The sequence below is a fragment of the Salipiger sp. IMCC34102 genome (assembly GCF_004145405.1).
Taxonomy (GTDB): domain Bacteria; phylum Pseudomonadota; class Alphaproteobacteria; order Rhodobacterales; family Rhodobacteraceae; genus Loktanella.
Window position 1 is genome coordinate 338,693 of the sequence record NZ_SELQ01000003.1, and the last position, 53,234, is coordinate 391,926.

The window sequence follows — 53,234 nt, forward strand, 5'->3', positions numbered from 1 at the left end:
GGTCGGCGGCCTGCACGGCAGCGCCGGCGCTGGCACCGATGTCGATACCTTCGTTCCTGCCGGGATTGTAGTCCCGGATCACGGCGCCCGAAACGGGGCGCAGGAAGCGCGCATCGCTCGCAGGTGCGGAGGCGGCCGGGGCCGGCGCGGGTTCGGGGGCCGGTGCGGGTTCGGAGGCGGGCGCCTCGGGGGCCGGAGCGGAGTCTTTGATCTGGGTCGGCGGCGTCGCTTCGCTGGTCAGATCCGGCGGATCCGGCAGGTCGGCGATGGTGAACCCGGGCGTGGCGTCGGTGGTGGGAAGTGGCGCCGTGGCGGAGGGTGGCGGCGGGGTCGGGGTCCCGGCGCCCGGCGCGGTCGGTGTCTCCAGCGTCGTCGTGGTGGTCGAGGCGCCCGCGCTCGTCGGCACCAGCAGGACCTGGCCTTCACGCACGCTCAGGCTGCCGTCGAGGCCGTTCCAGCTGGCCAGTGTCGCGACCGGAATGTCGTAGAGCCGCGCGACCGAATAGGCGGTCTCGCCCCGGGCGACGGTATGGCGGATGGGTTGCGGTGCCGTGGTGGCGACAGGCGTCTGGGGGCTTGCGCCCACGCGGTCGAGGGCCGTGGTCGCCACGGCCGTCACGTCGAGCGGGACGGTCGCCTGTTGTCCTGCGACGCGGGCGGGCAGGGCCACGATCTCTCCGGCGCGCAGGGTGGCATCGGCGTCGATACCGTTGGTGCTGGCCACGTCGGTGGCATTCAGGCCCAGCCGGGTCGAGATGCTGCGCACCGTGTCGCCGCTGCGGGCGACGGCGACCTGGTAATCGGGATAGGTGATCACGCCGCGCTCGTCCGCCTGGGGCCGTTGCGAGGCATTGGCCGCGGCAGGAGAGGTATCGAACCCGCCGGCCCGGTCGCGCAGGTCGATGTCCGGCATGGGTCCGTCGCAGGCCGCCATCGCCACGAGGGCGGCACAGGACACGGTCAGTCGGGTCAATCGGCGGATCTGCATGGGCGCTCCTGGGTCTGCTTCCCGTCTCGCGCGGGTTGGCTCAGGTTCTAGTCCTCTCCGAGCCCTTCAATCAAGGGAACAAAGCGGACGGTGGACAATTCATCGTAGTCCAGCCCGGTTTCGGTCCGGCGGACGCGGATCAGGTTCTGGATGGTGTCGGACTGCCCGACGGGCAGGACCATGATGCCGCCGACGCGCAGTTGCGCAAGCAGCGGGCCCGGGGGATCCTCTGCGGCGGCGGTCAGAAGGATCCGGTCGAAGGGCGCCTGTTCGGGCAGCCCGTGAGACCCGTCGCCGGTCATGGCCGTGATGTTGGCGATGCCGAGCGCGTCGAAGACCGTCTGCGCCTGGCTCACCAGCGTGCGGAACCGGTCCACCGTGTAGACCCGCCGCGCGAGCTTCGACAGGATCGCCGCCTGGTAGCCCGAGCCGGTGCCCACTTCGAGCACCTTGTGACGCGGCTCGACCTCCAGCGCCTGGGTCATGAGGCCCACGATGGATGGCTGGCTGATGGTCTGCCCGCAGGAGATCGGCAGCGGCACGTCGTCGTAGGCGCGCGAGGCGAAAAGCCCGCGCAGGAAGCGGGCGCGGTCCACGCCCTCCATCGCGTGAAGGACGCGCTCGTCCGTAACCCCGCGAGAGCGCAGGGCGAAGAGGAACTGCATCTTCGTTTCGGGATCGATCACGTCAGCCGGTCTTTGAAACGGTCAAGCACCGCGTGCGCCGTCAGGTCCGCGCGCATCGGCGTCAGCGAGATGTAGCCGTCGACATTGGCCCGCGCATCGGTGCCTTCCGCCGTCCGGCGTTGCTGATCGCCCCCTTTAACCCACAAGAAATGCCGGTAGGAGGGGGCCTCGACGCGGACGACGTGATGGTGACCCCCCTGACGGAACCCCTGGGCGGTGACCTGAAGGCCCTGGACCTCCTTGGCGGGGACGGGCGGGAAGTTCACGTTCCAGAACAGCCGGTAGTCGGCCTCGTCCCAGGGATCGGCATCCAGCAGGCGGCGGATGGTCCGAACGCCATGGTCGCGCGCCGCCGAGAAGGGGACCGGCTCGTCCCGGTTGTGCGGCCCGTAGAACTGCGACAGCGCGATGGCGCGGCAGCCTTGCAGCGCGCCCTCCATCGCGGCGCCGACGGTGCCGGAGTAAAGCACGTTCTCGGCCGCGTTGTTGCCGCGGTTCACGCCCGACAGGATCAGGTCGGGCCGGTCGGGCATGATGTCGAAGAGCGCCGCCAGCACGCAATCGGCGGGGGTGCCCTGGATGGCGAAGCGGCGCGGCGCCACCTCGCGGACGAGGGTCGGCATGACGTAGCTGATACAGTGACCGACGCCCGATTGCTCGTCGGTGGGGGCCACGACCCAGACCTCTCCGTCGGGGCCGGCGAGTTCGGTCGCGATCTCTTCCAGAACGGCGAGACCGGGGGCCTGGATGCCGTCGTCGTTGGTGATCAGAATACGCATGAGGCCCCGTCTTTGATTTTGCGCACCCTAATGGCCGCGGGAGGTACGGGCAAGCGGGCCTGCGCGCTAGCCCAGGACCTGCGGCAACAGGCGTGCGGCCTCGACGGCGCAGGGGGTGAGTGCCCCGCGATCCTCTCCCGGGAAGAAGCGGCCGCGCAGGGCGGTGGGCATCGGCGCCGGCGCGAGCGTGGTGACCTGCGGTCCGGTGCGCGCCGTCTCGGCCGCCCAGGAGCGGACCAGCGCCATCTGCGCGGCCTTGGTCGCGCCATAGGTGCCGAAGAACTTCTCGCCCGCGCAGGCGTCGTCGAAGAAGACGGCGCGTCCCGCCTGGCCCAGCAGGGGGGCCACGTAAGAGATCAACCGCTGGGTTCCGGTCACGTTGACGTCGAGCGCCTTCGCGAAATCCTTCGGGCCGATATGGGCGGCGGGGGCCAGCGGCGTGGCGTGGATCGCGGTGTGAACCCACAGGTCGAGCCGTCCCCAGCGGTCGAAGATGCCGCGGCAGAGCTGCTGCATCGCGGCATCGACAGTGATGTCCATGGGGGCGAGCGTCGCCTGGCCACCGGCGGCCTGGATCGCGTCGTCCAGCTCTTCCAGCGCGCCCGTGGTGCGGCCCACGGCGATGACGTGATGGGTGGGGGCCAGGGCCGCGGCGATGGCCGCGCCCAGCCCGCGCGAGGCCCCGGTGACAAGTGCGATACGGTCGGTCATGCCGCCCCTTTGCCGCAGCCGTGGGCCGCTGTCCAGCCTCAGCCGGGCATCGTCAGGGTGCGCGCGGCCCCCCGACGGTCGACGATCTGCAGCGCATCCTCTGCCACGGCGATGACGGTGATGTCATCGGCGGTGTCGCCTTCGCCCAGGGATTCGATCCGGCCGTCCTCGAGCCGCACGAGCGCGCGGTTGCCTTCCGGCGTGCTGCGCACGCCGATAAGCGCCACCCGGTCGAGGGGGATCTGTTCCTCCGACCGGGCAAGATCGGCCACGTGGTCGGGGGTGGGATTGATGTCGTTCGTGTCCGTCATGGTGATATCCGCCTTGACTAATGATCTCGAACGCATCTGTCGGATCGCTTCGGCGGAGGGAAGGGGGGCGGCCGCAGGGGGCCGGGATTGGCGTCTTTACGCCGAATCCCCGGCTTGCGCCGCCCGCTCCGCCTTCGTCTGCTCGCGGCTGCGCGGGTCCTGACCTTGCGTGGGCCAGCCTTCGCGCTGGCGCGAACGGATGCCGTCGCTTTCCTCGGTCTGGTCGTGGAAGAGGTGCACCTGCGTCGGGTAGGGCAGGTCGATGCCGGCCTCGTCGAGCGCGATGTAGGTGGCCTGAATGACTTCCCCCCGGACGTGGATGCGATCCTTCTTGGGCGATTTCGTCCACCAGCGCAGGCGGATGATGTTGGCGAAGTCGCCCTGCGCCACGGGGATCGTTTCCGGCGCGGGGTCGGGCAGGACCCCCTCGATCCCGCGGCAGGTCTCTTCCAGGATCTGGCGCGCGCGGGCCCAGTCGTCGTTGCAGCCGATGCCCACATCGAGTTCGCTGCGCAACTGATCGTAGGCGGTCAGCACCACGACGCTGTCGGTGTAGATGTCGGCGTTGGGGATCACCACGCGGCGGCCGTCGTATGTCTTGATGAGCGTGGCGCGGGTCTCGATCCGCTCGACGGTGCCCTCGTGCCCGCCGGAGACGATCTGGTCGCCCACCGCGAAGGGCTGGCGCAGCAGGATCAGGATGCCCGCCAGCATGTTCTGCAAGATGTCCTTGAAGGCGAAACCGATGGCGACGGACCCGACGCCCAGACCCGCGATCAGGTCGCCGGGCTTCACGGAGGGTGCGACGATGGTGATCGCCAGCATGACTCCGACGATGATGAAGATCCATTTCACGAGGCTGGAGGCGACATCGGCAAGGCTCGGCCGGTCGCGCCGCGCGGCGGCCCGGCGGACCGCGCCCGAGATCAGTCGGGCGATGACGTAGAAGATCGCGATGACGACCAGTGCTATGGCGATGTTGGGCAAGAGCCGGAAGAACCCGTCGAGCCAGGTGTCGAGCTTGTCGAATATCAGACCGGGGTTGGCGTCGACTTCTTCCATCGGGGGATCCTGCGCTTGCTGTGTCTGGCGCGAGATGGGCCGACCGCGGCACGCGTCAATGGAGCCGTGAACACGGGACGGTGCGCACGGGGGCAGGGGCCATGGACCGGGCCCCGGAAGTGAGGTTGGAAGGCAGATCGCCGGGCCCCGGATCGGGTCCGCGGCAGGGCGTCTATTCGGCGGCGACCTTGGTCTTGAAACCGGCTTCGAGCTTGTCGGCCGGGGCGATCGGATAATCGCCCGAGAAGCAGGCGTCGCAATACTGCGGGCTGTCGTTGTCGCGCCCCTCCGCCTCGCCCACCGCGCGGTAGAGCCCGTCGAGGGAGATGAACTTCAGCGAATCGACGCCCAAGTGCTCGGTCATCTCCTCTTCGGTCATGCGCGCGGCGAGAAGCTTCTCGCGCTCCGGCGTGTCGACGCCGTAGAAGCAGGGCCACATGGTGGGCGGGCTCGCGATGCGGAAGTGGACCTCCGCGGCACCGGCGTCGAGGATCATCTCCTTGATCTTCTGGCTGGTGGTGCCGCGCACGACGCTGTCGTCCACGAGGATCACGCGCTTGCCGCGGATGAGCGCGCGGTTCACGTTGAGCTTGAGGCGCACACCCATGTTGCGGATCTGCTCGGAGGGTTCGATGAAGGTGCGGCCCATGTACTGGTTGCGCACGATCCCCATGGCGAAGGGGATACCGGATTCCAGGCTGTAGCCGATGGCCGCAGGCGTCCCTGAATCGGGCACCGGGCAGACCAGATCGGCCTCCACCGGCGCTTCCTTGGCAAGCTCTCGCCCGATCGCCTCGCGGGTCTCGTAGACCGAACGGCCGCCCAGAGAGGAATCGGGGCGGCTGAAGTAGACGTGCTCGAAGATGCAGAAACGCGATTTCCGCGGGCGGAAGGGGAAGTGGCTTTGCACGCCGCCCTCGGCGCTGATGACGACCATCTCTCCCGGTTCGATCTCGCGCTCGAACTCGGCGCCGACGATGTCGAGCGCGCAGGTCTCGGACGCCAGCACCCAGCCCTCGCCCAGGCGGCCCAGCACCAAGGGGCGCACGCCCAAGGCATCGCGGCAGCCCATCAGCTTCGTGCGCGTCATGGCGACGACCGAGAAGGCGCCTTCGACCTTGCGAAGCGCCTCTTCCATGCGGTCGGGAATGGTGCGGCCCATGGAGCGGGCCATGAGGTGGATGATGCATTCCGAATCCGAGGACGACTGGAAGATCGACCCGCGCTCGATCAATTCGCGCCGCAGGGCCACGGCGTTAGTGATGTTGCCGTTATGCGCGATCGCGGCGCCGCCCATGGAGAATTCCCCGAAGAACGGCTGCACGTCGCGGATCGCGGTCTGGCCTTTGGAGCCGGCGGTGGAATAGCGCACGTGGCCGATGCCGATCTCTCCGGGCAAGGTCGCCAGGATCTCCGCGCTGGTGAACGTGTCGCGCACGAGCCCCATCCGGCGGGCCTGGTTGAAGCCGGTCGTGGGATCGTATGTGACGATGCCGCCGGCCTCCTGCCCGCGGTGCTGAAGCGCGTGCAGGCCGAGGGCCAGGAAGTTCGACGCCTCCGACACGCCGACCACGCCGAAGACACCGCATTCTTCGCGCAGCTTGTCGCCGTCGGGATCGAACGGATGGGACGGCAGGGATTTGCAGGGGGACTGGGGCTGGCGCACGGGGCAGATCCTGTATCCGGGAGCGTTGGGGCGCTCATACTCCCAAGATTGGCCGGTGTCACGCGGGGCCTCGGCAAGATCGCGCGCCGGTTCCCACAACGCACGGAACCGTGAAGGCAAGGTCGCGTTGGGTTTCCTACGGCACGTCGTCGTATTGCCATCTCAGCCGGACAGGACCCCGCACGCATGGAAGAATACGCCGAGCATCTTCAGGCCATCCGCCGCAGTCTCAACGTGCTGTGCATCATCGCGGTCTTCGTGACCTGCTATTTCGCCCGCGACCTGATCCTGCCGGTCGTGCTGGGTCTGCTGATCGCGCTGACGCTCAGCCCGTTCTCCCGCGCGCTCGGACGCATCGGCGTGCCGCGCTGGATCTCCGCCGTGGTGCTGATCGCGGTCACGACGATCGCGATCGGCGGCGTGACGTACTTCGCCTCGGGCACCGTCACCGACTGGACCTCCCGCCTGCCCGAGATGGGGCGCGAGCTGGAAGACAAGCTGTCGGGCATCTTCAACCAGCTGGAAACGGTGCGCCGTGCAAGCGACAGCGTGGCCGAGATCGCGGGGGCGGGGGCGGCCGAAGATCCCCCCGGTCCGGCCGAGCCACCGCAGGAGGTCGTCGTCCAGCAGCCCACCTTGCTTAACGACATGATGGGGGCCGTCAGCACGCTGTCGGCCACGCTGCTCGTGGCGCTGGTGCTGGCGGTCTTCCTGCTGTCCTCTGGCGATCTGTTCTACATCAAGCTGGTGCAAAGCTTCGAGACCATGAGCGGCAAGAAACGCGCCCTCACGGTCGTCTACGACATCGAACGCAAGGTCTCGAACTACCTGCTGACGATCACCTGCATCAACGCAGGTCTAGGCGTCTGCGTGGGCCTCTGGCTCACGCTCCTGGGGCTGCCCTACGGGTGGATCTGGGGGATCGGGGCCTTCTTGATGAACTTCCTGCCCTACCTCGGCGCCATCACCGGCGTCGCGCTGGTCGCGGCCATCTCGATCATCACCTTCGACGATCTGGGCTACGCCGTGCTCGCGCCGATCGGCTATTTCGTCCTGACCACTATCGAGGGCAATTTCGTGACTCCCGCGACGCTGGGGCGGTCATTGAAGATGAACACGGTCGCGGTCTTTCTGACCGTGGTGCTCTGGGCCTGGCTTTGGGGCATTCCCGGGGCGCTGGTCGCGGTGCCGTTCCTCGTGGTCTTCAAGGTGATCGCCGATCACGTCGACCGGCTGTCGATCTTCGGCAACTTCCTGGGCGGATCGCACACCGTCGACCCGGAGAACTTCAACCGCGCGCGCGCGAAGCTGGAACAGGACGTGCCGGGCAGCTGACCCCCTTCGCCCGGTGCCCCGACGACGAATGCCGGGCGCCGCTTCAGGCAAGAGCATCGGCGGGCAGGCGAACCCGGGACCCGAGGGCCTGATGCCGGTGTTCTATTACTCGACCACCACCGGCGCATCGACCGCTTCGCAGGTGCTGATCAGCTGCGTGTACTGGGTCGTGATCCAGCCCAGGGCCGCCTCGGGGTTGCGATCTTCGAGGTTGCCGCCGAAGCGGGTGAAGATACGGGCCGAGCGGCTGTCCTCGACCATCGCGATGTCCTGCGTGGACAGCACGGTCTGGTAGACGAAGAAGGCCACCGCCACGAGCAGCACGCCGCGCACGACGCCGAAGAGGAACCCCAACGCCTGGTCGGGGCCGTTCAAGGCCGAGCGTTGCACGACCGAGGAAAAGAGCGGCGTGAAGATCGAGACCACCAGAAGCGCCAGCGCGAAGACCGCGGCGAAACCCGCGATGATCGACAATTCGCAGCTGTCGCCCAGGAAATCTCCCACCATCGGGATCTGACGCACGAGAGGCACCGCGACGTCGGCGAAGAGGAACGCCAGGATCGTCGCGCCGATCCACCCCGCGATGGCCATCGCTTCGCGGACGAGGCCCCGTGAATAGGCCAGCAAGGCCGAAACCACGATGACCAAAGCGACGATACCGTCGATGAGGGTGAAACCGTCCATGTTGAATCCCCGGGGCTCGCGGGCTTCAGCGGGCGCCGAAGACCTGTTCTACGAAACCGGCCAGATCCTGCGTTTCGCGCAGATCCAGACCGGCGCCTTGCGTGCCCTTCGGCGCGCGCGGCATGATCGCGGAGGTAAAACCAAGTTTCTGCGCCTCTTTCAATCTGTTTTCGGTCTGGATGACGGGACGCAGCGCACCGGACAGGCTGATTTCGCCGAAAACCACCGACTCCTTGGGCAATGCTGCGTCCTCCCGGGCGGACACCAATGCGGCGGCGACGGCCAGGTCGGCGGCAGGTTCGGTGATCCGCAGGCCGCCGGCCACGTTGAGGTAGACGTCCAGCCCCGTGAACGGCACGTCGCAGCGCGATTCCAGCACCGCGAGGATCATCGCGAGCCGCCCGCCGTCCCAGCCCACGACCGACCGGCGTGGCTGGCTGTGGGGCGAGGGGGCGACCAGCGCCTGGATTTCGCACAGGACGGGCCGCGTGCCCTCGATGCCCGCGAAGACGACGGAGCCCGGGGCCGGATCGCCGCGCTCGGAGAGGAAGAGGGCGGAGGGATTCTTGACCTCGGCCAGGCCGCGGCCCGTCATCTCGAAGACGCCGATCTCGTCGGCGGGACCGAAGCGGTTCTTGACCGAGCGCAGGATGCGGAACTGGTGGCCACGCTCGCCTTCGAAATAAAGCACCGTGTCGACCATGTGCTCGACCACGCGGGGGCCGGCGATGGCGCCTTCCTTGGTGACGTGGCCCACCATGATGACCGAGATACCGTTGCGCTTGGCGAAGGTCGTCAGCTCGTGCGCGCAGGCGCGGACCTGGCTGACGCTGCCGGGCGCGCTGTCCACGGTGTCCGACCACATGGTCTGGATCGAATCGATCACCACCAGGTCGGGCGAAAGCCCGTCCATCGTGGTCAGGATGTCGCGCAGGTTCGTCTCGGAGGCGAGCTGGACCGGCGATTTCTCCAACCCCAGGCGGCGGGCGCGCATCTGGACCTGGGCGTTCGATTCCTCGCCCGAGACGTAGATCACCTTCAACCCGCCGCGCGCGAAGCGGGCCGCGGCCTGCAGAAGCAGCGTCGACTTGCCGATGCCCGGGTCGCCGCCCACCAGAAGGGCGGAGGCGCGGGTCAGACCGCCCCCCAGCACCCGGTCGAGTTCGTTCACGCCCGACAGGGTCCGGGGCGGCTCCGCCTCCTGCGTGGCAAGGTCGGTGAGGGTGATGGCCGTGCCGCGGGCCTTGCCAAGGCCCTGCTTCTTCGGACCGTGGGACAGGCCCTTGTCCTCGACCAGCGTGTTCCAGGCCCCGCAGGCGTCGCAGCGACCGGTCCACTTGGCGTGGGCGGCCCCGCAGGCGGTGCAGGTATAGGCAAGATCCTTGGGCATGTTCTTCTTTTGCCCCATGGCGGCGGGGGGAGCAACGGCAAAGACGAAACGGCCCGCCGGGTGGGGCGGGCCGTTGCAAAAGGTGATCCTGCGACGGGTTACGGGGCGTTACTCGGCCGCGGGCTTCTGCCCGAGCGGCACGATGTTGTCCGTGCGCGGCGTGGCCTCGGCCTCGGGTGCCATGGGCTTCGTCTCGCGATCGAGCGAGGTGTCGTGCTCCAGCGCGTAGCCCAGCAGCGGCAGGACTTCCTGCAGCATGTCGTCGAGGTGGGCGAGCTGGCTGGCAACCCTCGTCTCCTCGACCTCGACCTGCGCCGACCAGGTGCGGATCTGCTCACAGGTGTGCAGCGCCTCGACGATCTGCTCCTGCTGGGCCTCGGCTTCTTCCTGGCGCTGCTTGAGGAACATCTTGGCGCGCGCGACGCGCTCGTCGGAGTAGACCTCCGCCAGGTGGCGGCTGCTCTGGCTCATCTGTGCCGCGACTTCCAGCACGCCCGGCTCGAGGCGGGCGAGGTCGGGGTGGTCACGCAGGTAGGACAGGCGCTCGCGCACCGCGTCGAACTCGGAGCTGAGGGTGAAGACCCCCTCGCGGTCGGCGTGGTGGACGGCGTGATAGGCGCGCTGCACGTCTTCCATGTTGATCTGGAAGTCGCGGTGCGAGCGTTCCAGCATCGAGATGCGGGCATTCGTCGGCAGAAAGAACGCGATCACGACCAGCAGGGCCGTGATGGCGATCTGCAACCACATTCCGGCCTGGCTCAGCGCCACGTCGCCCAGGCTGGCCTGCAGGCTGAGCCACGGGGCGACCCCGAGGGCGCAGGCGATGGTGTAGCCCAATGCGGCCAGCGCAAGGCCCGCGACCAGGAAAAGTGAAACGGTATGCAAAACGCGGGAAAGCAGGCGCAGGGTGTGGGTCATCGGGTCCTCGGTCGATCAGGCAGCAAGGCGCGGGATGCAGCGCTTTTCATGCTGTCGAACGCGGCAAGTTAACCAGTTGTTCCAACGTCAAGGCATGTTTCCGAGGTTTCGAAATTGGTGCGGATTTTCGCTCAGCCGAATCTTGGGGGATTGCCGTGTCTCACGCACGCTGCGTTTTCCCCAAGGCGAAACTTCGCTGATGGTGCCGGAGCGCCCGAAACCCATCGGCGGCAAAGCGCCACCATAGGCGTGGTTTTCAATGTGCGGGCGTGGAACCGTCAGGCCAGGTCAGGCCTTCGCGCGGGTCGAATCGCCGGTGTGTCGACGGCTGTAGCGCGCCCCCAGCGAGGTCAGGATCTCGTAGCCGATCGTGTTCGCGGCGCGGGCCAGATCGTCCACCGTCTGTTCCGCAGAAAGCAGTGACAGGCTGGTCGGATCACGGTCGAGGTCGGTGATGTCGACGGTCACGAGGTCCATGGAGACGCGCCCGACCAGCGGCACGGGTTTTGCGCCCGCATAGAGCAAGGCACGCCCAGGCGCCGCACGCAGCACCCCGTCGGCGTAGCCCGCCGCCAGCGTCGCCAGCCGCGTGGGCCGCTCGGCCTGCCAACTGTTGCCGTAGCCCACGACCTCTCCTTCGGCCAGATCGCGGATCTGCACGACGGGCAGGTCGAGCCGCGCCACGGGCCGCGCCCCCCCGAAAGGCAGACCGCCGTATAGGCCGATGCCCGGGCGGCATTCGTCGAAATGATACTCGCGACCCAGCAGGATCCCCCCGGTCGCGGCCAGGCTGCGCGGGGTGGTGATGCCGTCGGTCATCTGGTGGAAGACGTCGAGCTGGTAGGGGTTCATCGGGTGATCGGCCTCGTCCGCGCAGGCGAGGTGGCTCATCACCACGACGGGCTTGCGCTTGAGCGCCTCGATCGCGACCTTGGCCCAGTCGTCCCATTCGAGGCCGAGCCGGTTCATCCCGGTGTCGAGTTGTATGCCGAAGGAATGCTCCGGCAGATCGGCGAAATGACGGTCGATCTGCTCCAGGCTCGACAGGATCGGCGTGAGGTTGTGCGCGACGAGCGTTTCGGTGTCGCCTTTCATGTGCCCGGTCAGGACACGGACCTGGGCGCGCGCGCCCACGGCCTCCCGCACGGCGGCGCCTTCCTCTGCGTAAGCCACGTAGAAGATCCGCGCGCCCTGGCGGGCCAGGGTCGCCGCGACCTCTGCCGCGCCCAGACCGTAGCCGTCGGCCTTGACCACCGCCGCGGTGTCCACCGACGTCATGGCGTTGAGCGCGCGCCAGTTCGCGGCGACGGCGCCAAGGTCGATGGTCAGGTGTCCGGTGCTCATAGGCGGCGGTTCTGCCACGGTTCGCGGGTTGTCGCAATAATCACGCGTCCGCAGGCGGCTTGATTTGACGGGCCTTCGCGGACCGCAGGCGAAAGCCGTCGGATGGGTCTGCTGCGCCGCCTAGTCGCCGGTGGTCATGCGGTAGCGGGTCAACTCCTCGGGCGTCAGCAGGTAGATCTCGTCCGGTGGGGTCACCAGCGCGTGCTGCATCACCAGCGGGTCGATTCCCATCTGGTCGAGGAAGGTCATCACGTCGCCCTGGCCGCGCTGGATGTCCTCGACCGCAAGGAAGGCGGGCAGGGCGGTGTTCTCTCCGAAGTAGTGCTGGTGGACGCCGACGAGCGCGCCGTCCTCGACCTCGCGGTCGGTGCCGGAGGCCAGCAGGTAGGGACAGGCGGACAGGCAGATATCGGTTTCGGTCATCCGGGTGCCGAGGCCCGCGTCGCGCATCTGACGCCCGATCGCCAGCGCGTCCATCACCGACCCGCCGGGGCTGTTGAGGAAGGCAAGCTCCGGCGCGGGATCGACGGTCGCGAGGAAGTCGGCGAACCGGTCCGCGTCGCCGGGGGCGATGGTGCCCGTGAGGGTGATGACGGGGGCCGCGTCCCAGACCGTGTCCTGAAACGCCAGCCGGGAGGGCATGTCGGTGTCGACGGGCACCGGTCGCGTGCCCGGTCGCGGCGCACGCGGGTTGATGTCGGACGGCGCATAGCGGCGGGTCTGGTCGCCCGGAGAAAGCGGCTGCGTCAGCTCGGGCGCGTCCGTGCCGCGCCCGATCCGGGGCAACACGCTCAGCAGATCGTCGCTGAGCATCAGGGCCCCGAAGGCCAGTTGCAGGCCGAGGATCCACTTGAGGCTGCTGGCGACCGTGTTTCGCGAAGAGCGGGCCATCCCGTCAGTCCTTCGGCGGCGGATCGGCGGGCGAGGGCAGGATCGGCGGCGGGGCCGCGCCCGTGTCGAGGTCGCGCGCCGCCGCGAGCGCCGCGCGCAACTCGGCCAGCGTCATGCTGTCCTCGCTCGCGGTACCGTCGCGGCCCGCGCGGATGGCGGCCTGCGTCACCGCGAGGATCAGCACCAGCACGGCCGGCAGCAGGTCGATGGCGATGGCACCTGCCCAGCTTGGCACGAAGTTGCCCGCGTAGAGGATCACCGCATCGGCGGAGGAGATCGGGGTGTAGCTGATGTCCTCTGGCGGGGTCATCGCCAGCACGTCCTGGGCCGCGGCCTGCAGGGTCTCGGCCCGCTGGCTCAACACGGCGAGGACCGAGTCGATGGTCGCCTGCTGCCCGTCGCGGGTGGTCTGGCGGGACCCGTCGAGTTGCGGCAGCACCACCGCGTCCGTCAGGTCCACCGCGGCCCGGTTCACCAGCGAGGCGACGGAAAGCTGCCGCATTTGCGTGATGACGTTGGCGAGCCGCACGGCTTCTTCCGAGAAGGGGACGGAGCGCTGCTCGACCGGGCCTTGCTCCACCGTCAGCGCGCGCATCCGGCTGAGGATCGCGTTGCCTTCGGCGAAGGCCTGTTCGACCAGCGGTTGCTGGGCGAGGATCTGGCTCTCGAGCGCTTCGAGTTCGTCGGACTTCTGTTGCAGCAGACGGAAGACGGCCCCCTGACCTGCGAATCCCGAAAGCTGGCCGGTGGCCTCCTGCTGGGAGAGATCCTCGAACGACTGGCGCACGCGGGCGACGTCGCGGGCCAGGGACTGGCCGGACTGGGTGATCTCGTCGGCGCGTTCGAGCGCGGTCTGGTAGTCCTGCACGGTGCGCGCGAGGTGGGTTTCCACCGCGGCGGCGCCGGCGAGGGCCGCGGCGTTGAGCCAGGACGACATGGCCACGATCGCGACCGATCCCAGCGCCATCGACAACAAAAGACCGATCCGCGCGGCCCCCGTGCGGACGGCCGGAAGCAGGCGCATGAGGTAGGACCAGAAGACGAAGATGCCCACGGAGACCGCGACCGAATAGGCGAGTGCCGCGAAGACCGAGAGCGCGCCGGTGTCATCCAGCAGGGACGACACGCCGAGGTAGGTGTAGATCCCGGAGGCCACGGCAAGCACGCCGAGGGCGGTGCCGGTGATGCTGTCGAGCCAGCCCACGTGGACTTCGAGGTCGCGGGCGTTGCGCAGGTCGCGCGCCTGTGCGCGGCTGAGGCGCGGATCTGGATCGGACATCGGGGCTCCTAGCGGTTTCGTTCAAGATAGGAGCGGGGGCGGGGGTTTCAAAGGCGGGCTGTCGCCCGGTGGAGGTTTTGCACCTCCACACCGCAGCAAGGTATGTCCGGCTGAAAGAAAAGGAGGCCGCGGCGCCCTGTTCCGAGGCGCGTCGTTGGGTGGAGCGTGGCCCGCGTTGGGGGGGGAATTTACGTGACGAGACCGCAATGTTTCGCATGCGAAACATATTATGTCAATTTTAACAGTATGTTAAGACACGTTTCTGCAGGCACCTCATGGCGCGCGCGGCGGTTGAGAGACCGGAAACGGGCCGGTCGGTGACCCGCTTTCGGTTGCAGGGATGCGCCGTCAGAAATCGCGGTTGCCGCCGCCGCCGTCCTGCTGCCAGGGCTTCACGAGGTTGCCGAAGCGGGTGAAGCGGCCTTCGAACGCCAATTCCACCGTGCCGATGGGGCCGTGGCGCTGCTTGCCGATGACGACCTCGGCCTTGCCGCGCAGACGCTCCATCTCTTCCTGCCAGAGGGCGATCTTGTCCATCTCGTGATCGCCCGGCTTTTCGCGTTCCTTGTAGTATTCCTCTCGGAAGACGAACATCACGACGTCGGCGTCCTGCTCGATCGAGCCCGATTCGCGCAGGTCGGAGAGCTGCGGGCGCTTGTCCTCGCGGCTTTCGACCTGGCGGCTGAGCTGCGACAGGGCGATGACGGGAATGTTGAGCTCCTTGGCGATGGCCTTGAGCCCCATGGTGATCTCGGAAATCTCGTTGACCCGGTTCTCTCCCTTGCCGGTGCCGCGCACGAGTTGGAGGTAGTCCACCACCAGCACGTCGAGCCCGTGGGTCCGTTTCAGGCGGCGGGCGCGTGCGGCGAGCTGGGAGATCGGCAGGGCCGGCGTGTCGTCGATGAAGAGCGGACAGGATTCGAGCTGCTTTGCGGCCTCGACGAAGCGGCGGAACTCGGGCTCCGACATGTCGCCGCGGCGGATCTGCTCGGACGGGACCTCCGCCGCTTCCGACAGGATCCGGGCGGCGAGCTGCTCGGCCGACATCTCGAGGCTGTAGAAACCCACGACGCCGCCTTCGACCGCGCCTTCGGTGCCGTCCTGCAAGGTGCCCTTCTTGTAGACCTTGGCGATGTTGTAGGCGATGTTCGTGGCCAGCGAGGTCTTGCCCATCGACGGACGCCCGGCGAGGATCAGAAGGTCGGACTTGTGCAGGCCCCCCAGCTTCTTGTCGAGGTCCACCAGCCCGGTGGAGACCCCCGCGAGCCCCCCGTCGCGCATGTAGGCCTGGTTGGCCACGTTCACCGCATCCGTCACGGCCGACAGGAACGACTGGAACCCCGATTCCGCCTGACCGCTTTCGGCGAGCGCGTAGAGCGCCTGTTCGGCCTCCACGATCTGGGCTGCGGGTTCGGAGGCCACGTCCATGCGCGACGCCTTGCCCGCGATGTCCTGTCCCACGGCGATGAGCTGACGGCGGATCGCGAGGTCGTAGATCATCTGCGCGTAGTCGCGCACCGCGAAGGCCGAGATGGCATTGGCCGCAAGGCGCACGAGATAGGCCCCGCCGCCGAGTTCCTGCAGGCCCTCGTCGTCCTCCATGTAGCTCTTGAGCGTGACGGGACTGGCCAGCGCGTTCTTCGACAGGCGGGCTTGCGCGCATTCGAAGATCCGCGCGTGGACGGGATCGTAGAAATGCTGCGGGCCCAGGATCGACGCCACCCGGTCGAAGATGTCATTGTTGGTCAGGATCGCGCCGAGAAGCTGCTGCTCCGCCTCGATCGAATGCGGCACGCGGTCGGCGCTCGCCTCTTCGGTGCCGGTCGCGTTGAATACCGAGATCTCGTTCATCTGCGTCCCCTGTCGACTGCTGCCGCCGTCCTACACACTCCCCGGGTGCGGGGTCAAAATGTATAGTTCTGTGGATAGGCCATGCGCGGGGGTTGCGCCACTCGATCTGGTCGAAAAGGAAAGCGGGCCTGCCAGATGTAGGGCCGGCCCCGGGGGGTGCGGGCGATAATTCGCCGGGGCGGACGCGCGGTCAGGCGCCGCGGTGCCGCGCCAGGCCGACGCCAAAGGGCGGCCTGGCGGGCCGTTCCGCGCCGATGTCAGCCCGCGACCCAGGTTGCGAGCATCCAGAGCCCCATGCCCAGCATGATCACGTTCTCGGACAGGGAAATCGCGCCGAGCGGCACGTTGGAACCGCCGCCGACGCAGGCGCAGGTCAGCTCTCGCTTGTCGATGTAGACCGCCTTGATCACGCTGACGGCTCCGATGAAGCCTATGAAGATCGCCACGGGGGCCACGAGCCAGATCAGCGCGCTGCCGGTGCCGATCAGGGCCATCATGCCGACCCCGGCCCAAAGTTCCGCGAAGGGATAGACGTAGGCGTAAGGTACGTGGCGGCGGGCCAGCAGATCGTAGCCCAGGAATCCGTTCACGAAACCGCCGACGTCCTGCAGCTTCTGGATCGCCAGCGCCACCATGGAGGTGGCGAAGAACCACTTGAGGAAGGTCGCAAGGGCGAATTCGTCATAGAGATTCCAGACGATCGCGAGCGCCATCAGGAAGGTCGATCCGAAGATCGCGATGACGGGCACGTAGGTGGTGTCGCCCTTGCCCAGGACGCGGTAGCCGAAGTGGGACTTGAGGTCCGCGAACCCGCCTACGCGGTTGCCGTCGATGAAGGTCTGCGGGGTCGTCTTCACGTCATGGGCGGCCTTGAAGGCGTCGACCTCCGCCCGCGAGGTGAGCAGGTTGTCGTCCACCCGGTAGCCCTTGAGCTCCAGCAGGGTCTTTGACTTCAGGCCGAAGGGGCACAGATGACCCGGCATCGCCATGCGGTAGAGCGAGGCGGTCTTGCCGGTGCCGGTGCTTTTCGCGCGGGCCGTGTCGGGGGTGTCGATGGTGGTGTCTGTCGCGGTCATGGGGTGTGCCTTGTATCTTTCGGGCCGTTCGATGGGGCGGTGCACGAGGGGCGGTCGATTTGGACATGGCGCTTCAGGGGCGGGACACTGCGAAATGTCGCGTGCAAACGTCCCGGGGTCCCTTGGTCATCCATTGCATTCCTCGTCCCGGCGTGCTGCTTCCTGTCGGTCATGTTGTATTGGTATACCCTATATGGGTATATGATACGCCCGATTGCAACCGAAGTTCTGGAAGGTGCCATGAAAGAGAACAAGCAGAAGACTCTCGATCGTCTCGCGCGCCTGGAAGGCCAGGTGCGCGGCGTCGCCAAGATGGTCGAAAGCGACCGCTACTGCATGGACGTGCTGGCGCAGACCGCCGCCATCCGTTCCGCCGTGTTGGGGGTCGAACGGCTGGTGTTGGAACATCACGCCCACCACTGTGTGGCCGCGGCCATCGACAGCGGCGACCCGCAAGAGCAGCGCGCCAAGTTCGACGAGCTGATCGGGCTGTTGCAGAAGGCGTCGAAGTAGCCACGCCGCCGCGAACCGGGCGGCGTTCAGTCCGAAGGGTGACGACGGGCGCTGGGCGACATCCGTTGCTCAGCGCGTGTCCCGGCCAGCGTTGCGGATCGTGGAGCGCATAGGCTGGCCGGACGTGCGCCCCGGTCGCGAGGCAGGGTCAGACCATGACGCCCGACTGCCAACCGATCGGGTCGCGCAGGTAGGCCTCGACCGCGTCGAGCGTGGCGGCGTCGAAATGATCGCCCGCGCGCGCCTCGGCCAGGACATCCCACCAGGTGCACAGCGACAAAAGTTTCACGCCATGCGCGGCAAGGGTCTCTTCCACGTTCGGATAGATCCCGTAGTAGAAGATCACGGCGGTGGCCGCGCAGGTGGCGCCCGTCTCGCGGATCGCGTCGACGAAGGACAGCTTGGAGCCGCCGTCGGTGGTCAGATCCTCGACCAGCAGGACCCGCTGGCCGGGGGTCATGACGCCTTCGATGCGGGCGTTGCGGCCGTAGCCCTTGGGTTTCTTGCGCACGTAGGTCATCGGCAGCGACAGGCGGTCGGCGACCATCGCGCCGAAGGGGATGCCCGCCGTCTCTCCGCCCGCGATGTTGTCGAAGGCCTCGAACCCGGCCTCGCGCAGGATCGTGACGGAGAGGAAATCCATAAGCGCGGAGCGCACCCGCGGGAAGGACACGATCCGGCGGCAGTCGACATAGGTGGGCGCCTGCTTGCCGGAGGCATGGGTGAAAGGCTGGGTCGCGTTGAAATCCACGGCACCGATCTCCAGCAGCATCCGCGCGGTCAGGCGGGCGATCTCGGTCTTTTCGGGAAAGGAGGTGGGGATCATCGCGGGGTCCTTTCAGGCGACGCGCCAGTGCAGGGGAAAGCCGGGGTCGAAGACCGTCACGGGGCCGTCTTCGGTGGGCACGTGGCTGGGGTAGGTGACGGGATCGCCCTTGATCAGGCGGATGGTCTGCGCATTCGGCTCCAGCCCGTAGAAGGCGGGCCCGTTAAGCGAGGTGAAGGCTTCGAGCTTGTTCAGCTTGCCCGCCACCTCGAAGACTTCCGCCAGGCAGGACATCGTGTTGGGTGCCGAGAAGACGCCGGCGCAGCCGCACTCCTGAAGCTTGCGCGGGTCGGTATGCGGGGCGGAATCGGTGCCCAGGAAGAACCGCCGGTCGCCGGAGACGGCGGCCTGCACCAGCGCCACGCGGTGCTTTTCGCGCTTGGCCACCGGCAGGCAGTAGTAATGCGGCCGGATGCCGCCCGCGAGGATGTGATTGCGGTTGATGATCAGGTGATGGGTGGTGATCGTCGCGGCGAGGTTCTTGGGGGTGTCGCGCACGTAATCGACCGCGTCCTCGGTCGTGACATGTTCGAGGACGATGCGCAGGTCGGGGTTCTTCTTGCGGATGGGCTTGAGCATACGGTCGATGAAGACCGCCTCCCGGTCGAAGATATCGACGGACGCGTCCGTCACCTCCCCGTGGATGCACAGGGGCATGCCGATCTGCGCCATCCGGTCCAGCACCCGGCGCACCCGGTCGAAGTCGCGCACGCCCGATGCGGAGTTGGTGGTGGCCCCCGCGGGGTAGAGTTTCACGGCCGTGGCGATGCCTTCGGCGTGCGCGCGTTCGACGTCGTCGGGGTCCGTATCCTCGGTGAGGTAGAGCGTCATCAGCGGCGTGAAATCCGACCCCTCCGGCAAGGCGGCGCGGATCCGGTCGCGGTAGGCCACGGCGTCGGTGGATGTGACCACGGGCGGCACGAGGTTCGGCATCACGATGGCGCGGGCGAAGTGGCGCGCGGTCTCGGGCAGCACGGCGCGCAGCATGTCCCCGTCGCGCAGGTGCAGGTGCCAGTCGTCGGGGCGTCGCAGGGTGAGTTCGGTGGGGGCTGTATCGGGCATGTTCGCCCCTTACACCGAAACCGGTCGTCCTGACCAGATGCGGCGGGCCCGGTGGCGCGTGCGGGGTCTGCTGCCCCGATCCGTCGGAGGGCGTCGTGGGGCGGCCTCGCGGACCGAACGCCTTGGCGTCAGCCCGCGTCCTCGGTCAGCAGCGATCGGGGGGCGTCGTCCAGGGCCGCGAGGTGCTTTTCGAAGAACGGATTCCGGCCCCGGGCCAGCGCGATCCGGCACACCATGGCGGCCAGCTGATCGTGGCCCCCGTCCAGCAACCGCAGCACGAGGCGGCGCAGGTAGAAGGGCGAGCGTTTGCGGATCTTGATGAGCGCACCGAAGCGCGCGGGCGTGAGTGTTCCATCCATCGCGTGACGCATGAGGTCGTCCATGATCCTCAGGGCCGTGAAACTTCGGGGCAGAAGGTCGGCCAGGCCATCGGCCCGCAACATCGTCACGTTGGGGCGGGTGAAGAGGGCGGCATGCATCGCGTCCAGCGTCTGCTGCGGGCAATAGACGATATAGGCGTGCCGTGCCGCGTCGATCATGTCGGGGGCGTAACCGTAGCGATCGGTGAAATTGTTGCTGCGGTGACGGAAATGCCGCGGATCCCAGCCCGCGATGCCCGGATCGAGCGTCGCCTGCGGCTGCAGCGCCAGGACCCGCGCCCCCGGAGACGCCACCGAATAGGCCGCCGCCGCGTAGCCGCCTGCACCGGCACCGAAGAAGAGCACGCTGTCGAAATCCTCGAAGAAGCCGTCGTCGATCAGCCGGTCGATGTAGCGGTAGATCAGCTCCTCGCGGAACCAGCTGTCGCCGGTGCTCAGCAAGGCCAGCACCGACCAGCCGTCGGTGCGGGCGTAGTCGAACCCCGACGGCAGCCCGTCGGCGCGGTCACGGACCTGGGGGATCGCCTCGAAGGTGACCAGCAGCGTGCGGCCCGCGTCCAGGAAGGCCGCCATGTGATGCGGCCCGAGCTGCGTGAAACTGCCGTGATCCTCGGCCAGATCCTCGACCGCATGGACCCATTCGTCTGCATCCAGCGCGCTCAGATCGGCCACGAACTGCAGTCTGGGGTCGCCCATGAAGTCTCTCCGCTTGCGATGGGGCAGACCTGACCGAAAAATGCGGCGAAAATGCGCGAGCCGCCGGTCGGTTCTGCGACGGGTGTCAGAAAAAGGCCTGCAGGCCGGTTTGCGCCCGCCCCAGGATCAGGGCGTGCACGTCGTGGGTGCCTTCGTAGGTATTCACGGTTTCGAGGTTCACCATGTGGCGCATCACGTGGAAGCCCTCGGATATGCCATTGCCGCCGTGCATGTCGCGGGCATGGCGCGCGATGTCGAGCGCCTTGCCGCAGTTGTTGCGCTTGATCAGGCTGATCATCTCTGGCGCGGCGCGGCCCGCGTCCATCAGCCGCCCGACCTGAAGGGCCGCCTGCAATCCCAGTGCGATCTCGGTCTGCATGTCGGCGAGTTTCTTCTGAAAGAGCTGGGTCTGCGCCAGGGGCCGGCCGAACTGCTTGCGGTCGAGCCCGTATTGGCGTGCCGCGTGCCAGCAGGCTTCCGCCGCCCCCATCACGCCCCAACCGATCCCGTAGCGCGCGCGGTTGAGGCATCCGAACGGTCCCTTGAGGCCCTGGACGCCCGGCAACAGCGCGTCCGCGTCGACGCGGACGTCGGTCATCACGATCTCTCCGGTGACGGAGGCGCGCAGCGAGAGCTTGCCGCCGATCTTGGGCGCGCTCAGCCCCTTCAGCCCCTTGTCGAGCACGAAGCCGCGGATCTTGCCGTCATGCGCCTCGGACTTGGCCCAGACCACGAAGACATCCGCGATCGGCGCGTTGGAAATCCACATCTTGGAGCCATTCAGCACGTAGCCGTCGCCGTCCGGCCGGGCCACGGTCTTCATGCCCCCGGGGTCGGAGCCCGCGTCGGGTTCCGTGAGGCCGAAGCAGCCGATCAACTCGCCCCGCGCGAGGCCGGGAAGGTAGCGTTTCTTCTGCGCCTCGGAGCCGTAAGCGCTGATCGGATACATCACCAGGCTCGACTGCACCGAAAGCATGGAGCGGTAGCCCGAATCCACGCGCTCGATCTCGCGCGCGACGAGGCCATAGGTGACGTAGGATGCGCCAAGGCCGCCGTATTCCTCTGGGATCGTCACGCCCAGCAGGCCCGCGTCGCCCATCTTGTGGAAGATCTCGGGTGCGACCGTCGCATCGCGGTTCGCGGCGGCGACACCCCCCATCAGCTGGTCGCGGGCAAAGTCGCGGGCCGCGTCGCGCAGCATCCGCTCGTCCTCTGTCAGCTGATCCTCGAGCCGCAGGGGATCGTCCCAGACGAAGGGGCCGAGGTCTGGCCCGTATCCAAGGGTGGCCTGGTCTTTCATCGCGCGTCCTCTCGAAATATCGCGCTCAAGGTAAGGCGCGCTTGACCTTCGCCGCAAGGGGTGCAGGTCTCGGGCGAGCGAAAGGACGTTCCATGACGATCGCGATGCGCGACAACGTGCCACCGGCTTGCCCGCAGGTCAGGGCAGGGCCTTCGGTGCCGGGGCAAGGGGGCAAGACGCCAACCTCTCCACCGGGTGCCGTTTGGCGACCTACAGGGGCCTCGGCGCGCGTCGCGCGTTGGCACGAAAGTGCGCCCCTTGCGAGGGCGGGGGGGCGATGACGCACCCGCTCGAACTGGCGCGCGACTGGCATGCGGACGGTCGCGCGGTCGCCGTCGCCACGGTGATCGAGACCTGGGGCAGCGCGCCGCGCGGCGTGGGCTCTCTCATGGTCATCGACGGGGACGGTGCGATGGAGGGCAGCGTCTCTGGCGGCTGCGTCGAAGGGGCCGTGATCGTCGAGGCGCTGGAGGCGCTGGAGGACGGCAAGCCCCGGCTGCTGGAGTACGGTGTGAGCGACGACGATGCCTTCGCCGTCGGGCTGGCCTGCGGCGGGCGCATCCGCGTGCTGGTCGAGCCGGTGGGCGGGGCCATGCCGGTGGAGGTCCTGACGGCCCTTGCCGCGCGAATCGCGGTGAAGGAGGCGGTGGCCTATGTGATCGACCTCGACGGGCCGGACCGCCGCGCCGAAGGAGCGGAGGCCTTCCCCGACCGGTTTCGGCTCGACCGCTCCGGCGTGGAGGAGGACGGCCGCACCTTCGTCGCGATCCACACGCCGCCCCTGCGGATGATCGTGGTGGGGGCCGTTCACATCGCGCAGGCGCTGGTTCCGATGGCGCGGGCCTGCGGGTTCGACCCGATCCTGATCGACCCGCGGGGTGTCTTCGGCACCGCGGCGCGCTTTCCCGGTGAGACGATCCGCGAAGACTGGCCGGACGCGGCGCTGGCGGAGCTGGCGCCCGACAGCCGCACGGCGGTGGTGACGCTGACCCACGATCCCAAGCTCGACGATCCGGCCATCATCGCGACGTTGGGCACACCGGCCTTCTACCTTGGTTGCCTCGGCTCGACCCGGACACATGCGAAACGAATGGACCGGCTGCGCGCGGCCGGGTTCGGCGCGGAGGCGACCCGGCGCATCCACGCCCCCGTGGGGCTCGACCTGGGCGGCCGCGCCCCGGCGGAGATCGCCGTCAGCATCATGGCCCAGATCGTCCAGACGCTGCGGTCTCCTTCGTGAAGTTCGGGGCCGTTCCGGTCGCGGCGGCCGAAGGGGCCGTGCTGGCCCATTCCCTGCAGGCGGGCGGGGGGCGCTTGCGCAAGGGCCGCGTGCTGGACGCGGCGGATGTCGCGGCCCTCGCACGGGGCGGACATGCAGAGGTCACGGTCGCCCGGCTCGACCCCGGCGACCTGGACGAGGACAGCGCCGCCACGCGGATCGCCCGCGCGCTGGTCCCCGACGACACGGCGGGCATAAAGATCACGACCGCCGCGACGGGGCGGGTGAACCTCAAGGCGCAAGGCCCGGGCGTCGTCACCTTCGACGCGGCGGCGATCCATGCGCTCAACGCGGTCGACCCCATGATCACCGTGGCCACGGTGCCGCAGGCGACCCGCGTGAGCGCGGGGCAACTGATCGCGACGATCAAGATCATCTCCTTCGCGGTGGCGGGCCGCCTGGTGGAGCGGGCCTGCGCCGCGGTGCCCGCGTCCGCGGTGACGCTGCACCCGCCACGCCTGTCTCGCGCGGTCCTGATCGAGACGCGGATCGGCGATGCCGCCCCGTCTCCCAAGGGGCGGGAGGCCTTGCGCAAACGTCTGTCCCGCCTCGATGCACAGCTGGCACCACGGATCGTCGTCCCGCACGAGACCGCTGACCTGGCGCGTGCGCTGGCGGGGGCGCAAGGCGACCTGATCTTCATCCTCACCGGTTCGGCCACCTCGGATATCGCCGACACGGCCCCCTCCGCGGTGGTGTCCGCGGGCGGGCGGGTGATCCACTACGGAATGCCGGTCGACCCGGGGAACCTGCTGTTCCTGGGGGCGCTGGGCGCGCGTCCGGTGATCGGCCTGCCGGGCTGCGCGCGCTCGCCCGCGCTCAACGGTGCGGACTGGGTGCTGGAGCGGGTGATCTGCGGTCTTCCCGTCGGGCCTGCCGAGATCGCGGCGATGGGATTGGGCGGGCTGCTCAAGGAAATACCGACGCGGCCACGGCCACGCGCGGACGGCTGAGGGCAACCGGGCCCGGCGTGCCACTCGGATCGCGCCTGGAAACGAACGTCCCCCGATCCGGACGGGTCGACGTCAGCGGCTGGAGGATGCCTTGCCTCTCGGTCGCCGGATTGGCGATTTGCGCGCCGTGACGGTCCGGATAGGGATAGGCGGGTCTTTGCCCATGCCCCATCTGGACCCGGAACGCCTATGGCGCGCCGCCGGTTTGTTACCGAGCCTTCGGAGGGCGAAGGCAACCGACACGAGGTAGATCAAGATGACACGGACCCGATTGAGTTCGACGACTGCGCTGGTCGTCAGCATGGCCATGACACCCGCATTCGCGCAGGATGCACCGTTCCCCTGCGAGGTCGGGGGCGGCATGAGCGTCGACAGCGCCGAAGCCTTTGCAACCTACCTGATCGCGCAACGCGAGACGGACACCGAAATCACCTTCGACGACCCGGCGCTCTGCGGTCCCCTGGCGGGCGAGCAGGCCAAGCAGGTCGCGGGCGAAGCGCTGGCCGATCTCGAGATTCCGGACGCCGAGGGCGCCGAGACGACGGCGGAGGTCGCGAGCGAAGAGGCGATCGATGAAAGCGCGACCCTGGCCGAGGATGGAACGGTCGAGGCCGAAGGCGAGGCTGCGACAGAGGCCGAAGCCGCCGCTGACCCCGCTGCCGAAGCCGCCGCTGACCCCGCTGCCGAAGCTGCCGCTGACCCCGCTGCCGAAGCTGCTGCGGACCCCGCTGCCGAACCCGCTGCGGACCCGTCCGCTGTAGACGCTTCCGATCCGGCGGCTGACGCCTCTACCGATTCCGCCGCGGAAGGTGCTGCTGATCCCGCCGCAGAGGCCGCAGCCGATCCTGCGGCCGATGCTGCCGCAGATCCCGCCGCCGAAGCGGGCGCTGACGCCGCTGCCGACGCGGCCACTGATCCGGCTGCCGATGCTGCCGGTGATCCCGCCGCCGAACCAGCCGCTGACGCTGCAGCCGATCCCGCTGCCGACGCGGCCGCTGATCCGGCTGCCGACGCCGCGACCGATCCTGTTGTGGACCCCAGCTCCGATCCGAGCGCGGATCCTGCCGCCGATGCGGCTGCTGCAGCCGAAACCGATGCGACAGGGGCCGAGACGACCGATCCCGCCATGACTGACATGGCCGAGGATACGGCCGAACCGGCCGTGGACGAAACCGCCGATGCCGCGCCCGAAGCGGAAGACGGCGGGATGAGCGATGCCGATCTGGCCGCCGCGTTGGAGGCACAGGGCGCCGAAGAGGGCGTGACCGCCGATACCGATGCGCAAGAGTCCGAGATGGAGACGTCGGTCGAGGCCGAAACCTCCGCCGAGACCACGGAGGAGAGCGCGACCGAAGAGACCACGGACGAGAGCGCGACTGCGGAGGCCGAGACCGACAACGAAGGCCGCATCGGCGAGGAAACCTCTGCCGACAGCAGCGTGCCGCCGGCCGATACGACCGAAGGCTCCGGTATCGACGAACAGACGTCGGCGGACAGCAGCCTGCCGCCCGAACCGACCGCCGAAGAACGTGCGGCCCGTGAAGAGCGTCGCGCCGAACGCGCGGCCGCACGTCAGCAATCCGCCGCCGCCCAGGCCGACGCCGCTCCGGCGGAGACCGAGACCGAGGAAGTGACCGAAGCCGACGTCCGGCAGGCCTCCGAGGATTTCCAGTCCCAGGTGCTGAGCGACAACGAGGACGTGGCGGTCGAGGAGGATGACGACGACGGCCTGTCGAACTTCGAGAAGGCAATTCTGCTGGGCCTCGGCGCTGCCACCGTCGGCACGTTGCTGAACAACGGCGACGAAGTGGTGTCGAACTCGGGCGACCGCCTGATCGTCCAGCGCGACGGCGAGTTGCGCGTGCTCAAGGACGACAACACCCTGCTGCGCCAGCCCGGCGCCCAGGTGCAGACGCAGACCTTCGACGATGGCTCCACCCTGACCACGGTCACCCGCGAGGACGGCAGCGTCGTGCGCACGGTGCGCTCGGCGGACGGCACGGTGCTGCGCCGGACGCTGGTGCGCGCGGACGGCACGGATGTCGCCCTGATCGACGACCTCGATACCACGGTCGCGCCCGTCGACGTCTCGACCCTGCCGACGGTGTCTTCCCGCAGCCCCACGACGCTGACCGGCTCCGACGACGCGGCCCTGCGGTCGGCCCTGACAGCCAACCTTCTGGCCAACAGCGAGCGGACCTACTCGCTCGAGCAGGTGCGCGGCATCCAGGAGGTCCGGCAACTGGCCCCCGAGGTGGAACTGGACACGGTGACCTTCGCCACCGGATCCGCCGCGATCCAGCCGAGCCAGGCCGAAGAGCTTGGCACCCTGGGCCGCGCGATCCTCGACGTGATCGAGGAGAACCCCGGCGCGATCTTCCTGGTCGAAGGTCACACGGATGCGGTCGGTGACGCAGCCTACAACCTCGGGCTGTCGGACCGCCGGGCCGAGACCGTGGCGCTCGCGCTGACGCAATACTTCGGCGTGCCGCCGGAGAACCTGGTCACGCAAGGCTACGGCGAGCAGAACCTGAAGATCCGGACCTCCGAGGCGGAGCGCGCCAACCGTCGCGCGGCGCTGCGCAACATCACGGGCCTTCTGCGCGACAGCTGAGCCCCTGCATGGCTAGAAACCAAAAGGACCGCAGCACAAGCTGCGGTCCTTTCTTTTCGTAAGCCCGGTCGTTCGAGACGTGGTCGGCGGTCCTACTTGGACAACGGTCCGATCAGCATGACCATCTGGCGGCCTTCCATCTTGGGGAAGTTCTCGACCTTGCCGTGCTCCTTGGTGTCGGCGGCGACACGTTCGAGAAGCTGGCGGCCCAGCTCCTGGTGGGCCATCTCGCGGCCCCGGAAGCGCAGGGTGATCTTCACCTTGTCGCCGTTCTCGAGAAACTTGTAGACGTTCTTCATCTTCACACCGTAGTCGTGGTCGTCGGTGTTGGGACGGAACTTGATCTCCTTGATCTCGATCGTCTTCTGCTTCTTGCGCGCCTCGGCCTCTTTCTTCTGCGTCTCGTACTTGAACTTGCCGAAGTCCATGATCTTGCAGACGGGCGGCTTGGCGTTCGGAGAGATCTCGACCAGGTCCAGACCGGCGTCCTGAGCCATGACGAGTGCGCGTTCGGGGCTGACGACACCCACGTTTTCCCCTTCGGCGCCAATCAGGCGCACGTCGGTGCCACGGATGCGGTCGTTGATACGGGGTCCGGTGTCGCGCACCGGGGGGGCGTTATGAGGTCTGCGTCCTATGATCTTCGTCCTTTGATCGTTGCTGTAAGGGTTGAAATACTAGGTAATGCGGGGGCAGGATCGCTTCAAGCGTCAATTCATTGGGGCTTTCGGGGTTTTCTTGGTTCACGAGAGCGTCATATAAACGCACGAAAGGCAGGGCATTCAGTCTGCCAGCACTAGGAGATTTGCCATGCAAGCTTTGGTCATCATCGTCGTGGTCGCCGTTCTGGGCTACTTCGGGTATCAGTACGTCGCCAATGACGCCGATCCGCAGGATGTGGTCGCGGGCACCGAAACCGAGGTGGAGGAGACCACCGTCGAGGTCGAGGACGCGGCTGAGGAAACCGCCGAGGCCGCCGAGCAGGCCGCCGAGGACGCGGCTGCGGAGACCGAAGCCGCCGCGGAGGAAGTTGCCGCCGAAACCGAGGCCGCCGCTGAAGAAGCCGCTGCGGAAGCGGATGAAGCCGCCGAGGCCGCCGCCGCCGAGGTCGAGAACAACGGTGAAGATACCGCCGAGCTTGCGGAAGAGGGTGACGTGGCCGTCGAAGAAGCCGTGGAGGACGCCGAAGAGGCGATCGAGCCCGAAGGCACGGAAGATGGTGGCGAACCAAACGACGAAGTGACTGCGGCTGGTGCCGAAGCGGATGCGGCCACCGAGGCGGGCGATACCGAAGCCCAACAGGCTGCCGAGGCCGAGGAAGCGGAAGCCCAAGCCGCCGCCGAAGCGGAAGACGAGGCGTTGCAGCAGGCCTACGAGGATGCAGCTGCATCTGCTGAAGCCGCCGCGGAAGATGACGCGGCCGAGAGCGACGCGACGGCGACCTCCGACACCGAGACCGCCGCGGATAGTGACACCGACGCCGCCGCCGACACCGAGGCTGCCGCCGAGGGCGGCACCGAGGCTGCCGCCGAAACGGAAGCTGCCGATACCGCCGCCGCCGACACGGCCGACATCGACCCCGAAACCCTTCTGACCGTCGAAGGGTTCGACGCCGAAGCGCTGATCGCAGGTATCCGGGACAGCAACCTGCCTCCGCTGCAGCAGGCCGCGCTGGCCCGTGCTGTGGACTCGGCCGGCGACGACCCCGAAGCGCGGAGCGCCGTGATCGAGCGCATCCGCGCGGCCTACGGTCTGGACTGACCGTCGCGTATCGCACCAACGAAAAGGCCGCGCCCCCGAAGGGACGCGGCCTTTTTCGTGCCGATCTGCCAGTAGGTCAGCCGACGAAGGCCTTCTCGATCACGAATTCGCCCGGTTCGGAATTGGCCCCTTCGCGCAGGCCGGCCTGTTCAAGAAGGGCCGCGATGTCCTTGTTGAAGGCCAGCGACCCGCAGACCATGGCACGGTCCGTGGCCGGGTCGAGCGGCGGCACGCCGAGATCCTCGAACAAGGTGCCATTCTCGATCAGCGTGGTGATCCGGCCCATCTTGAGGCTGCTTTCCCGCGTCGTGGTGGGATAGTAACGGATCTTGTCGAGGTTTTCCTGGCCCAGAAGCTCGATCATCATCTCGTCCTTCTTGAGACGGGCGATCAGCTCTGCGCCGTAGGTCAACTCCGCCACGTCGCGGCAGGTGTGGGTGACGATGACCTCTTCGAAGCGCTCGAAGGTTTCCGGCTCGCGCAGGAGAGAGGCAAAGGGGGCGAAGCCGGTGCCGGTGGCGAAGAAGTAGATCCGCTTGCCCGGCAGGACCGCGTCGTGCACCAGCGTGCCGACGGGCTTGGGCCGCAGGATGATCTGGTCGCCGGGCTTGATGTGCTGCAGCTTGCTGGTGAGCGGTCCGTCCTCGACCTTGATCGAGTAGAACTCCAGCTCGTCGTCCCAGGCGGGCGAGGCGATGGAATAGGCGCGCAGCAGTGGTTTCTGCTTGCCCGTCTCGGGGTGCGGATCGCCCATCAGTCCGATCATCACGAATTCGCCGGACCGGAACCGCAGGGACGCCGGCCGCGTCACGCGGAACGCGAAGAGCTTGTCGGTGTAATGCGTGACGGCGGTCACGGTCTGGGCGTCGGGCAGCACGGGTTGGGCTGTGGTGTCGGTCACGGGGCGGTGCTCTGTCATGTCAAATCCTCGGCGCGGGCGCGCCGTCCTTCGTCTAGGGCAATTGGAATGGGGATGAAAGTCAGCCGCGCAGGCGGGACTGGTAGTCGTGGGCGCGCCAGTCGGCGCGGGCCAGCCATTGGTCCTGCGGCTGTCGCGCGGCGAGGTCGTCGTCGATCTCGACCTCGTCGAAACCGGAGCGGCGCGCCATGGCGTATTGATCGGCCAGCACATGGCCGTGCGCGCGCAGCCGGCCGGTGAAGCCGGCGCGGCGCAAGACGGCCGCAAGCGTGAACCCGCGTCCGTCCGCGAAGCTTGGGAAGGCGATCCGAACGGCCTGCGCCTGCGCAAGCGCCGCCACCTCCTGCGGATCGGCGTCGGATGGCACGTCGACCGCCGCCCCGCCTTCACCAAGCGGCGTGAAGGTCCCGTCGAAATCGTCGGGCCCGAAGCCGCTGTCGGTCACAATCACGCTCATGTCGTCTCCTTCGGGGCGCTGCATTTCCCATTCATCTGGCTAAATAAACTCGAATCCTGCCTCATGCCGACACGCGCACCGGTTTGCCATTGACGAAATGGATGCCGCATTCGGACTTCTGACGGTTGCGCCAGCGTCCGGCGCGGGGATCCTCTCCGGGGGCGACCTTGGTGGTGCAGGGCGCACAGCCGATGGACGGATAGCCCTGCGCCACCAGCGGGTGCCGGGGCAGGCGGTTCTCGACCATGTAGTCCTGCACGTCCGAACTCGTCCAATGGGCCAGCGGGTTGACCTTGAGGTGGTCCCCGTCGGCTTCGAAGAACTTCAGCTGCACCCGCGCGCCGCCCTGGTACTGCTTGCGCCCGGTGATCCAGCCGTCGAAACCCGCCAGCGCGCGTTGCAGCGGTTCGGTCTTGCGCAAGGCGCAGCAGCCGTCGGGGTCCGACAGGTGCAAGAGTCCCTCGTTGTCGCGGTCCATGACCTCTGCGCGGTCGGGGTGCAGGATTCGCACGTCACGCAGGCGCAGCTGTTCGGCCACCTCCATCTGGTAGGTCAGTGTCTCGGCAAACAGCATGTGCGTGTCGAGAAACAGCACCGGCGTGGCGCGGTCGATCTTGGAGACCATGTGCAGCAGCGCCACGGATTCGGCCCCGAAGGAGCTGACCATCGCCAGTTTGCCGACCTGGCTGTCCGACAGCGCGCGTTCGAGCACCGCATGGGCCGAATGATGCCGGTAGGCCTCGTTCAGCGCATCGGCGCGATCATCGATATCATGCGGCATCTTGCTCCTCCTTCGGAGGGTAGAGTTTCGCCTTGAACGGCTCCATCCCGAGGCGGCGGTAAGCCTGCAGGAAGGTCTCGGAGGCATCCTCGCGCAAGTCGAGGTAGCCCAACACAAGCCGCTCGATGGCCGGCAGGATGTCGTCCGCCGAAAAGCCGGGGCCGGTGCGGGTGCCGATGGTGGCGTCCTCGGTCCCGTCGCCGCCCAGGGTGATCTGGTAGTTCTCCACCCCCGCGCGGTCGAGGCCCAGGATCCCGATATGGCCCACGTGATGGTGGCCGCAGGCATTGATGCAGCCCGAGATCTTGATCTTCAGTGGCCCGACTTCGTGTTCAAGCTTCAACTCCTCGAAGCGGGTCGCGATCTGTTGCGCGATGGGGATCGAGCGGGCGGTGGCCAGCGCGCAGTAGTCCATGCCGGGGCAAGCGATGATGTCGGAGACCAGCCCGATGTTCGCCGTGGCGAGATCCGCGTCGCGTAGGGCGGCGTAGACTGCCGGAAGATCGCTCTTGTGGACATGCGGCAGGATCACGTTCTGCTCGTGGCTGATGCGCAGCTCGTCGTGGCCGTAGGTCTGGGCCAGGTCCGCCAGTACCCGCATCTGGTCCGAGCTCGCGTCCCCCGGCGTCGCCCCGTGCTTCTTGATCGAGACGCTGACGATCGCGTATCCCTCCGCCCGGTGCGGGGTCAGGTTGGTGTCGGTCCAGGCGCGGAACGCGGGATTGGCAAGGCGCGCGGCCTCGAACCCGTCGGTCTCGGCGTTGCGGAAGGCGGGCAGGGCGAATTGCGCCTTGATGTCGTCCAGGATCTCCATCGCGGCCTCGTCGAAGGCGGGTCGGATCGCGGCGAAGCGCTCTTCGACGCGGGCCCGGATCTCGTCGAGGCCGGTCTCGTGGACGGTGATCTTGATGCGGGCCTTGTACTTGTTGTCGCGGCGGCCCAGCACGTTGTAGACGCTGACGATCGCTTCGCAGTAGGGCAGCAGATCCTCTACCGGCAGGAAGTCGGTCAGGACCTTGCCGATCATCGGCGTGCGGCCCAGGCCACCGCCCACCAGAACGCGGAAGCCGATCTTGCCGTCCACCCGGCGAACCTGCAGCCCGATGTCGTGGGCGCGGATCACGGCGCGGTCGGCCTCGGCCCCCGTCACGGCGATCTTGAACTTGCGCGGCAGGAACTGGAACTCCGGGTGATCGGTGGACCACTGGCGCAAGAGCTCGGCGTAAGGCCGCGGGTCCTCGACCTCGTCGGCGGCGGCACCGGCGAAATGGTCGGCCGTCACGTTGCGGATCGTGTTGCCGGACGTCTGGATCGCGTGCATGCCGACGTCGGCCAGCGCGTCCAGCATGTCGGGGACGTCGCGCAGCTCGGGCCAGTTGTACTGAATGTTCTGCCGAGTGGTGAAATGACCGTAGCCCTTGTCCCAGCGGTCGGCAATCATCGCAAGCTGGCGCATCTGCTTGCTGTTCAGCGTGCCGTAGGGCACGGCCACGCGCAGCATGTAGGCGTGAAGTTGCAGATAGAGGCCGTTCATCAGGCGCAGCGGCTTGAACTCGTCTTCGGTCAGCGAGCCGTCGATGCGACGCCCCACCTGGGATCGGAACTGGGCCACGCGGGTGCGCACGAAGGCCTCGTCGAAATCGTTGTAGTGGTACATTACAGGTCCACCTGCTTGCCATGGGGATAATTCGAGGGGCCGCGCGTGCGGAACGCCTCGCGGAAATGCGTGGGCGCGGGGCCGTCGTCGGTCGCCTGCGCGTCTGCGAGGTAGGCGCCCGCGATCTCGGACGCGCGGGCAGAGGCTTCCAGCAGCCGCAGCTCGGCATGCGCCTCGTCGGTCAGAAGCTCTGCCTCGGCCATGTCGCGGGTCCAGCGATCGTCTTCGGTCAGCCAGACGGCGTCGCCTTCGAGCAGCGCGTTGGCGGTGACGACCTTGGGGGTGAAGGCTTTGGGCATTACGCGAACTCCTGCGCGGTGATGTCGTGGGCGGCGGCCTGTGCGGCGCGCGGGGCGAGCCCGATGAAGGTGAGCGCCGGGCCGGTCAAACCTGCCTCGGTCAGGGTGGGTTCCAGCTGGCTCAACGTGGTGGCCAGGGTCCGCTGGTCGGCGCGGCTGGCATTCTCGATCACCGTCACCGGGGTCGCGGGATCGGCGCCGTGCATCAGCAGCCGGCCCTGGATGAAGCGCGCGGCGCGCTTGCCCATGTAGATCGCGGCCACCTCGCCCGGGCGGGCCAGCGCCCGCCAGTCGTGATCGGCGAAGCCCCGGGTGTCGTGCCCGGTCAGGTAGCGCACCGAGGAGTTGCGCCCGCGCTTGGTCAGGCTTTGCCCCATGCCTGCCACGGCGGCGGAGGCGGCGGTGATGCCGGGGATGATCCGCCAGGATACGCCGGCGGCCTCGCAGGCCTCGATCTCCTCGTCGAGGCGTCCGAAGACGGTCGGGTCGCCGGATTTCAGTCGCACCACCTGCGCGCCGGAGCGCGCGTGTTCCACGATCAGCGCGTCGATCTCGTCCTGCGGCATGGAGGATCCGAAGCCTTCCTTCCCGGCGTCGATCATCAGCGCCTCGCGGCGGGCGAGTTCCAGGATCTCCGGCGTTACCAGGCGGTCGAAGATCACCACGTCGGCGGTGTCGAGCGCCTTGCGGGCCTTGAGCGTCAGCAGGTCGGGATCGCCCGGACCCGCGCCGACCAGGTCGACGTGACCCGCCCGGTGCTTGGCGGCCAGCGTGTCGTCCAGCAGGCGGTCCAGGGTGGGCCGGATCGCCTCCTCGCCGCCGGTTTCCAACGCTTTCGGACCGCGGTCGAAGTAGAAGGCCGACCAGAAGTCGCGGCGCTTGCGGCCCATCGGCAGGACATCGGCGGCAGCGCGAAACCCCTTGCCGATCCGCGCCAGCAGGCCCAGCGAGGCGGGCAGCCGCTCTTCCAGATCCGCCTTGATGCGGCGGGCCAGCACGGGGGCCGCCCCTTCGGTCCCGATCGCCACGACGACCGGGTCGCGGTCGACGATGGCGGGGGTAATGAACTGGCTGTCGGCCAGGTTGTCGACGATATTGACCCGTGCCCCGTCGCGATGGGCAAGCTCGGCCACGCGGGCATCCTCGTCCGCATCCTCGTTCGCGGCGTAGAAGAGCACGGCGCACATCGCGTCGCCGGGCTCCATCGCGCGAGATACTAGCTTCAGCTTGCCCTCCGCGGCCAGGCGATGCAGGTCGGGATGCGCCTTTTCGGCGAAGACGGTCACATGCGCGCGGGTCTTCAGGATCAGGCGCAGCTTGGCCAAGGCTGCTTCGCCACCGCCCGACAGGACGATGCGGCGACCGGCGACGGCCATGAAGACGGGGAAGTGATCCATTGCGGGGCCTCTCTGTACTGACCCTCTAGATAGAACATCGTTCTGGTTTTTGCCTATCCGTTCCGCTAGATAAGAACGAGCGTTCGCTTTGACCCGCAAATTGTGACGCGTGTTTCAATATGGAAGGAAAATCGGAATGGCGGCCCAGATCGACGAGATGGACCGGAAAATTCTTGCCTCGCTGCAGCGCGACGCTTCCCGCTCGCTGGACGAGATCGCGACCGAAATCGGCTCTTCCAAGACGCCGGTCTGGAATCGGATCCGCAAGATGAAGGAGGCGGGCATCATCACCCGCCAGACCGTCCTGCTCGACGCCGAGGCGCTGGGGTTCGAGGCCTGTTTCTTCGTGCTGATCCGCACCAGCGAGCACGACGCGGGGTGGCAGGCCCGGTTCCTCGCCGCCCTGACCGCGCGGCCGGAGGTGCAGGAGGCGCACCGCCTGGCGGGCGACATCGACTACATCCTCAAGGTCCGCGTGAAGAACGCCCGCGCCTACGACACCTTCTACCAGGCGCTGATCTCCGAGGTGAAGGTCCACACCGTCACGGCGCTTCTGTCCATGGAAGAGATCAAGTCGACGCCGAACCTGCCGCTTTGACGCCCGCGCCCGGACGCGCGCCGCTTCCCTTCATCTGGCCAGGTAAACTCCCGCCGGAGGCTCCCGCATTCTCCATCAGCGGCATCGGTCGCGGCGGCGCGCCCATCCTCGCTTTTTGTCAAATACTCCCGCCGGAGGCATCCCGAACGCGCAAGCGCTCCAACCCGTGGAAGTGATAGACGTCGGCGTAAGCGGGATCGCCCTCCAGCAGAAGGTTTGGGCACCGCTCCCACAGCACGTCGAGCGCGACCCGCAATTCCAGCCGGGCGAGGGGGGCGCCGACGCAAAAGTGGATGCCGCCGCCGAAGGCCACGTGCGCGGGCCCGCTGCGGTCGGGGTCGAACCGGTCGGGGTCCTTCCAGATCGCCGGGTCGCGGTTGGCCGATCCCAGCAGGCAGGCGATCCGGTCCCCGCGGAAGAAGGCCTGCCCCAACACCTCGCAGTCCTCGTAGACCCAGCGGGTGAACATGTGCAGCGGCGGGTCGTAGCGCATCATCTCCTCGACGGAGGCCGCGTCGTGGCGGCGCTGGCCGGTCTCGATCATCGTCTTCACACCGTTGCCCAGCGTGTGCACCGTTGCCTCGTGCCCTGCGTTCAGCAGAAGGATCGCGGTGGAGATCAGCTCCTCCTCGCTCAGGCGCGCGTCGCCGTCGCGGGCGGCGATCAGGGTCGACAGAAGGTCGTCGGCGGGGGTGTCGCGCTTCTTTCCGATATGCCCGCGCAGGAACGCCGTGAAGTCGCGGGTGGCGGTCTCCGCCTCGGTCATGATCTGCGGGGTGAGACGGGCCTGGTACATGGCGACCATCGCGTTGGACCAGCGCAGCAGGTCCGGCGCTGCCTCGTCCGGGACACCCAGCAGCCGGGCGATCGTCAGCACGGGCACCGGTTGGGCGTACTGCTCCAGAAGGTCGAACGGACCCTGCGGGAACCGGTCGACCAGATCGTGGCACAGGGCACGGACCTGGTCTTCGAGCGCCGCGATCCGGCGCGAGGTGAAGGCCCGCAGCACGAGGCCGCGCAGGCGGGTGTGATCGGGCGGCTCGATCTCCAGCATGGAATGCGCCTCGACGGCATCGAAGGCGGCCCGCGCGGGATCGGGCGCCGCGGGGTCGAGGGGTGCGCGGCCCATCCGGCGGTCGCGCAGCACGGCGCTGACGGCGGCGTGGCTGACCGCGCAGGGCATGTCGTAATCGGACCAGAAGGCGAAATCACCCGCCGCGCGCATCCGGGCGTAGAACGGGTAGGGGTCCTGGACGAAGGCGGGATCCGTCGGGGATTGGCTGAAGTTTTTCATGACGGGATACCTGTCTTGATGCGAAAGGGGTGACAAGGCGACGTGCGACGGAGCGTGCGGCCCGTGGCGCGGCCCGCTGACGCCCGGGGACATGGAACGCCCCCCTGCCAGGTCAGCGCGCGCCGGTCCCCGATGCATTCGTCCGGTCAAAGCAGAGCCGCCCGCAGGGACGGCCCCGCAGGATCAGGCGTTTTCCAATGCGGTGACGATGGGGGAGAAATCCTCCGCCGTCAGGCTCGCCCCGCCGACCAGTGCGCCGTCGACGTCGGCGACGGCGAAGATCTCGGCGGCGTTGGCGCCCTTCACGGAGCCGCCGTAGAGCAGCCGGACGGCTTCGGCCTCGCGCATGACGTCGCGCAGGGCATGGCGCAGGGCGCCGTGGATCTCGGCGATCTGGTCGGTGGTGGGCACCTTGCCGGTGCCGATCGCCCAGACGGGTTCGTAGGCGACGACGGTGTTGGCCGCCGTCGCCCCCTCGGGCAGGGAACCGCGCAGCTGGCCGGTCACGACCGCGAGGGCCTCGCCCGCCTCGCGCTGGGCGAGCGTCTCGCCGATGCAGATGACGGCGATGAGGCCGCTGGCATTGGCGGCGGTGGCCTTGGCCGCGACATCCGCATCGGTCTCGCCGTGGTCGGCCCGGCGTTCGGAGTGGCCGACGATCACGTGGGACGCGCCCGCGTCGCGCAGCATCGGGGCCGAGATATCGCCGGTATGCGCGCCCGACCGCGCCGCGTGGCAGTCCTGCCCGCCGATCTGCATCGGATGCGGGCCGCGCGCCCAGGCCATCTGGGCGATCAGCGTGGCGGGGGCGCAGATCAGCATGTCGACGTCCGGAGCGGGATGGGCGTCCGTCAGGGCCTTGATCTGGGCCAGATCGTCGACGAGGCCGTTCATCTTCCAGTTTCCGGCGGCGAGCTTGCGGCGCATGGGCGACGTCCTTTGCTATTGATGGCTCAAGTGGTAGCAACGGCGCACCTTGGACGAAAGACCTGCCGATGATCCCGCGTATCGATTGTGCCGCCGTGATCGACCCTGCGCACCCCGATCATGCGCCCATGCGCGCCCGCACCGCCGAGGCGGCCGGGAACGTCGGATTCCTGACACTTTTCAACACGCCGCTCACGCCCGCGCGGGTGAAGGAGGTCATCGCGCTCTACCGCGCCTTCTTTCACCTTCCCGCCGCGGACAAGCGGGCGGTGGACATGAGCGTCACCGGATCGAACCGCGGCTGGGGGGCGGCCGGGTCCGAGCAGGTCAATCCGGATGCGAATCCCGACTACAAGCAGGTCTTCGACTGCGGCATCTCCCTGCTGGCCGATCATCCGCTCAGGCGGGCGGGCATTCCGGCCTATGCGCCGAACCTGTGGCCCGCGCAGCCGGCGGATTTCGCGCCCGTGCTGAAAGCCTACTTCCGCGACGTCTGTGCGGTCGCGCGGGATGTGCTGGTGGCGGTGCTGGACGCGGTGGGGGAGGACGGCGCCTTCTTCGCCGACAAGTTCACGACGCCCATGGCCCTGTTGCGCGGCAATTTCTATCCAGAGCGTCCGGCCGACGCCGGGGCGAAGGATTTCGGGATCGCCACCCATACCGATTACGGGTGCCTGACGATGCTGGCCACCGACGGCTCACCGGGATTGGAGGTGCGCAAGCGCGGCGGCGGATGGATCCTCGTCAGCGCCCCACCGGGGGAGTTCATCATCAACTTCGGTGAAATGCTGGAGATCTGGACAGAGGGGCGGATCAAGGCGACGCCGCACCGGGTCATCGGCACGACGGCGGAACGGATCTCGGTCCCGCTGTTCTTCAATCCCGACCACGACGCGAACGTGGCACCGCTTGGGGCGGATCCGGTCCGGGCGGTCGATCACCTGCAACGGCGCTTCGACCAGACCTATCTGCACCTGAAGAAAGGCTAGCCGCCCAGGGCCGTGTCGAACTTGATCGATTCGCCGCAGCCGCAGGCGTCGACGACATTGGGATTGCGGAACTTGAAGCCCGATTCCAGCAGGCTCACCTCATAGTCGATCTCGGTCCCGAACAGGAACATCTGCGCCATGGGGGCGATCATCACCCGCGCGCCGTCCTGCTCAACCACCTCGTCGAGAGGATCGACCTCGGCCACGTAGTCCATGGTGTATTCCATGCCTGCGCAACCGCCCTTCTTGACGCCGATCCGAAGCCCCTGGGAGCCGTCGCGGGCCATCAGCTTCGCGATCTGGGCCGCGGCTTTCGGGGTGATCGTGACGGCTTGCTTGCCGGGAATGCCGAACATGGGAAGTCCTTTCAACGGTGCCCACAACCTAAGGGCCGTGGCGCGCAGTCTCAAGGGGGCCGCGCCGGGACGGATCACCCTTCGGGCATGTCGGCGCCCTGGCCGGTCGCGGTTCCCAGGTGCGGGATGTACTCCCGTTCGTCCTCGGTCCCCAGTTCGACGGCGTAGCGCAGCATCTCCTCTCGGATGTCGCATTCCACGCCCCAGCCTTCGGTGGGGTCGGTGACGTGGGCGGCGAAGCGGACCTTGATACCGGCCTCGCTTTGTCCGGTGACCATGCATTTCGTCTCGGATTCGTCGCCGTCGATGCGGTCATCCTGGCCGGCCCATTCCTTGAAATGTTCCCGCAGGCGGGACACGTCGATGCCCGGCGCGAAGGTCAGAACCGTGTGGCGGATCATGCCGTAGGTCTCGGTCGAGCGGTTGATGAAGGAGTCGGAGATAAACTTCGAGACCGGCACGATCAGCCGCGTGTCGTCCCAGACCTTGAGTTGCACGAAGGAGAAATGGATGCGCTCGACCGTGCAGAGGTGGCCCTCGTAGATGAGCTGATCGCCCACCTTGGCGGAGCGGTTGAGCGAGATCTGCATCGAGGCCAGGATATTGCCCAGCACCTCGCGCGCGGCGAAACCGAAGATCAGGGCAAGACCGCCGGCCCCGGCGAGAAGCGACGTCCCCACGCCCGAGAAGACCTGCGCCGAGGTCAGCACCACGGCCGCCCCGATGACCACCGCGGCGACGACCGCAATGCGCCGGAGGGCCGCGACCGTGGTGGCGCGCGCGCGTTCCTCGCCATGTTCCGGCGAGGCGAGCTCGTCCACCGAGTAGCGCGAGAAGAGCCGGTCGAGCAGCGCGTCGATCACGCTGATCAGCAGGATCATCAACGCCACGACGTAGAGGATGACGATCAGCGGGCTCGTCACCTGATCGACCACGCCGGAGACGATGAAGATCTGCGAGGTCATCAGCGACAGGGTGATCGCCAGGATGTAGAGCGTCATCGGCAGCCGGGTCGCCCGGATGAGGTTGCTGACGATGTCGCTTGGCTGGTTCCGCGCGATCGCATCAAGCCCGCGCCAGACGACGGCGGCGATGCCGATGGCGATCAGGGCGATGACGGGCAGGCCGATGACCTCCCACCATTGCAGGCCCCAGAAGGCTTCGGCGCGCAAGGGGTCCGGCAGATGTTGTTCCAGCTTGCTGGGGCCGTACTCCTCGAAGAGCGCGGGAATGTTCTCCACCGTTTCGCGCGAGAAGACCCAGACCGCATCGCCGTTCTCGGGCTGGACCCGGTTGAGCCGGACCGCCACGGCCCGATCGCCCAGGTCCAGCATTCCCAGCCGCAGGCTTTGCCGGGGGCTGCCCGCGACGGGACCGTCGCCCGTCGTCTCGAGCGCGTCGGGCCGTTCCAGCAGATCGCCCCAGTCGATCACGACCTTGCGTTCGATCACGCTGGCCAGATTGCGCGCCAGGATCGGCCCGGTGGTGGCCTGGGCCTCCTGCGGGATCGCGTTGAGGTTCAGAAGATGTGCCGCCCGGTCGTAGTCGCCGTCGTCGGTCAGGTCGAGAAAGCTCTCGACGGTCGATTGAGGCGTCCGCCGGTCGACCATGGGACCGGGATCGTCCAGCCCCGCGTTCAGTTCGGGCACGGAAAAGGTGGCGTCCTGTGCAACGGCGGCCCCGAACGGCAGCCAGAGGAACAGGATCACCAGAAGGCGGGGCAGGGCGAGGGCGTGTTTCATGACGCGCCAGTTAGCTCACGAAATCGCGAGGTCGAGAATTACATGAAGCCCAGTTCGAGGCGCGCCTCGTCCGACATCATCTCCATCCCCCAGGGCGGGTCGTAGGTCATGGCGACATCGACGTGCTTCACGCCATCGAGCGGCTCGACCGCATCGGCGATCCAGCCCGGCATCTCTCCCGCGACGGGGCAGCCGGGGGCGGTGACGGTCATGGTGATGTTGACCGCGTTTTCGCTATCGATAGCAATGGTGTAGATCAGCCCGAGGTCGTAGATGTTGACCGGGATCTCGGGGTCGTAAACCGAGCGGCAGGCTTCCACCACCTTCTCGTGCAGCGGGTGGTCGGTCGAGGACGGCGCGATCAGCGGCGTCCCTTCCATCGGCGTCTGTTCGGTCATGGTATCTGTCCCGTCTATCCTGAGCGATCATATAGGATTTACGCGCCCGGGCGTAAAGAGCGGGGCATTCCATCGGGCGTGGATCCGCAGTAGGCACGCAAGCGACCCTTCAGGACTGCACGATGACCGACCGTTTCTCCTTCACCCTCGCCGCAACCGACGGGCGCGCCCGGACGGGCGTGATCCACACCCCGCGCGGAGAGATCCGCACGCCCGCCTTCATGCCCGTGGGCACGGCCGCGACCGTCAAGGCGATGCTGCCCGAAAGCGTGGCGGCCACGGGCGCCGACATCCTGCTGGGCAATACGTATCACCTGATGCTGCGCCCCACGGCCGAGCGGATCGACGCCCTGGGCGGTCTGCATAGGTTCATGAACTGGGACAGACCGATCCTGACGGATTCGGGCGGCTTCCAGGTCATGAGCCTGGCCGATCTGCGCAAGCTGACCGAGGACGGTGTGACCTTCCGCAGCCACGTCGACGGCTCAAAGCATTTCCTGTCGCCCGAACGCTCGATGGAGATCCAGCGGCTGCTGGGCTCCGACATCGTGATGGCCTTCGACGAATGCCCGGCGCTGCCCGCGGACCGGGCGCGGCTGGAAAGCTCCATGCGGCTGTCGATGCGTTGGGCCGCGCGCAGCCGCGAGGCCTTCGGGGATCGGCCCGGTCACGCGCTCTTCGGAATCCAGCAAGGCGGGCTGGAGCCGGACCTGCGCGCGGAGAGCGCCAAGGCGCTCACCGACATCGGCTTCGAGGGCTACGCCGTGGGCGGTCTGGCCGTGGGGGAAGGTCAGGCGGCGATGTTCGACTGTCTGGACACCGCGCCGGGGATGCTGCCCGTGGACAAGCCGCGTTACCTGATGGGCGTGGGCAAGCCCGACGACATCGTGGGCGCCGTCAAGCGCGGCATCGACATGATGGACTGCGTGCTGCCGTCCCGCTCTGGCCGGACGGGGCAGGCTTTCACGCGTCACGGGGTGGTGAACATCAAGAACGCGCGCCATCAGGACGACCCGCGCCCCCTGGACGAGGCCTGCACCTGTCCCGCCTGCCGAGGCTATAGCCGCGCCTACCTGCATCACGTCTTCCGCGCGAAGGAGATGATCTCCGGCATGCTGCTGACCTGGCACAACCTGCATTACTTCCAGGCGATCATGGGAGAGATGCGCGCCGCAATCGCCGAGGCCCGGTTCGACGCCTGGGAGGCGGATTTCCACGCCGCCCGCGCCGAAGGGGATATCGAGCCGCTCTGAGGCCCCGCGCCCCCCGGATCATGCAGTCCGAAGCGGTGGAGCGAAGTAGGTAGCCCCCGGGAATGCCGGGTGCGGGCGGATCGGTCGAATGGGGGGCATATTCCCCTTGAGACTTGCCCGCGACGCGGCGCATGATGCGCGCCACGGGTGGTTGAAACCGCCAGGATACGCCACCAGATATGGGTCACGAGGAGACGGGCCAGGATCGCCGCCATGGGATCGTCCGTCTTGCCAAGCTAAGGAATGAACCGATGCAAGAACCCCTTGCCACCTCCTATCCCGTCCTGCCGCTGCGCGACATCGTCGTGTTCCCGCACATGATCGTGCCGCTCTTCGTGGGCCGCGAGAAGTCGGTCCGTGCGCTGGAAGAGGTCATGCGCGACGACAAGCAGATCCTGCTGTCCAGCCAGATCGACCCCGGCCAGGACGATCCCGACACCGACGGGATCTACAACACCGGCGTGCTGGCCAACGTGCTGCAATTGCTCAAGCTGCCCGACGGCACCGTGAAGGTGCTGGTCGAAGGCCGGGCCCGCGTCACGATCACCGAATTCCACGACAACGACCGGTTCTTCGAAGCCTCCGCGGTCCTGCTGGAGGAAACCCCCGGCAACGAGGAAGAACTCGACGCGCTGACCCGCACCGCGGCGGCCGAATTCGAGCGCTACGCGAAGATCAAGAAGAACATCCCCGAAGAGGCGATGGCCGCCGTGTCCGAGGCGACCGAGCCCGCCAAGCTTGCCGACCTGATCGCGGGGCACCTTGGCGTCGAGGTCGACCAGAAGCAGAAGCTTCTGGAAACGCTGTCCGTGTCCGAACGGCTGGAAAAGGTCTACGGCCTGATGCAGGGCGAGATGTCGGTCCTGCAGGTCGAGAAGAAGATCAAGACCCGCGTGAAGACGCAGATGGAGCGGACCCAGCGCGAGTACTACCTCAACGAACAGATGAAGGCGATCCAGAAGGAGCTGGGCGACGGCGAGGACGGCCAGAACGAGGTCGAGGAGCTCGAAGCGCGGATCAATGCCACCAAGCTGTCCAAGGAAGCGCGCGAGAAGGTCGACGCCGAGCTTAAGAAGCTCAAGAACATGTCGCCCATGTCCGCGGAAGCCACGGTCGTGCGCAACTACCTCGACTGGATCCTGGCCGTGCCATGGGGCGTGAAGTCGCGCACCAAGAAGGACCTTGGCCACGCGCAGAAGGTGCTGGACGACGACCACTACGGGCTTGAGAAGGTCAAGGAACGGATCGTCGAATATCTGGCCGTGCAGCAGCGCAGCAAGAAGCTGAAGGGGCCGATCATGTGCCTCGTCGGGCCGCCGGGCGTGGGCAAGACCTCGCTGGGCAAGTCCGTCGCGAAATCGACGGGTCGCGAGTTCATCCGCATCAGCCTTGGCGGCGTGCGGGATGAGAGCGAGATCCGCGGCCACCGCCGGACCTACATCGGCTCCATGCCGGGCAAGATCATCCAGGCGCTGAAGAAGGCCAAGACCACGAACCCGCTCATCCTGCTCGACGAGATCGACAAGATGGGGCAGGACTTCCGCGGCGATCCCGCCTCGGCCATGCTCGAAGTGCTCGATCCCGAACAGAACGGCACCTTCGTCGACCATTACATGGAGGTCGAGTACGACCTGTCGAACGTGATGTTCCTGACCACGGCGAACTCCTACAACATGCCGGGGCCGCTTCTGGACCGGATGGAGATCATCCCGCTCTCGGGCTACACCGAGGACGAGAAGCGCGAGATCGCCAAGCAGCACCTGCTGCCCAAGGTCATGAAGAACCACGGTCTCAAGGCCAAGGAGTTCGAGGTCGACGACAATGCCCTCACGGACATCGCGCGGTACTACACCCGCGAGGCCGGCGTGCGGAACTTCGAGCGCGAGCTTGCCAAGATCGCCCGCAAGGCGGTTACCAAGATCGTCAAGAAGGAGGCGGAGACCGTTTCCGTCACGGCCGAGAACCTCGACGACTACCTGGGCGTGCGCAAGCACCGCTACGGGCTGGCCGAGAAGGACGACCAGATCGGCGTGGTGACGGGGCTGGCCTATACCTCCGTGGGGGGTGAGCTTTTGTCGATCGAGGCGCTGCGCCTGCCGGGCAAGGGCCGGATGAAGACCACCGGCAAGCTGGGCGACGTGATGAAGGAATCGATCGATGCGGCCTCCAGCTACGTGCGGTCGGTGGCACCCTCCATCGGGGTGAAGCCGCCGCGTTTCGACACGCTGGACATCCACGTCCACGTGCCGGACGGCGCGACGCCCAAGGACGGACCCAGCGCGGGTCTGGCGATGGTCACGGCCATCGTATCGGTGCTGACGCAGATCCCCGTGCGCAAAGACATCGCCATGACGGGTGAGGTCACGCTTCGGGGCAACGCCAGCGCCATCGGCGGATTGAAGGAGAAACTGCTCGCGGCCCTGCGCGGTGGCATCAAGACGGTGCTGATCCCGCAGGAGAACGAGAAGGACCTCGCGGATATCCCCGACAACGTGAAGGAAGGTCTGACGATCATCCCCGTCAACCACGTCTCGGAAGTGCTGGGCCACGCGCTCGTTCGCCAGCCCGAGGCAGTGGAGTGGGACCAGGAGGCCGAGGATGCCGCGGCCGCCGCGACCCTTGCCGCCAAGGCCCAGGAAGCGGCCGCCGGCGTGCACCACTAAGGCTGCTCGTCCGGGCAAGATCGGGCGCGTCGGAGCAATCCGGCGCGCCTTTTTCATGATCCGATCCCGCCTTGGGCATGGAACCGCCAGGTTTCCCGGCTAAGGTCCTTGCGAACCAGCATCGCCGGAGCCCGACATGGCCGACACACCGAAGACCCCGCAATCCACCCTGACCCTGAAACCCAACCCCGCAAAAGCCCGAGTGGAGGACGCCACGCCCCACGCCGTTCCGACACCTCGCGTGGTCGGCGGACATGCACAGGTGTCCGACGGCGAGGCGATGAAGAAAAAGGAGTTCATCGACCGCGTCCTCGCACGTTGCGGCGTCAAGAAACGCGACGCCAAGCCCGCGATCGAGGCCACGATGGCCGAACTGGCGGATCTGCTGGCCGCGGGCGGCGATCTGAACCTGCCCCCCATGGGCAAGCTCAAATCGGTGAAGTCCAGGGACCTTGGCAACGGGGCGAAGGTGATGACCCTCAAACTGCGCACCATGAAGGATGGCGCAGGGCCCGATACCGGCAAAACCGGGGTTGCGGAGGACGGCGAGGACGGCTAAATCGCATGCCAGCGGGTGATTAGCTCAGTGGTAGAGCGCTTCGTTCACATCGAAGATGTCAGGAGTTCAAATCTCTTATCACCCACCAGAATTCAGGGGCGCGCCGGGACCGGCCGCCCCTTTTTCATGAGGGCCGGAATGCGGGCTGATCTGGAACGCCGCTGGATGACCTTGACCCGCGAAGACCTGCCGCGCGTGGCGCGGGACCGCGACTGGCCCATCCATCTCGATCACTGCTTCCAGCGCGTTCTGCTGGACCAGGCCTGCCGCGGCTGCTGGTACGACCGGATCGAGGGGCGCCCGGCCTATCGTGCCGCACCCGAGCCCATCCTGCGCCGCGCCGTCGAACTGGGGGAGGCGGTCCTGGCGGGGCTCGTCGACCTCGACGCGCTGAATGCCCAAAGCCTGCGATGGAGACGCCAATGAGCTTTCCCGACCTTTACATCCTGCGCCATGGCGAAACCGTCTGGAACCGCGAGAATCGGATGCAGGGGCATCTCGATTCCCCTCTGACGCAACGGGGCCTGGGGCAGGCGGCGGACCAGCGTCGTATTCTTGCCGGGCGCGACCTGACCGGCTTCTCATTCCTTGTCAGCCCGTTGGGCCGTGCCGTCCAGACCGCAGGCATCGCCCTTGGCGGTCTGGCCACCACCGTCCGAACCGATGACCGCCTGATGGAAATCGACGTCGGCCGCTGGCAGGGCCTCTTGCGACAGGATCTGGTGGAAGGGGACCTCGTCGAAGGCCCCGACGGCGACCCTTCGCTATACGAGCGGGCCCCCGGCGGCGAAGGATTCGATGGCCTGGAGGCGCGCGCCCGCAGCTTTCTGGACGATCTGTCCGGCCCCGCGGTCCTGGTCACGCATGGCATCGCAAGTCGGATGCTGCGCATGATCGCCACCGGCGCGGGGCGTGAGGCGCTTTTGACCATGCCGGGAGGGCAGGGGAACGTCTTTTTCGTCTCCGACGGTCGACAGACGGAGTTGCGCTGATCCTGCCAATGGCCTAGATCAGGCGCGGCCCCGGGTGGTTAGCTCAGTTGGTAGAGCGTTTCGTTTACACCGAAAATGTCGGGGGTTCGAGCCCCTCACCACCCACCACCGCCCCCCATGCTTCGATTGGTGCGGTGCCTTCGGGCGAATGCCCGCGCCCTCTTGCCCGAGGCCGCAACGAACCCGCGCGCACCTTCGGGGCGCACTTCCTGTAACGCGCAGGTAATGCTGGCATAAACGGGGGCCGGGTAACCGGAAGAGGCCCGAAGACCTCGGAAGTCGCCGGATGGCCGGAAGCGTTGAAAACAAGGGTGATCAGCGGAGGTAGTCGGGATTGCGTCAGATCGGGCTATGACAAATAAGCTGCGCGATATTGCCAAATTTCCTGCGCGTTGACCTCAGAACCGGAAACAGCGGAGACCTAGAGCCCTTACAAAACAAGGGTGCGGCTCTGCCAAGGTGGGAACCGAAACGCCAGATCGATCAGGATTTCCCACTTCGAGTTCAGTCAAGAAAACAAGGTCGTTCGCTTAGTCAAGCGAAGTCGGCAGAAGTTTGAGGTGGGAAATTTCGATCTGGGTTCGTAGGTTTCCACCGTCACGCCGAAGTGGAATATTTTGAGAGTGCTTTAAAGGCCGATTTAAGGTGAGATGAACGCCGCCGTTGGCTCGCAGAGCTTTGAGAAAGCGGCGGCGATATCCGGCACAGCGAGGGCGGTCTGGAACTCGTTCATGTAGACTGCAAACTTGAAGAGAAAGGGCGTGTCATACTCTTCAAACGAACCATCGGAATAGTTCTCAAGCAAATTTTCCAGCGTCATTTCACCATCTGCCAAGTCACAGTGATCGGGCATGCCGATCATATAAGCGGCCGTGGAGGCAATCTTATCAATCTCGGCCATGGCGACCGCCGTTTCCAAAGTCTGAGAACTACCTTCTGTCGCCGGTAGAGAGAGTGCGGCCGCGAATGCGATACTTGTGATCGTTTTCATTTTCTCAAATCCAATCGTGCTGGAATGTGCTGCGTTTCGGGCGTCGGGCTATTATCGGGGAATGGCTGTGGCCCGACCAGGCGTAACGACCAATAATGCGAATTCTGTTGGCGTCCTCGCCCGAGCGGGTTTCCGGTGGGTGATCGGTATTGTCGGATTGCAGAAGTAGGCCGCCTTCGATTTTCGCAAGGCGCTTCACGCGCACGTCGCCCTCGGTATCGACTAAGCCATAGACCTCCCCGCTTACGAGATCGCCGCGATGCTGGTTGAGAAGAATCAGATCGCCGTCGCGGATGAGCGGCGACACGCGCATGACGCTGCGACCGACCCAGACCGCAGGTGCAGCCGGCGGCTTCGACGCTGATGCCTTCGTCTGCACGATGGGCGGCCTGTGGACCGGCGTCGAGTTCGCCGACCTCTAACCCGGCAAGGCAGACGTCACGCAAGGGCTGACGCTGCAGGCCGACTACTTCCGCATGGTCTATCGCGGGAGCGAACTTTGCGAGATCGACTTCAAGGCGGGCAAGCGGGTCATCGGCGGCGTCGATCAGCTCGCCGCAATGCACCGTGAAATGGGCATTTAAGGAGACTTCAACATGACCTTGCACGCCCTTAACCGCGTCACCCTCCAGGACCCGATTGAGATCGACGGCAAACCCGTCGCGGAGATCGAACTGCGCAAGCCCGGCACCGGCGAGCTGCGCGGCCTGAAGCTTACGGACCTTCTGCAGATGGACGTCGACGCGATGTCGAAGCTCATCCCGCGGATCTCGCAGCCTTACCTGGGCCCGGCAGAGCTCGCGCGGCTCGACCCCGCGGACTTCGCGGCCATCTGCGTCGTGGTGACGACTTTTTTCGCGAAGCGCCGCCAGCTGGAGGGGACGGCGCTGACGATCCCGGACGCCGAGACCGCCTGAAGCTGCCCGACGACGTCGAGGACGTGATGGCGGACATCGCCACAGTCTTCGGCTGGGGCCCGCGGGAAATGGACCCGATGGACCTCGAAGAGCTGATGCGGTGGCACGCCCAGGCGCGCCGCCGCAGCCCGCATCCCCCCGACGAGGACTGAACGAGGACAAAGCATGGCCGATCTGAATGTTTCTCTGATCATGCGCCTCGTGGACCGCATCAGCGGTCCCCTCAAGGACGTGCAGTCCGAGCTGCAGCAGACGCAGAACCGCACCCGGCATTTGCGGGACGCGGGGCTTCTGGCGGGCAAGGCAGTCCTCGGTATCGGTGCCGCCGCCGTAGCCGGCACCGGTGCGGCCATCGCTCAGGCGGTCACGATGGAGGACGTCTGGTCGGAGGCCAACAAGACGCTGGGGATGTCACCCCAGCAGCTGCAGGGCCTCAAGGACGACATCGGAGATCTCGCCGCCGAGATTCCCGTCGCGACCCAAGGCATGGTCGAGATCGCAGACGTCGCGGGCCAGCTCGGCTTGCGCGGTCGCGAGGATATCCGGGCCTTCACCGAGGATGCGGCGAAGATGTCCGCGACCTTCGACGTCTCCGCCCAAGCCTCTGCTCAGATGATGGGCTCTTGGCGCGAGCAGATGAACTACGCCCAGGACGAGGTGCGCGGGCTCGCCGACCAGATCAACTACCTGGGCAACACCACCGCGGCCGACTCGGTATCCATCGCCGAATACACGACCCGGGTCCTGAAGATCGCGTCCGATGCCGGCATGGCCGAGGAAGAGATCCTGGCACTCGGTGCGTCGATGATCGCCTCGGGCCATGCCCCCGAGGTCGCGGCGACCGGTCTGCGCGCTTTCTTGCGCACGATGACCGAGACCAGCGGACAGCTGACTAAGAGCGAACAGGGCATCCTGCGGCAGATCGGGCTGCTGGACGATTGGGACGATATCCAGACCCGGTTCCATACGGACAGCGCGGGCGCGATCCGCCAGGTGGTCGAGGCGCTGGAAACCCTGCCCGAAGCGGACCAGAACAGCGCGATCTCGAACCTCTTCGGCGAAGAAGCCGCGCGGTCGCTGGGCGGTCTGCTGGGTGACACCGAGGCGCTGGAGCGCGCGCTCGGCCGGGTCGACGAGCTGGAGTTCGCGAGCGGCTCGATGCAGGCCGAGTTCGAGGCCCTGTCGGACGACGTCGCCGACACTTGGACCAAGTTGATGAACGTCGTGAAGGGTCGCAGCGTCGAGTTCGGCGCGACGTTCCTCGGACCGATCAACGACGGTCTCAAGGACACGCGCGAGATCCTGACGACGCTCAACGAGCGGATCACCGTCGTGGACCGGATGCAGAACGCCTTTTCCGGCTTCGCGGCCGGCGCTGGCTTGGAAGCAGGCGGCAGCTTTCAAGGCGCGCTCGCAGAGGCGAAAGAGAGCCTGTCGGAGCTGCTCTTTGGCACGGTCTACGAGGACGGCTCGGTCGAAGGCTCGGGCCTCATGCGCCGCGCCAACGACATCGCCGAGATGTTCGCCGATGCCGAAAGCTGGGGTGCGCGGGCCCGGTCGATCGCCGACGAGGTGACAGGTGGCATGGGGCGGATCGCGGACGCGATCGGCGGTGCGCTCGACGGCGATCCCGCCGCCCTGGCCGAGGAGGTCGAAGACCTCTTCGATCGACTGGCATCGCTTCAGGGTCCGACGCTCGACCTGGTGGGACTGTTGCCGGAGGACCTGCCGGGGCTCCACACGCTCCAGACGGCGCAGGATCTGCTGAACGGGGTCATCACCCGCGCCAACGAAACCCGCTCGACGATCCTCGAGGCGGCCGGCGGTGTGGCGTCGTCGCTGATGACCGGCGACCTCGACGGCCTCGTCGATGAGATCGAGAGCGCTCTGACCCGCCTGTCCGACATTACTCTGCCGGAGTTCGACCTGGTCGGGCTGATCCCCGACGACATCCCCGGCGCCGAAGCCTTGCGCGATGCGGCCGAACTGGTCGAAAGCCTGCTGTCGACCGTCCGCAGCATGGCCGAGATCGCAACGGGCTCGGCGGTCGCCTATCTGCGCGGCTTCTTCGACGGGCTGCTTCCTTACCTCGAACCGCTCAACGAGAAGCTGGGCGCGATCTGGGACGAGATGGGCGGCGTGCTGGCGGCGGTCGCCGACTTCTGGGGCGCGATCGCGGACCGGATGGGCGATGCCTCCGACAGCGAAAGCGGCCTCGCGTTCCTCAACCGCTTTGGCGAGGGCATGGGCCGGTTCCTGGGCACGATGACCGGGTTCAGCCTCGACGTGATCACCCTTGTCCTGCGCGGCGTGCGCGAGTTCATGGATACGATGGCGGCACTTGCGGGCGGCGACTGGGAGTTTCCGGACTTCGGAGAGGCGCTGGACGATGTCTTCGACTTCGAGTGGCACGAGGTACTGCCGGAATGGGACTGGTTGAAAATCATCAAAGGCCCTCCGGATCTTGGGAAGATAACAGGCATCAAAGCCGAGGTTGACATGTCCGGCCCGCGCGAACTTTTGCGTGGTATCCTTGGAAGCGAAGAGCCGGTCGAAGTACCAGCACGCGTCCGGATCGACACGCCCACCGCGCCGTCGATCGCCGACGTCGCCGCCGACGCGCAGACCGTCGAAGATCTGCAGCGTGACATCGAGGAGGTCATCGCCGCCGCCCGCGACCTGCCGCCTGAAATCCGCGTGATGGTCGCAGAAACTGAGGCCGTCCTGAGTGCGCTCGACTTCACCGCACACGGCCAGCGCATAATGGAGACGCTCGCGACGGGCCTGCGCTCCGGCAACGCCGCAGTCGTTGCCGCGGTCCAGGAGATGGCGGCCGCCGTGCGCGCGGCGATGCCATCCGGTCCGGCCGTGGCCCTGGCGGTGCAGACCGGCCAGTCGGCACAGGTCCAGGCCCGTGCCGCCGGTGGATGGTTCGGCCCCGGCTGGTTGCTGACCGGCGAGGAGGGGCCCGAGCTCGAGTATCGAAGCCAAGGCGGCTTCATCGCGCACCATGGCCAGCTGCGCGAGATGCTGGAGATGTCGGACATAATCCGGCGCAACGCCGGCCGCATGGCACCGGTCGCCGCGACCTCGCCGCTCCGCGCCGCCGCGCGCGGGCAGGCCGAGGGCGGGACACGCCAGTTCGGCGACATCCACATTCATGCAGCCCCCGGCATGGACAGCCGCGCCGTCGCCCAGGACGTCATGCGCGAGATCCGCCGCGCCGAGCGCACCGGCAACGACGCACTGCACGATGGAGGGTTCTACGATGTCTGACCTCGTGATGATGGCCCGTGGCGCATTCCGGTTCGCCATGTCCCGTACCGACTATCAGACCTCGCGCCGCGCCGCCGCCTACCGCTGGGAAAGCGTCGATCGTGCGGGGCGCGCGCCGGCGCTCCAGTTCGCAGGCCCAGGTACCGAAACCATCACTCTGTCGGGCACGATCTATCCGTCCTTCGCCGGCAGCTTCCGGCAGATGGAGCTGATGCGCGCGCAGGCGGGCCTGGGGGTCCCCATGATGCTGACCGACGGCATGGGGTTCGTCTGGCGCAAATGGGCGATCACGGAAGTCAACGAGACGCGCACGCTACTTTTTGCGGATGGCGCGCCGCGCAAGATCGACTTCGATGTCACCCTGACAGCCTACGGTGAGGATCGCGCATGAGCATCTACCGCACCCGCGACGGCGACGTGGTCGATGCCGTGGCCTTTGCCCACTACGGCCATGAAGACATGGTCGAAGCCGTCTTCGCCGCCAACCCGGGCCTTGCTGCCCGCGGCCCGGTTCTGCCGTCCGGCGTGACCATTGTCCTGCCGGAGCGCCCGGCGCGCCCCGCGGTCCAGCGCCTGCGCCTCTGGGGCCGCGAATGACGCCGCTGTTCCAGATCTTCGCCAACGACGAGGACGTCACCGCGGCGATTGCCGATCGCCTGGTCGATCTTACGATCACGGACGAGGATGGCTTGAAGGCCGACCGCCTGACGATCACGCTCGACAACCGCGACCGGATCGTGGCGATCCCGCCGGCCGAGACGAAGCTGCGCGTCTTCCTCGGGCATCGCGAGACCAGGCTGACCGACATGGGGGCCTTCGTCCTCGAACGCCGCAGCGGCCGCGGCACGCCCGACACGATGACACTTGTGGCGAAGGCCGCCGACATGGCCTCGTCGATCCGCGCACCCCGCACTCGCGCCTGGCGCGACACGAGCTTAGGCGACATCGTCCGCACCATCGCGGCAGAGGCCAATCTCACGCCTGCCGTCGGCACCGACATCGCCGCGACGCCCTACCGGATGATCGCGCAGTCGGCCGAGAGAGACCTTCACCTGCTGACCCGGCTCTGCGCGGTCCTCGATGCCACAGCCAAGCCCGCTGACGGCCGCCTGGTCGTCCTGCGCCGCGGCGCGGGTGTCACCGCTGACGGCGAGGCAATTCCGGTTGTGCCGATCCTGCGCCACCGGATGGAGCGCTACGCCTGGGACCTGGGCGAGCGTGGCAAGTACAAGAGCGTCACGGCCGAATGGTCAGAGCCCGCCACCGCGACATTGCACAAGGTGACAGTGGGAGACGGCTCACCGAACCGCCGCCTGCGCCAAACCTTCGGCACCGCAGACGAGGCCCAGCGCGCCGCCCGCGCCGCCCTTGATCGATCCGCGTGCGGCGAGACCACAGTGGACGCGGACCTCGCAGGTTTCTGGCCGCAGCTCTTCGCCGGCGGGCTGGTCGAGTTTCCGGACCTAATGCCGGAGTTCGAGGGGAAGCGGTTCCAACTCACGTCCGTTGAACACGTCTTCAAAGGGGGTTTGACGACCCGGTTTGAGAGCGAACTTAGTGCCTAGAGCAGGCGATTAGCGGGTATCGGCAGGACAACAGAATGCAAGTCGCTAATGTGCTGCTTTGTAATAAACCGCTGATTATAAAGTCGAAAGGCGATCAGATCGCGCTGGTCATCAGAACTCTTATGGCAGAGGCACCTAAGCCGACAGGTATCCCTCCATGCCAGATGAGGAGGAGACCCAGTCCCGTCCAGTTGAGGCGAAATGCGTCCTTCTCGAAGGTTTCGACCACGTTTGCTAACCTATTCGCTGTGTATGTCAGCGTTCCAGTCTGGTCCAAGGAGCCAATGTTCTTGTCCTTCGCAAGGCGGTCGATCGCGCCTTCAAGAGACGAAGTCGCAGACTTCATCGCACTTACAGCGTTCGAAATTTCGCTTTCTAGCTGATCTCCTCCCTCACCGAAGGGATTGAAGCCACCACGTCCTTTTGGAACGTTCCAGCCACGAAAACTGTCAACATCGCTCCACCAGTTGACTAGATAGCCGATCATCAGAAAGGTCATCATCCACGCAGCCGGTTTGCTAAGCTGCCTTGGCGACAAGTCCACTCCCGCGAAAGTGAGACCGGTAAGATCGATCCCATAAAGCGAGGAAAGCAGTACGATATGAATAGCCCCGAGTTTCTTAGACGCCTTCGTGCCTCAGTTTCTGCTGCCGCTCGAACTCGAGCGGCGACAGCATTCCGTTTCTCGCGTGCTTGCGCTTCGGGTTGTAGAACATCTCGATGTAGTCGAACACGTCCCGTCGGGCTTCTTCGCGTGTGCGATAGGTCCGGCGCCTGATCCTCTCGCGCTTGAGCAGGTTGAAGAAGCTCTCGGCAACGGCGTTATCGTGGCAGTTGCCGCGCCGGCTC

The 53,234-nt window shown here is 67.1% G+C and carries 55 protein-coding genes and 2 tRNA genes (1 of these 57 cut by a window edge); 22 read left to right on the plus strand and 35 right to left on the minus strand.

Features of this window, described 5'->3' with window-relative positions; genetic code table 11:
• The 7 genes from EU805_RS09280 to purF form a co-directional block, all read right to left on the minus strand.
• On the minus strand, positions 1-988 hold the 5' portion of the coding sequence (locus EU805_RS09280; protein WP_129763674.1) for a peptidoglycan DD-metalloendopeptidase family protein. It extends 239 nt beyond the left edge of the window; 988 of the gene's 1,227 nt are visible here — the first part of the coding sequence; it begins with the start codon at positions 986-988; its stop codon lies off the left edge, out of view.
• Positions 989-1,035: 47 nt separating this feature from the next.
• Positions 1,036-1,653, minus strand: coding sequence for a protein-L-isoaspartate(D-aspartate) O-methyltransferase (locus EU805_RS09285; protein ID WP_129763749.1), 618 nt, complete (start codon positions 1,651-1,653; stop codon positions 1,036-1,038).
• Positions 1,654-1,670: 17 nt separating this feature from the next.
• Complete coding sequence (gene surE, locus EU805_RS09290; RefSeq protein ID WP_129763675.1) at positions 1,671-2,453, minus strand: 5'/3'-nucleotidase SurE; 783 nt, start codon at positions 2,451-2,453, stop codon at positions 1,671-1,673.
• Positions 2,454-2,519: 66 nt separating this feature from the next.
• The gene (locus tag EU805_RS09295; protein ID WP_129763676.1) at positions 2,520-3,164 is read right to left on the minus strand and encodes an SDR family oxidoreductase; all 645 of its coding nucleotides are present in this window, start codon (positions 3,162-3,164) and stop codon (positions 2,520-2,522) included.
• Between the two features lie 38 nt (positions 3,165-3,202).
• A complete protein-coding gene (locus EU805_RS09300) occupies positions 3,203-3,475 on the minus strand; it encodes a hypothetical protein (RefSeq protein ID WP_129763677.1) in 273 nt (90 codons plus the stop codon).
• 96 nt (positions 3,476-3,571) lie between these two features.
• Entirely contained in the window at positions 3,572-4,537 is a 966-nt protein-coding gene (locus EU805_RS09305) for a mechanosensitive ion channel family protein (RefSeq protein ID WP_129763678.1), read from the minus strand.
• 172 nt (positions 4,538-4,709) lie between these two features.
• Positions 4,710-6,203 (minus strand): amidophosphoribosyltransferase, encoded by a 1,494-nt coding sequence (gene purF / locus EU805_RS09310; protein WP_242494104.1) that lies wholly within the window; start codon positions 6,201-6,203, stop codon positions 4,710-4,712.
• A gap of 186 nt (positions 6,204-6,389) precedes the next feature.
• Between purF and EU805_RS09315 the strand changes: the two genes are divergently transcribed.
• Positions 6,390-7,538 carry an AI-2E family transporter gene (locus tag EU805_RS09315; protein ID WP_129763679.1) on the plus strand — a complete coding sequence of 383 codons (1,149 nt, stop codon included), beginning with the start codon at positions 6,390-6,392 and terminating at the stop codon, positions 7,536-7,538.
• 105 nt (positions 7,539-7,643) lie between these two features.
• Here EU805_RS09315 and EU805_RS09320 read toward each other — a convergent pair whose 3' ends face one another.
• The 8 genes from EU805_RS09320 to EU805_RS09355 all read right to left on the minus strand — a co-directional run bounded on the left by EU805_RS09320 (position 7,644) and on the right by EU805_RS09355 (position 16,971).
• Positions 7,644-8,222, minus strand: coding sequence for a CvpA family protein (locus tag EU805_RS09320; protein ID WP_129763680.1), 579 nt, complete (start codon positions 8,220-8,222; stop codon positions 7,644-7,646).
• Positions 8,223-8,247: 25 nt separating this feature from the next.
• A complete protein-coding gene (gene radA / locus EU805_RS09325; RefSeq protein WP_129763681.1) occupies positions 8,248-9,612 on the minus strand; it encodes a DNA repair protein RadA in 1,365 nt (454 codons plus the stop codon).
• A 108-nt stretch (positions 9,613-9,720) separates the two neighbouring features.
• On the minus strand, positions 9,721-10,530 hold the full coding sequence (locus EU805_RS09330) for a DNA repair protein (RefSeq protein WP_207208092.1): 810 nt from the start codon (positions 10,528-10,530) through the stop codon (positions 9,721-9,723).
• Between the two features lie 288 nt (positions 10,531-10,818).
• Positions 10,819-11,874, minus strand: coding sequence for an alanine racemase (alr, locus tag EU805_RS09335; RefSeq protein ID WP_129763682.1), 1,056 nt, complete (start codon positions 11,872-11,874; stop codon positions 10,819-10,821).
• A 120-nt stretch (positions 11,875-11,994) separates the two neighbouring features.
• Positions 11,995-12,765 (minus strand): hypothetical protein, encoded by a 771-nt coding sequence (locus EU805_RS09340; protein WP_129763683.1) that lies wholly within the window; start codon positions 12,763-12,765, stop codon positions 11,995-11,997.
• A gap of 4 nt (positions 12,766-12,769) precedes the next feature.
• Entirely contained in the window at positions 12,770-14,044 is a 1,275-nt protein-coding gene (locus tag EU805_RS09345; protein ID WP_129763684.1) for a hypothetical protein, read from the minus strand.
• A gap of 348 nt (positions 14,045-14,392) precedes the next feature.
• Positions 14,393-15,895 (minus strand): replicative DNA helicase, encoded by a 1,503-nt coding sequence (locus EU805_RS09350; protein ID WP_129763685.1) that lies wholly within the window; start codon positions 15,893-15,895, stop codon positions 14,393-14,395.
• A 257-nt stretch (positions 15,896-16,152) separates the two neighbouring features.
• Positions 16,153-16,971: a MauE/DoxX family redox-associated membrane protein gene (locus EU805_RS09355; protein ID WP_129763686.1), complete on the minus strand. Its 819-nt coding sequence runs from the start codon at positions 16,969-16,971 to the stop codon at positions 16,153-16,155.
• Positions 16,972-17,211: 240 nt separating this feature from the next.
• Here EU805_RS09355 and EU805_RS09360 point away from each other — a divergent pair, with 240 nt between their 5' ends.
• Positions 17,212-17,484 (plus strand): metal-sensitive transcriptional regulator, encoded by a 273-nt coding sequence (locus tag EU805_RS09360; protein WP_129763687.1) that lies wholly within the window; start codon positions 17,212-17,214, stop codon positions 17,482-17,484.
• Between the two features lie 148 nt (positions 17,485-17,632).
• On the opposite strand, the gene EU805_RS09365 is transcribed toward EU805_RS09360, so the two are convergent.
• The 4 genes from EU805_RS09365 to EU805_RS09380 form a co-directional block, all read right to left on the minus strand.
• Positions 17,633-18,310, minus strand: coding sequence for an orotate phosphoribosyltransferase (locus tag EU805_RS09365; RefSeq protein ID WP_129763688.1), 678 nt, complete (start codon positions 18,308-18,310; stop codon positions 17,633-17,635).
• 12 nt (positions 18,311-18,322) lie between these two features.
• On the minus strand, positions 18,323-19,372 hold the full coding sequence (gene pyrC, locus EU805_RS09370) for a dihydroorotase (RefSeq protein ID WP_129763689.1): 1,050 nt from the start codon (positions 19,370-19,372) through the stop codon (positions 18,323-18,325).
• A gap of 128 nt (positions 19,373-19,500) precedes the next feature.
• Positions 19,501-20,448 (minus strand): phosphoadenosine phosphosulfate reductase, encoded by a 948-nt coding sequence (locus EU805_RS09375; RefSeq protein ID WP_129763690.1) that lies wholly within the window; start codon positions 20,446-20,448, stop codon positions 19,501-19,503.
• Between the two features lie 85 nt (positions 20,449-20,533).
• Entirely contained in the window at positions 20,534-21,748 is a 1,215-nt protein-coding gene (locus EU805_RS09380; RefSeq protein WP_129763691.1) for an acyl-CoA dehydrogenase, read from the minus strand.
• Positions 21,749-22,025: 277 nt separating this feature from the next.
• On the opposite strand from EU805_RS09380, the gene EU805_RS09385 reads away from it, so the two are divergent.
• The 3 genes from EU805_RS09385 (at position 22,026) to EU805_RS09395 (ending at position 26,594) form a co-directional block, all read left to right on the plus strand.
• Positions 22,026-22,988, plus strand: coding sequence for an XdhC family protein (locus EU805_RS09385; RefSeq protein WP_129763692.1), 963 nt, complete (start codon positions 22,026-22,028; stop codon positions 22,986-22,988).
• Positions 22,985-23,980 (plus strand): molybdopterin-binding protein, encoded by a 996-nt coding sequence (locus EU805_RS09390; protein WP_129763693.1) that lies wholly within the window; start codon positions 22,985-22,987, stop codon positions 23,978-23,980. Before EU805_RS09385 ends, EU805_RS09390 begins: the two co-directional genes overlap by 4 nt.
• Before the next feature lie 271 nt (positions 23,981-24,251).
• A complete protein-coding gene (locus EU805_RS09395; protein ID WP_129763694.1) occupies positions 24,252-26,594 on the plus strand; it encodes an OmpA family protein in 2,343 nt (780 codons plus the stop codon).
• Positions 26,595-26,686: 92 nt separating this feature from the next.
• On the opposite strand, the gene infC is transcribed toward EU805_RS09395, so the two are convergent.
• On the minus strand, positions 26,687-27,202 hold the full coding sequence (infC, locus tag EU805_RS09400; RefSeq protein ID WP_242494105.1) for a translation initiation factor IF-3: 516 nt from the start codon (positions 27,200-27,202) through the stop codon (positions 26,687-26,689).
• 202 nt (positions 27,203-27,404) lie between these two features.
• On the opposite strand from infC, the gene EU805_RS09405 reads away from it, so the two are divergent.
• The gene (locus EU805_RS09405; RefSeq protein ID WP_129763696.1) at positions 27,405-28,355 is read left to right on the plus strand and encodes a hypothetical protein; all 951 of its coding nucleotides are present in this window, start codon (positions 27,405-27,407) and stop codon (positions 28,353-28,355) included.
• 76 nt (positions 28,356-28,431) lie between these two features.
• Here the strand turns inward: EU805_RS09405 and EU805_RS09410 are convergent, their stop codons facing one another.
• The 6 genes from EU805_RS09410 to cysG all read right to left on the minus strand — a co-directional run bounded on the left by EU805_RS09410 (position 28,432) and on the right by cysG (position 33,865).
• On the minus strand, positions 28,432-29,274 hold the full coding sequence (locus EU805_RS09410; protein ID WP_129763697.1) for a ferredoxin--NADP reductase: 843 nt from the start codon (positions 29,272-29,274) through the stop codon (positions 28,432-28,434).
• A gap of 61 nt (positions 29,275-29,335) precedes the next feature.
• Positions 29,336-29,731: a DUF934 domain-containing protein gene (locus EU805_RS09415; protein ID WP_129763698.1), complete on the minus strand. Its 396-nt coding sequence runs from the start codon at positions 29,729-29,731 to the stop codon at positions 29,336-29,338.
• A gap of 61 nt (positions 29,732-29,792) precedes the next feature.
• On the minus strand, positions 29,793-30,512 hold the full coding sequence (locus EU805_RS09420) for a phosphoadenylyl-sulfate reductase (RefSeq protein ID WP_129763699.1): 720 nt from the start codon (positions 30,510-30,512) through the stop codon (positions 29,793-29,795).
• Positions 30,502-32,169, minus strand: a complete 1,668-nt coding sequence (locus EU805_RS09425; protein ID WP_129763700.1) for a nitrite/sulfite reductase — start codon at positions 32,167-32,169, stop codon at positions 30,502-30,504. The genes EU805_RS09420 and EU805_RS09425 overlap by 11 nt, the downstream gene beginning before the upstream one ends.
• Positions 32,169-32,468, minus strand: a complete 300-nt coding sequence (locus EU805_RS09430; RefSeq protein WP_129763701.1) for a DUF2849 domain-containing protein — start codon at positions 32,466-32,468, stop codon at positions 32,169-32,171. The genes EU805_RS09425 and EU805_RS09430 overlap by 1 nt, the downstream gene beginning before the upstream one ends.
• Positions 32,468-33,865: a siroheme synthase CysG gene (cysG, locus tag EU805_RS09435; protein ID WP_129763702.1), complete on the minus strand. Its 1,398-nt coding sequence runs from the start codon at positions 33,863-33,865 to the stop codon at positions 32,468-32,470. The genes EU805_RS09430 and cysG overlap by 1 nt, the downstream gene beginning before the upstream one ends.
• A 136-nt stretch (positions 33,866-34,001) precedes the next feature.
• Here cysG and EU805_RS09440 point away from each other — a divergent pair, with 136 nt between their 5' ends.
• Entirely contained in the window at positions 34,002-34,463 is a 462-nt protein-coding gene (locus EU805_RS09440; RefSeq protein ID WP_129763703.1) for an Lrp/AsnC family transcriptional regulator, read from the plus strand.
• A 118-nt stretch (positions 34,464-34,581) separates the two neighbouring features.
• Here EU805_RS09440 and EU805_RS09445 read toward each other — a convergent pair whose 3' ends face one another.
• Both EU805_RS09445 and tpiA read right to left on the minus strand, forming a co-directional pair.
• Complete coding sequence (locus EU805_RS09445) at positions 34,582-35,757, minus strand: cytochrome P450 (RefSeq protein WP_129763704.1); 1,176 nt, start codon at positions 35,755-35,757, stop codon at positions 34,582-34,584.
• A 183-nt stretch (positions 35,758-35,940) separates the two neighbouring features.
• Positions 35,941-36,684 carry a triose-phosphate isomerase gene (gene tpiA / locus EU805_RS09450; protein WP_129763705.1) on the minus strand — a complete coding sequence of 248 codons (744 nt, stop codon included), beginning with the start codon at positions 36,682-36,684 and terminating at the stop codon, positions 35,941-35,943.
• 68 nt (positions 36,685-36,752) lie between these two features.
• Here tpiA and EU805_RS09455 point away from each other — a divergent pair, with 68 nt between their 5' ends.
• Positions 36,753-37,673, plus strand: a complete 921-nt coding sequence (locus tag EU805_RS09455; protein WP_129763706.1) for an isopenicillin N synthase family oxygenase — start codon at positions 36,753-36,755, stop codon at positions 37,671-37,673.
• Here the strand turns inward: EU805_RS09455 and EU805_RS09460 are convergent.
• The 3 genes from EU805_RS09460 to EU805_RS09470 all read right to left on the minus strand — a co-directional run bounded on the left by EU805_RS09460 (position 37,670) and on the right by EU805_RS09470 (position 40,169).
• The gene (locus tag EU805_RS09460; RefSeq protein ID WP_129763707.1) at positions 37,670-38,029 is read right to left on the minus strand and encodes an iron-sulfur cluster assembly accessory protein; all 360 of its coding nucleotides are present in this window, start codon (positions 38,027-38,029) and stop codon (positions 37,670-37,672) included. The two genes, EU805_RS09455 and EU805_RS09460, sit on opposite strands and share 4 nt — an antisense overlap.
• Before the next feature lie 74 nt (positions 38,030-38,103).
• Positions 38,104-39,771 carry a mechanosensitive ion channel family protein gene (locus tag EU805_RS09465; protein WP_129763708.1) on the minus strand — a complete coding sequence of 556 codons (1,668 nt, stop codon included), beginning with the start codon at positions 39,769-39,771 and terminating at the stop codon, positions 38,104-38,106.
• A 38-nt stretch (positions 39,772-39,809) separates the two neighbouring features.
• Positions 39,810-40,169, minus strand: a complete 360-nt coding sequence (locus tag EU805_RS09470; RefSeq protein ID WP_129763709.1) for an SUF system Fe-S cluster assembly protein — start codon at positions 40,167-40,169, stop codon at positions 39,810-39,812.
• A gap of 122 nt (positions 40,170-40,291) precedes the next feature.
• On the opposite strand from EU805_RS09470, the gene tgt reads away from it, so the two are divergent.
• The 7 genes from tgt (at position 40,292) to EU805_RS09505 (ending at position 45,744) form a co-directional block, all read left to right on the plus strand.
• Positions 40,292-41,422 carry a tRNA guanosine(34) transglycosylase Tgt gene (gene tgt, locus EU805_RS09475; RefSeq protein WP_129763710.1) on the plus strand — a complete coding sequence of 377 codons (1,131 nt, stop codon included), beginning with the start codon at positions 40,292-40,294 and terminating at the stop codon, positions 41,420-41,422.
• A 251-nt stretch (positions 41,423-41,673) separates the two neighbouring features.
• The gene (gene lon, locus EU805_RS09480; protein ID WP_129763711.1) at positions 41,674-44,085 is read left to right on the plus strand and encodes an endopeptidase La; all 2,412 of its coding nucleotides are present in this window, start codon (positions 41,674-41,676) and stop codon (positions 44,083-44,085) included.
• 136 nt (positions 44,086-44,221) lie between these two features.
• Positions 44,222-44,644: an HU family DNA-binding protein gene (locus EU805_RS09485; RefSeq protein ID WP_242494106.1), complete on the plus strand. Its 423-nt coding sequence runs from the start codon at positions 44,222-44,224 to the stop codon at positions 44,642-44,644.
• A gap of 13 nt (positions 44,645-44,657) precedes the next feature.
• Positions 44,658-44,732: transfer RNA gene (locus EU805_RS09490), tRNA-Val, on the plus strand.
• Between the two features lie 50 nt (positions 44,733-44,782).
• The gene (locus EU805_RS09495) at positions 44,783-45,070 is read left to right on the plus strand and encodes a GCN5-related N-acetyltransferase (protein WP_129763712.1); all 288 of its coding nucleotides are present in this window, start codon (positions 44,783-44,785) and stop codon (positions 45,068-45,070) included.
• On the plus strand, positions 45,067-45,636 hold the full coding sequence (locus EU805_RS09500; protein ID WP_129763713.1) for a histidine phosphatase family protein: 570 nt from the start codon (positions 45,067-45,069) through the stop codon (positions 45,634-45,636). The genes EU805_RS09495 and EU805_RS09500 overlap by 4 nt, the downstream gene beginning before the upstream one ends.
• Before the next feature lie 32 nt (positions 45,637-45,668).
• Positions 45,669-45,744: transfer RNA gene (locus tag EU805_RS09505), tRNA-Val, on the plus strand.
• A 532-nt stretch (positions 45,745-46,276) separates the two neighbouring features.
• On the opposite strand, the gene EU805_RS09510 is transcribed toward EU805_RS09505, so the two are convergent.
• Both EU805_RS09510 and EU805_RS09515 read right to left on the minus strand, forming a co-directional pair.
• Positions 46,277-46,627, minus strand: a complete 351-nt coding sequence (locus EU805_RS09510) for a hypothetical protein (protein WP_129763714.1) — start codon at positions 46,625-46,627, stop codon at positions 46,277-46,279.
• Between the two features lie 4 nt (positions 46,628-46,631).
• A complete protein-coding gene (locus EU805_RS09515) occupies positions 46,632-46,940 on the minus strand; it encodes a S24 family peptidase (protein ID WP_129763715.1) in 309 nt (102 codons plus the stop codon).
• A gap of 142 nt (positions 46,941-47,082) precedes the next feature.
• Between EU805_RS09515 and EU805_RS17930 the strand changes: the two genes are divergently transcribed.
• From EU805_RS17930 to EU805_RS09550, 7 genes are read left to right on the plus strand one after another with little or no spacing between them, the layout of a single operon-like run.
• Positions 47,083-47,211, plus strand: coding sequence for a phage major tail tube protein (locus EU805_RS17930; protein WP_370318190.1), 129 nt, complete (start codon positions 47,083-47,085; stop codon positions 47,209-47,211).
• Positions 47,212-47,223: 12 nt separating this feature from the next.
• Entirely contained in the window at positions 47,224-47,544 is a 321-nt protein-coding gene (locus tag EU805_RS09525; protein WP_129763717.1) for a phage tail assembly protein, read from the plus strand.
• A 26-nt stretch (positions 47,545-47,570) separates the two neighbouring features.
• A complete protein-coding gene (locus tag EU805_RS09530; protein ID WP_129763718.1) occupies positions 47,571-47,696 on the plus strand; it encodes a GpE family phage tail protein in 126 nt (41 codons plus the stop codon).
• Between the two features lie 13 nt (positions 47,697-47,709).
• Entirely contained in the window at positions 47,710-50,820 is a 3,111-nt protein-coding gene (locus EU805_RS09535; RefSeq protein WP_129763719.1) for a phage tail tape measure protein, read from the plus strand.
• Positions 50,813-51,211, plus strand: a complete 399-nt coding sequence (locus EU805_RS09540) for a phage tail protein (protein WP_242494107.1) — start codon at positions 50,813-50,815, stop codon at positions 51,209-51,211. Before EU805_RS09535 ends, EU805_RS09540 begins: the two co-directional genes overlap by 8 nt.
• Positions 51,208-51,417, plus strand: coding sequence for a tail protein X (locus tag EU805_RS09545; protein ID WP_129763720.1), 210 nt, complete (start codon positions 51,208-51,210; stop codon positions 51,415-51,417). Before EU805_RS09540 ends, EU805_RS09545 begins: the two co-directional genes overlap by 4 nt.
• Positions 51,414-52,385, plus strand: a complete 972-nt coding sequence (locus tag EU805_RS09550) for a contractile injection system protein, VgrG/Pvc8 family (RefSeq protein ID WP_129763721.1) — start codon at positions 51,414-51,416, stop codon at positions 52,383-52,385. The genes EU805_RS09545 and EU805_RS09550 overlap by 4 nt, the downstream gene beginning before the upstream one ends.
• Positions 52,386-52,479: 94 nt before the next feature.
• Here the strand turns inward: EU805_RS09550 and EU805_RS09555 are convergent, their stop codons facing one another.
• Both EU805_RS09555 and EU805_RS09560 read right to left on the minus strand, forming a co-directional pair.
• A complete protein-coding gene (locus tag EU805_RS09555) occupies positions 52,480-52,887 on the minus strand; it encodes a hypothetical protein (protein WP_129763722.1) in 408 nt (135 codons plus the stop codon).
• 118 nt (positions 52,888-53,005) lie between these two features.
• The coding region (locus tag EU805_RS09560) for an IS3 family transposase (protein WP_165351923.1) at positions 53,006-53,234 on the minus strand (229 nt) is incomplete at its 5' end.

What these genes read in the sequence shown, in the direction of transcription:
- EU805_RS09460 (WP_129763707.1), bottom strand. Translation starts at nt 38,029, where the DNA reads ATGTTCGGCATTCCCGGCAAGCAAGCCGTCACGATCACCCCGAAAGCC.
- tpiA (WP_129763705.1), bottom strand. Translation starts at nt 36,684, where the DNA reads ATGCGCCGCAAGCTCGCCGCCGGAAACTGGAAGATGAACGGCCTCGTC.
- EU805_RS09365 (WP_129763688.1), bottom strand. Translation starts at nt 18,310, where the DNA reads ATGATCCCCACCTCCTTTCCCGAAAAGACCGAGATCGCCCGCCTGACC.
- EU805_RS09535 (WP_129763719.1), top strand. Translation starts at nt 47,710, where the DNA reads ATGGCCGATCTGAATGTTTCTCTGATCATGCGCCTCGTGGACCGCATC.
- EU805_RS09470 (WP_129763709.1), bottom strand. Translation starts at nt 40,169, where the DNA reads ATGACCGAACAGACGCCGATGGAAGGGACGCCGCTGATCGCGCCGTCC.
- EU805_RS09405 (WP_129763696.1), top strand. Translation starts at nt 27,405, where the DNA reads ATGCAAGCTTTGGTCATCATCGTCGTGGTCGCCGTTCTGGGCTACTTC.
- EU805_RS09455 (WP_129763706.1), top strand. Translation starts at nt 36,753, where the DNA reads ATGATCCCGCGTATCGATTGTGCCGCCGTGATCGACCCTGCGCACCCC.
- EU805_RS09355 (WP_129763686.1), bottom strand. Translation starts at nt 16,971, where the DNA reads ATGACCGCGACAGACACCACCATCGACACCCCCGACACGGCCCGCGCG.
- EU805_RS09330 (WP_207208092.1), bottom strand. Translation starts at nt 10,530, where the DNA reads ATGACCCACACCCTGCGCCTGCTTTCCCGCGTTTTGCATACCGTTTCA.
- pyrC (WP_129763689.1), bottom strand. Translation starts at nt 19,372, where the DNA reads ATGCCCGATACAGCCCCCACCGAACTCACCCTGCGACGCCCCGACGAC.
- EU805_RS09360 (WP_129763687.1), top strand. Translation starts at nt 17,212, where the DNA reads ATGAAAGAGAACAAGCAGAAGACTCTCGATCGTCTCGCGCGCCTGGAA.
- EU805_RS09305 (WP_129763678.1), bottom strand. Translation starts at nt 4,537, where the DNA reads ATGGAAGAAGTCGACGCCAACCCCGGTCTGATATTCGACAAGCTCGAC.
- EU805_RS09525 (WP_129763717.1), top strand. Translation starts at nt 47,224, where the DNA reads ATGACCTTGCACGCCCTTAACCGCGTCACCCTCCAGGACCCGATTGAG.
- EU805_RS09545 (WP_129763720.1), top strand. Translation starts at nt 51,208, where the DNA reads ATGAGCATCTACCGCACCCGCGACGGCGACGTGGTCGATGCCGTGGCC.
- EU805_RS09380 (WP_129763691.1), bottom strand. Translation starts at nt 21,748, where the DNA reads ATGAAAGACCAGGCCACCCTTGGATACGGGCCAGACCTCGGCCCCTTC.
- EU805_RS09315 (WP_129763679.1), top strand. Translation starts at nt 6,390, where the DNA reads ATGGAAGAATACGCCGAGCATCTTCAGGCCATCCGCCGCAGTCTCAAC.
- EU805_RS09385 (WP_129763692.1), top strand. Translation starts at nt 22,026, where the DNA reads ATGACGCACCCGCTCGAACTGGCGCGCGACTGGCATGCGGACGGTCGC.
- EU805_RS09555 (WP_129763722.1), bottom strand. Translation starts at nt 52,887, where the DNA reads ATGATGACCTTTCTGATGATCGGCTATCTAGTCAACTGGTGGAGCGAT.
- EU805_RS09425 (WP_129763700.1), bottom strand. Translation starts at nt 32,169, where the DNA reads ATGTACCACTACAACGATTTCGACGAGGCCTTCGTGCGCACCCGCGTG.
- EU805_RS09350 (WP_129763685.1), bottom strand. Translation starts at nt 15,895, where the DNA reads ATGAACGAGATCTCGGTATTCAACGCGACCGGCACCGAAGAGGCGAGC.
- EU805_RS09440 (WP_129763703.1), top strand. Translation starts at nt 34,002, where the DNA reads ATGGCGGCCCAGATCGACGAGATGGACCGGAAAATTCTTGCCTCGCTG.
- EU805_RS09375 (WP_129763690.1), bottom strand. Translation starts at nt 20,448, where the DNA reads ATGGGCGACCCCAGACTGCAGTTCGTGGCCGATCTGAGCGCGCTGGAT.
- surE (WP_129763675.1), bottom strand. Translation starts at nt 2,453, where the DNA reads ATGCGTATTCTGATCACCAACGACGACGGCATCCAGGCCCCCGGTCTC.
- EU805_RS09430 (WP_129763701.1), bottom strand. Translation starts at nt 32,468, where the DNA reads ATGCCCAAAGCCTTCACCCCCAAGGTCGTCACCGCCAACGCGCTGCTC.
- EU805_RS09285 (WP_129763749.1), bottom strand. Translation starts at nt 1,653, where the DNA reads ATGCAGTTCCTCTTCGCCCTGCGCTCTCGCGGGGTTACGGACGAGCGC.
- EU805_RS09445 (WP_129763704.1), bottom strand. Translation starts at nt 35,757, where the DNA reads ATGAAAAACTTCAGCCAATCCCCGACGGATCCCGCCTTCGTCCAGGAC.
- EU805_RS09420 (WP_129763699.1), bottom strand. Translation starts at nt 30,512, where the DNA reads ATGCCGCATGATATCGATGATCGCGCCGATGCGCTGAACGAGGCCTAC.
- EU805_RS09495 (WP_129763712.1), top strand. Translation starts at nt 44,783, where the DNA reads ATGCGGGCTGATCTGGAACGCCGCTGGATGACCTTGACCCGCGAAGAC.
- EU805_RS09340 (WP_129763683.1), bottom strand. Translation starts at nt 12,765, where the DNA reads ATGGCCCGCTCTTCGCGAAACACGGTCGCCAGCAGCCTCAAGTGGATC.
- cysG (WP_129763702.1), bottom strand. Translation starts at nt 33,865, where the DNA reads ATGGATCACTTCCCCGTCTTCATGGCCGTCGCCGGTCGCCGCATCGTC.
- EU805_RS09485 (WP_242494106.1), top strand. Translation starts at nt 44,222, where the DNA reads ATGGCCGACACACCGAAGACCCCGCAATCCACCCTGACCCTGAAACCC.
- EU805_RS09465 (WP_129763708.1), bottom strand. Translation starts at nt 39,771, where the DNA reads ATGAAACACGCCCTCGCCCTGCCCCGCCTTCTGGTGATCCTGTTCCTC.
- EU805_RS09540 (WP_242494107.1), top strand. Translation starts at nt 50,813, where the DNA reads ATGTCTGACCTCGTGATGATGGCCCGTGGCGCATTCCGGTTCGCCATG.
- EU805_RS09410 (WP_129763697.1), bottom strand. Translation starts at nt 29,274, where the DNA reads ATGACAGAGCACCGCCCCGTGACCGACACCACAGCCCAACCCGTGCTG.
- EU805_RS09500 (WP_129763713.1), top strand. Translation starts at nt 45,067, where the DNA reads ATGAGCTTTCCCGACCTTTACATCCTGCGCCATGGCGAAACCGTCTGG.
- alr (WP_129763682.1), bottom strand. Translation starts at nt 11,874, where the DNA reads ATGAGCACCGGACACCTGACCATCGACCTTGGCGCCGTCGCCGCGAAC.
- radA (WP_129763681.1), bottom strand. Translation starts at nt 9,612, where the DNA reads ATGCCCAAGGATCTTGCCTATACCTGCACCGCCTGCGGGGCCGCCCAC.
- lon (WP_129763711.1), top strand. Translation starts at nt 41,674, where the DNA reads ATGCAAGAACCCCTTGCCACCTCCTATCCCGTCCTGCCGCTGCGCGAC.
- EU805_RS09550 (WP_129763721.1), top strand. Translation starts at nt 51,414, where the DNA reads ATGACGCCGCTGTTCCAGATCTTCGCCAACGACGAGGACGTCACCGCG.
- EU805_RS09415 (WP_129763698.1), bottom strand. Translation starts at nt 29,731, where the DNA reads ATGAGCGTGATTGTGACCGACAGCGGCTTCGGGCCCGACGATTTCGAC.
- EU805_RS09530 (WP_129763718.1), top strand. Translation starts at nt 47,571, where the DNA reads ATGGCGGACATCGCCACAGTCTTCGGCTGGGGCCCGCGGGAAATGGAC.
- EU805_RS09515 (WP_129763715.1), bottom strand. Translation starts at nt 46,940, where the DNA reads ATGCGCGTGTCGCCGCTCATCCGCGACGGCGATCTGATTCTTCTCAAC.
- EU805_RS09300 (WP_129763677.1), bottom strand. Translation starts at nt 3,475, where the DNA reads ATGACGGACACGAACGACATCAATCCCACCCCCGACCACGTGGCCGAT.
- EU805_RS09345 (WP_129763684.1), bottom strand. Translation starts at nt 14,044, where the DNA reads ATGTCCGATCCAGATCCGCGCCTCAGCCGCGCACAGGCGCGCGACCTG.
- EU805_RS09295 (WP_129763676.1), bottom strand. Translation starts at nt 3,164, where the DNA reads ATGACCGACCGTATCGCACTTGTCACCGGGGCCTCGCGCGGGCTGGGC.
- EU805_RS09320 (WP_129763680.1), bottom strand. Translation starts at nt 8,222, where the DNA reads ATGGACGGTTTCACCCTCATCGACGGTATCGTCGCTTTGGTCATCGTG.
- tgt (WP_129763710.1), top strand. Translation starts at nt 40,292, where the DNA reads ATGACCGACCGTTTCTCCTTCACCCTCGCCGCAACCGACGGGCGCGCC.
- EU805_RS09510 (WP_129763714.1), bottom strand. Translation starts at nt 46,627, where the DNA reads ATGAAAACGATCACAAGTATCGCATTCGCGGCCGCACTCTCTCTACCG.